Source organism: Aquimarina celericrescens, assembly GCF_042682765.1.
Taxonomy (GTDB): Bacteria; Bacteroidota; Bacteroidia; order Flavobacteriales; family Flavobacteriaceae; genus Aquimarina; species Aquimarina celericrescens.
This window is the reverse complement of record NZ_JBHUHY010000016.1, coordinates 288,358-346,028: the sequence shown is the minus strand read 5'-3', so window position 1 is coordinate 346,028 and position 57,671 is coordinate 288,358. Positions and strand designations below refer to the sequence as shown.

Annotated in this window: 54 protein-coding genes (2 of these 54 only partly in view); 20 read left to right on the top strand and 34 right to left on the bottom strand. The window is 34.3% G+C overall.

What is annotated here, in order from left to right:
* The 3 genes in view from ACFSJT_RS16535 to ACFSJT_RS16525 are tightly spaced (at most 8 nt apart) and all read right to left on the bottom strand, a layout consistent with a single transcriptional unit that may run on beyond the window.
* Nucleotides 1-1,387 carry the 5' portion of an OmpA family protein gene (locus tag ACFSJT_RS16535; protein WP_378321445.1) on the bottom strand. 548 nt of this gene lie to the left of the window's left edge, so the window shows 1,387 of its 1,935 coding nt (coding positions 1-1,387); it begins with the start codon at nucleotides 1,385-1,387; the stop codon falls past the left edge of the window.
* 8 nt (nucleotides 1,388-1,395) lie between these two features.
* On the bottom strand, nucleotides 1,396-2,331 hold the full coding sequence (locus ACFSJT_RS16530; RefSeq protein WP_378321444.1) for a PorP/SprF family type IX secretion system membrane protein: 936 nt from the start codon (nucleotides 2,329-2,331) through the stop codon (nucleotides 1,396-1,398).
* Between the two features lie 7 nt (nucleotides 2,332-2,338).
* Complete coding sequence (locus ACFSJT_RS16525; protein ID WP_378321443.1) at nucleotides 2,339-5,392, bottom strand: Ig-like domain-containing protein; 3,054 nt, start codon at nucleotides 5,390-5,392, stop codon at nucleotides 2,339-2,341.
* A 601-nt stretch (nucleotides 5,393-5,993) separates the two neighbouring features.
* Between ACFSJT_RS16525 and ACFSJT_RS16520 the strand changes: the two genes are divergently transcribed.
* The 6 genes from ACFSJT_RS16520 to ACFSJT_RS16495 all read left to right on the top strand — a co-directional run bounded on the left by ACFSJT_RS16520 (nucleotide 5,994) and on the right by ACFSJT_RS16495 (nucleotide 11,877).
* Nucleotides 5,994-6,812 carry an enoyl-ACP reductase FabI gene (locus tag ACFSJT_RS16520; RefSeq protein WP_378321442.1) on the top strand — a complete coding sequence of 273 codons (819 nt, stop codon included), beginning with the start codon at nucleotides 5,994-5,996 and terminating at the stop codon, nucleotides 6,810-6,812.
* A 136-nt stretch (nucleotides 6,813-6,948) separates the two neighbouring features.
* Nucleotides 6,949-7,953 (top strand): glycosyltransferase family 2 protein, encoded by a 1,005-nt coding sequence (locus ACFSJT_RS16515; protein ID WP_378321441.1) that lies wholly within the window; start codon nucleotides 6,949-6,951, stop codon nucleotides 7,951-7,953.
* A gap of 6 nt (nucleotides 7,954-7,959) precedes the next feature.
* On the top strand, nucleotides 7,960-8,919 hold the full coding sequence (locus ACFSJT_RS16510) for a CdaR family protein (protein WP_378321440.1): 960 nt from the start codon (nucleotides 7,960-7,962) through the stop codon (nucleotides 8,917-8,919).
* Between the two features lie 9 nt (nucleotides 8,920-8,928).
* A complete protein-coding gene (coaE, locus tag ACFSJT_RS16505; RefSeq protein WP_378321439.1) occupies nucleotides 8,929-9,507 on the top strand; it encodes a dephospho-CoA kinase in 579 nt (192 codons plus the stop codon).
* Between the two features lie 84 nt (nucleotides 9,508-9,591).
* Nucleotides 9,592-11,160 carry a sensor histidine kinase gene (locus ACFSJT_RS16500; protein WP_378321438.1) on the top strand — a complete coding sequence of 523 codons (1,569 nt, stop codon included), beginning with the start codon at nucleotides 9,592-9,594 and terminating at the stop codon, nucleotides 11,158-11,160.
* Nucleotides 11,161-11,163: 3 nt separating this feature from the next.
* Nucleotides 11,164-11,877 (top strand): response regulator transcription factor, encoded by a 714-nt coding sequence (locus tag ACFSJT_RS16495; RefSeq protein ID WP_378321437.1) that lies wholly within the window; start codon nucleotides 11,164-11,166, stop codon nucleotides 11,875-11,877.
* A gap of 51 nt (nucleotides 11,878-11,928) precedes the next feature.
* Here ACFSJT_RS16495 and miaA read toward each other — a convergent pair whose 3' ends face one another.
* The 8 genes from miaA to ACFSJT_RS16455 form a co-directional block, all read right to left on the bottom strand.
* Nucleotides 11,929-12,834: a tRNA (adenosine(37)-N6)-dimethylallyltransferase MiaA gene (gene miaA / locus ACFSJT_RS16490; RefSeq protein ID WP_378321436.1), complete on the bottom strand. Its 906-nt coding sequence runs from the start codon at nucleotides 12,832-12,834 to the stop codon at nucleotides 11,929-11,931.
* Nucleotides 12,827-13,591 (bottom strand): ion transporter, encoded by a 765-nt coding sequence (locus ACFSJT_RS16485; RefSeq protein WP_378321489.1) that lies wholly within the window; start codon nucleotides 13,589-13,591, stop codon nucleotides 12,827-12,829. The genes miaA and ACFSJT_RS16485 overlap by 8 nt, the downstream gene beginning before the upstream one ends.
* 111 nt (nucleotides 13,592-13,702) lie before the next feature.
* Entirely contained in the window at nucleotides 13,703-15,073 is a 1,371-nt protein-coding gene (locus ACFSJT_RS16480; RefSeq protein ID WP_378321435.1) for an exonuclease domain-containing protein, read from the bottom strand.
* A gap of 133 nt (nucleotides 15,074-15,206) precedes the next feature.
* The gene (locus tag ACFSJT_RS16475) at nucleotides 15,207-15,869 is read right to left on the bottom strand and encodes a YggS family pyridoxal phosphate-dependent enzyme (RefSeq protein ID WP_378321434.1); all 663 of its coding nucleotides are present in this window, start codon (nucleotides 15,867-15,869) and stop codon (nucleotides 15,207-15,209) included.
* Between the two features lie 35 nt (nucleotides 15,870-15,904).
* Nucleotides 15,905-17,143 (bottom strand): DUF1015 domain-containing protein, encoded by a 1,239-nt coding sequence (locus ACFSJT_RS16470; RefSeq protein ID WP_378321433.1) that lies wholly within the window; start codon nucleotides 17,141-17,143, stop codon nucleotides 15,905-15,907.
* A gap of 9 nt (nucleotides 17,144-17,152) precedes the next feature.
* Nucleotides 17,153-17,392 carry a four helix bundle protein gene (locus tag ACFSJT_RS16465; RefSeq protein WP_378321432.1) on the bottom strand — a complete coding sequence of 80 codons (240 nt, stop codon included), beginning with the start codon at nucleotides 17,390-17,392 and terminating at the stop codon, nucleotides 17,153-17,155.
* Nucleotides 17,393-17,394: 2 nt separating this feature from the next.
* The gene (locus tag ACFSJT_RS16460) at nucleotides 17,395-18,282 is read right to left on the bottom strand and encodes a 3-hydroxybutyryl-CoA dehydrogenase (RefSeq protein ID WP_378321431.1); all 888 of its coding nucleotides are present in this window, start codon (nucleotides 18,280-18,282) and stop codon (nucleotides 17,395-17,397) included.
* A 38-nt stretch (nucleotides 18,283-18,320) separates the two neighbouring features.
* Nucleotides 18,321-19,292: a Gfo/Idh/MocA family protein gene (locus ACFSJT_RS16455; RefSeq protein WP_378321430.1), complete on the bottom strand. Its 972-nt coding sequence runs from the start codon at nucleotides 19,290-19,292 to the stop codon at nucleotides 18,321-18,323.
* A gap of 217 nt (nucleotides 19,293-19,509) precedes the next feature.
* Between ACFSJT_RS16455 and ACFSJT_RS16450 the strand changes: the two genes are divergently transcribed.
* On the top strand, nucleotides 19,510-20,151 hold the full coding sequence (locus ACFSJT_RS16450; protein ID WP_378321429.1) for a protein-L-isoaspartate(D-aspartate) O-methyltransferase: 642 nt from the start codon (nucleotides 19,510-19,512) through the stop codon (nucleotides 20,149-20,151).
* A 131-nt stretch (nucleotides 20,152-20,282) separates the two neighbouring features.
* On the opposite strand, the gene smpB is transcribed toward ACFSJT_RS16450, so the two are convergent.
* Complete coding sequence (smpB, locus tag ACFSJT_RS16445) at nucleotides 20,283-20,738, bottom strand: SsrA-binding protein SmpB (RefSeq protein ID WP_378321428.1); 456 nt, start codon at nucleotides 20,736-20,738, stop codon at nucleotides 20,283-20,285.
* A gap of 81 nt (nucleotides 20,739-20,819) precedes the next feature.
* Nucleotides 20,820-21,176 carry a DUF3887 domain-containing protein gene (locus ACFSJT_RS16440; protein ID WP_378321427.1) on the bottom strand — a complete coding sequence of 119 codons (357 nt, stop codon included), beginning with the start codon at nucleotides 21,174-21,176 and terminating at the stop codon, nucleotides 20,820-20,822.
* A 231-nt stretch (nucleotides 21,177-21,407) separates the two neighbouring features.
* On the opposite strand from ACFSJT_RS16440, the gene ACFSJT_RS16435 reads away from it, so the two are divergent.
* A complete protein-coding gene (locus ACFSJT_RS16435) occupies nucleotides 21,408-22,160 on the top strand; it encodes a DUF6503 family protein (RefSeq protein ID WP_378321426.1) in 753 nt (250 codons plus the stop codon).
* Here ACFSJT_RS16435 and ACFSJT_RS16430 read toward each other — a convergent pair.
* The 5 genes from ACFSJT_RS16430 to clpB all read right to left on the bottom strand — a co-directional run bounded on the left by ACFSJT_RS16430 (nucleotide 22,157) and on the right by clpB (nucleotide 27,537).
* Nucleotides 22,157-22,666, bottom strand: a complete 510-nt coding sequence (locus tag ACFSJT_RS16430; RefSeq protein WP_378321425.1) for a SixA phosphatase family protein — start codon at nucleotides 22,664-22,666, stop codon at nucleotides 22,157-22,159. The two genes, ACFSJT_RS16435 and ACFSJT_RS16430, sit on opposite strands and share 4 nt — an antisense overlap.
* Before the next feature lie 212 nt (nucleotides 22,667-22,878).
* A complete protein-coding gene (locus ACFSJT_RS16425) occupies nucleotides 22,879-23,364 on the bottom strand; it encodes an acyl-CoA thioesterase (protein WP_378321424.1) in 486 nt (161 codons plus the stop codon).
* 47 nt (nucleotides 23,365-23,411) lie between these two features.
* The gene (locus ACFSJT_RS16420; RefSeq protein WP_378321423.1) at nucleotides 23,412-24,008 is read right to left on the bottom strand and encodes a TetR/AcrR family transcriptional regulator; all 597 of its coding nucleotides are present in this window, start codon (nucleotides 24,006-24,008) and stop codon (nucleotides 23,412-23,414) included.
* A gap of 79 nt (nucleotides 24,009-24,087) precedes the next feature.
* Nucleotides 24,088-24,723, bottom strand: a complete 636-nt coding sequence (locus ACFSJT_RS16415) for a hypothetical protein (protein ID WP_378321422.1) — start codon at nucleotides 24,721-24,723, stop codon at nucleotides 24,088-24,090.
* 210 nt (nucleotides 24,724-24,933) lie between these two features.
* Nucleotides 24,934-27,537: an ATP-dependent chaperone ClpB gene (clpB, locus tag ACFSJT_RS16410; RefSeq protein WP_378321421.1), complete on the bottom strand. Its 2,604-nt coding sequence runs from the start codon at nucleotides 27,535-27,537 to the stop codon at nucleotides 24,934-24,936.
* 203 nt (nucleotides 27,538-27,740) lie between these two features.
* Between clpB and ytxJ the strand changes: the two genes are divergently transcribed.
* Nucleotides 27,741-28,136: a bacillithiol system redox-active protein YtxJ gene (gene ytxJ, locus ACFSJT_RS16405; protein ID WP_378321420.1), complete on the top strand. Its 396-nt coding sequence runs from the start codon at nucleotides 27,741-27,743 to the stop codon at nucleotides 28,134-28,136.
* A 68-nt stretch (nucleotides 28,137-28,204) separates the two neighbouring features.
* On the opposite strand, the gene ACFSJT_RS16400 is transcribed toward ytxJ, so the two are convergent.
* Complete coding sequence (locus ACFSJT_RS16400) at nucleotides 28,205-29,389, bottom strand: hypothetical protein (RefSeq protein ID WP_378321419.1); 1,185 nt, start codon at nucleotides 29,387-29,389, stop codon at nucleotides 28,205-28,207.
* A gap of 107 nt (nucleotides 29,390-29,496) precedes the next feature.
* Nucleotides 29,497-30,777 (bottom strand): fumarylacetoacetase, encoded by a 1,281-nt coding sequence (fahA, locus tag ACFSJT_RS16395; RefSeq protein ID WP_378321418.1) that lies wholly within the window; start codon nucleotides 30,775-30,777, stop codon nucleotides 29,497-29,499.
* Nucleotides 30,778-31,087: 310 nt separating this feature from the next.
* Between fahA and glyA the strand changes: the two genes are divergently transcribed.
* Nucleotides 31,088-32,362: a serine hydroxymethyltransferase gene (gene glyA / locus ACFSJT_RS16390; protein WP_378321417.1), complete on the top strand. Its 1,275-nt coding sequence runs from the start codon at nucleotides 31,088-31,090 to the stop codon at nucleotides 32,360-32,362.
* A gap of 131 nt (nucleotides 32,363-32,493) precedes the next feature.
* Here glyA and lspA read toward each other — a convergent pair whose 3' ends face one another.
* Genes lspA through ACFSJT_RS16370 form a run of 4 tightly spaced genes read right to left on the bottom strand, consistent with a single transcriptional unit; the run spans nucleotide 32,494 to nucleotide 35,688 of the window.
* Entirely contained in the window at nucleotides 32,494-33,012 is a 519-nt protein-coding gene (lspA, locus tag ACFSJT_RS16385) for a signal peptidase II (protein WP_378321416.1), read from the bottom strand.
* A 57-nt stretch (nucleotides 33,013-33,069) separates the two neighbouring features.
* Nucleotides 33,070-33,600: a YybH family protein gene (locus ACFSJT_RS16380; RefSeq protein ID WP_378321415.1), complete on the bottom strand. Its 531-nt coding sequence runs from the start codon at nucleotides 33,598-33,600 to the stop codon at nucleotides 33,070-33,072.
* A complete protein-coding gene (locus ACFSJT_RS16375; protein ID WP_378321414.1) occupies nucleotides 33,597-34,145 on the bottom strand; it encodes a GNAT family N-acetyltransferase in 549 nt (182 codons plus the stop codon). Before ACFSJT_RS16375 ends, ACFSJT_RS16380 begins: the two co-directional genes overlap by 4 nt.
* Nucleotides 34,146-34,155: 10 nt before the next feature.
* Nucleotides 34,156-35,688, bottom strand: coding sequence for a hypothetical protein (locus tag ACFSJT_RS16370; RefSeq protein WP_378321413.1), 1,533 nt, complete (start codon nucleotides 35,686-35,688; stop codon nucleotides 34,156-34,158).
* Nucleotides 35,689-35,975: 287 nt separating this feature from the next.
* On the opposite strand from ACFSJT_RS16370, the gene lpdA reads away from it, so the two are divergent.
* Nucleotides 35,976-37,382, top strand: coding sequence for a dihydrolipoyl dehydrogenase (lpdA, locus tag ACFSJT_RS16365; protein WP_378321412.1), 1,407 nt, complete (start codon nucleotides 35,976-35,978; stop codon nucleotides 37,380-37,382).
* A gap of 73 nt (nucleotides 37,383-37,455) precedes the next feature.
* On the opposite strand, the gene ACFSJT_RS16360 is transcribed toward lpdA, so the two are convergent.
* From ACFSJT_RS16360 to ACFSJT_RS16325, 8 genes are all read right to left on the bottom strand, one after another.
* On the bottom strand, nucleotides 37,456-37,905 hold the full coding sequence (locus ACFSJT_RS16360; protein WP_378321411.1) for a hypothetical protein: 450 nt from the start codon (nucleotides 37,903-37,905) through the stop codon (nucleotides 37,456-37,458).
* A 93-nt stretch (nucleotides 37,906-37,998) separates the two neighbouring features.
* Complete coding sequence (locus tag ACFSJT_RS16355) at nucleotides 37,999-38,160, bottom strand: hypothetical protein (protein WP_378321410.1); 162 nt, start codon at nucleotides 38,158-38,160, stop codon at nucleotides 37,999-38,001.
* A gap of 98 nt (nucleotides 38,161-38,258) precedes the next feature.
* Complete coding sequence (locus tag ACFSJT_RS16350) at nucleotides 38,259-38,495, bottom strand: CDGSH iron-sulfur domain-containing protein (RefSeq protein ID WP_378321409.1); 237 nt, start codon at nucleotides 38,493-38,495, stop codon at nucleotides 38,259-38,261.
* Between the two features lie 98 nt (nucleotides 38,496-38,593).
* Nucleotides 38,594-40,357 carry an ABC transporter ATP-binding protein gene (locus ACFSJT_RS16345; RefSeq protein ID WP_378321408.1) on the bottom strand — a complete coding sequence of 588 codons (1,764 nt, stop codon included), beginning with the start codon at nucleotides 40,355-40,357 and terminating at the stop codon, nucleotides 38,594-38,596.
* A 3-nt stretch (nucleotides 40,358-40,360) separates the two neighbouring features.
* Nucleotides 40,361-41,143: a subclass B1 metallo-beta-lactamase gene (gene bla / locus ACFSJT_RS16340; RefSeq protein ID WP_378321407.1), complete on the bottom strand. Its 783-nt coding sequence runs from the start codon at nucleotides 41,141-41,143 to the stop codon at nucleotides 40,361-40,363.
* Nucleotides 41,115-41,657 carry a metal-dependent hydrolase gene (locus ACFSJT_RS16335; RefSeq protein ID WP_378321406.1) on the bottom strand — a complete coding sequence of 181 codons (543 nt, stop codon included), beginning with the start codon at nucleotides 41,655-41,657 and terminating at the stop codon, nucleotides 41,115-41,117. The genes bla and ACFSJT_RS16335 overlap by 29 nt, the downstream gene beginning before the upstream one ends.
* A 135-nt stretch (nucleotides 41,658-41,792) precedes the next feature.
* Nucleotides 41,793-42,530, bottom strand: coding sequence for an NYN domain-containing protein (locus tag ACFSJT_RS16330; protein WP_378321405.1), 738 nt, complete (start codon nucleotides 42,528-42,530; stop codon nucleotides 41,793-41,795).
* A gap of 5 nt (nucleotides 42,531-42,535) precedes the next feature.
* Entirely contained in the window at nucleotides 42,536-43,888 is a 1,353-nt protein-coding gene (locus ACFSJT_RS16325; RefSeq protein WP_378321404.1) for a DEAD/DEAH box helicase, read from the bottom strand.
* 189 nt (nucleotides 43,889-44,077) lie between these two features.
* Here ACFSJT_RS16325 and ACFSJT_RS16320 point away from each other — a divergent pair, with 189 nt between their 5' ends.
* The 3 genes from ACFSJT_RS16320 to pabB all read left to right on the top strand — a co-directional run bounded on the left by ACFSJT_RS16320 (nucleotide 44,078) and on the right by pabB (nucleotide 46,843).
* A complete protein-coding gene (locus ACFSJT_RS16320; protein ID WP_378321403.1) occupies nucleotides 44,078-44,854 on the top strand; it encodes a hypothetical protein in 777 nt (258 codons plus the stop codon).
* A gap of 137 nt (nucleotides 44,855-44,991) precedes the next feature.
* A complete protein-coding gene (locus ACFSJT_RS16315) occupies nucleotides 44,992-45,525 on the top strand; it encodes an NADPH-dependent FMN reductase (RefSeq protein WP_378321402.1) in 534 nt (177 codons plus the stop codon).
* 7 nt (nucleotides 45,526-45,532) lie between these two features.
* Nucleotides 45,533-46,843: an aminodeoxychorismate synthase component I gene (gene pabB, locus ACFSJT_RS16310; protein WP_378321488.1), complete on the top strand. Its 1,311-nt coding sequence runs from the start codon at nucleotides 45,533-45,535 to the stop codon at nucleotides 46,841-46,843.
* Between the two features lie 100 nt (nucleotides 46,844-46,943).
* Here pabB and ACFSJT_RS16305 read toward each other — a convergent pair whose 3' ends face one another.
* Nucleotides 46,944-47,645, bottom strand: coding sequence for a hypothetical protein (locus ACFSJT_RS16305; protein WP_378321401.1), 702 nt, complete (start codon nucleotides 47,643-47,645; stop codon nucleotides 46,944-46,946).
* Nucleotides 47,646-47,816: 171 nt separating this feature from the next.
* On the opposite strand from ACFSJT_RS16305, the gene tilS reads away from it, so the two are divergent.
* From tilS to ACFSJT_RS16275, 6 genes are all read left to right on the top strand, one after another.
* The gene (gene tilS, locus ACFSJT_RS16300) at nucleotides 47,817-49,130 is read left to right on the top strand and encodes a tRNA lysidine(34) synthetase TilS (RefSeq protein ID WP_378321400.1); all 1,314 of its coding nucleotides are present in this window, start codon (nucleotides 47,817-47,819) and stop codon (nucleotides 49,128-49,130) included.
* The gene (locus ACFSJT_RS16295; protein ID WP_378321399.1) at nucleotides 49,130-51,109 is read left to right on the top strand and encodes a protein-disulfide reductase DsbD family protein; all 1,980 of its coding nucleotides are present in this window, start codon (nucleotides 49,130-49,132) and stop codon (nucleotides 51,107-51,109) included. Before tilS ends, ACFSJT_RS16295 begins: the two co-directional genes overlap by 1 nt.
* A gap of 106 nt (nucleotides 51,110-51,215) precedes the next feature.
* Entirely contained in the window at nucleotides 51,216-51,791 is a 576-nt protein-coding gene (locus ACFSJT_RS16290) for a TetR/AcrR family transcriptional regulator (protein WP_378321398.1), read from the top strand.
* Between the two features lie 48 nt (nucleotides 51,792-51,839).
* Nucleotides 51,840-52,622: an SDR family NAD(P)-dependent oxidoreductase gene (locus ACFSJT_RS16285; RefSeq protein WP_378321397.1), complete on the top strand. Its 783-nt coding sequence runs from the start codon at nucleotides 51,840-51,842 to the stop codon at nucleotides 52,620-52,622.
* A 155-nt stretch (nucleotides 52,623-52,777) separates the two neighbouring features.
* Complete coding sequence (locus tag ACFSJT_RS16280) at nucleotides 52,778-54,628, top strand: CocE/NonD family hydrolase (RefSeq protein WP_378321396.1); 1,851 nt, start codon at nucleotides 52,778-52,780, stop codon at nucleotides 54,626-54,628.
* Between the two features lie 24 nt (nucleotides 54,629-54,652).
* Complete coding sequence (locus ACFSJT_RS16275; protein ID WP_378321395.1) at nucleotides 54,653-56,518, top strand: DUF885 domain-containing protein; 1,866 nt, start codon at nucleotides 54,653-54,655, stop codon at nucleotides 56,516-56,518.
* A gap of 55 nt (nucleotides 56,519-56,573) precedes the next feature.
* Here the strand turns inward: ACFSJT_RS16275 and ACFSJT_RS16270 are convergent, their stop codons facing one another.
* On the bottom strand, nucleotides 56,574-57,671 hold the 3' portion of the coding sequence (locus ACFSJT_RS16270) for an HlyD family secretion protein (protein WP_378321394.1). The gene runs 195 nt beyond the window's last position; only the last 1,098 of its 1,293 coding nucleotides appear in the window; its start codon lies off the right edge, out of view; the stop codon is at nucleotides 56,574-56,576.

Sequence of the window (57,671 nt, the reverse complement as noted above, 5' to 3'; positions counted from 1 at the left end):
CTGTTTGATCGATAAGTTGTACAGTAACGTTAGACAGTAGATCAGAAGTACGTTTGTCATAAGTGACACCGGTTAGAGATTGCTTACATTCGTATCTGTCAAAAGTATAGATGTCATCACTTCCCTTACCACCAGTTCTATTAGATGAAAAATACCCGAAATCACCGTTGTGATCTAAAAAGAACGCAAAATCATCATATCCACTGTTATAAGGAGCACCTATATTGGTTATATAAATGTTTTCTTCAGCTTCCTTTTTCAAAATATTAGACTTGAATATGTCTAAAAGTCCAAGGTTGATGTGATTGTCTGATGAAAAATATAGCGTCGAGTCTTTAGCTACAAATGGAAACACCTCTCTGCCTATTGTATTAATATTCTCCCCCAAATTCTCCACATTTCCAAATGAACCATCGTCGTGAATAGCTACTTTATAAATATCTGTTTGTCCGAATCCACCTTCTCTATCAGAAACGAAAAACAAAGTTTTTTCGTCAGGACTTAAGGCTGGATGACCTGTTGAGAATGTTTTATCATTAAAGGGTAGCTCTTCAATATTTGTCCATTGGTTGTTTTGCATTCTAGCCCGGTATATTTTAAGGTTAGATGTTCCTTCTTTATCATACGAAGTGTTCTTTCTTTTGTTTACATTATTTCTGGTAAAATACAAAGTTTTGCCATCTTTTGTAATAGTTAGAGCTCCCTCGTGATCATTTGCTAAATTGATGTTATCTGAAACCAATGGTGATATTTCGCTAACATTAACAATGGAATCAATTCTATTAATTTTTGAGGTGTAAATGTTCAAAAATGGTTCTCCATTCCATTTATAAATTTTCATTTTGCGAGCGGCATTATCATCTTTTCTGGATGATGTGAAGTAGAAGTTGCCATGAACTTCAACCCCTCCAAAATCTGAATAATTAGTATTTGAATTTAGATTTATTATTCTAATTTGCTTATCTCTACCGGCCGATAGCTCTTGAAACTTCTCTAGACTTACACTTTCTATGCCTCTTACGTATTCACCATTTTTTTGGAGCTTCCTGAACTCCTCCAGCCAAGTGTTTGCTTCTTCATACTTTTCTAAGCTTCGCAGTGTTTGTATATATTTATAAACATACTCAGGATGCAAATTATCATATTTGCGAATCGCTTTATTAAACCAGAAATATGCTTTTTCAGAATTTGAGTTATTGTAGTAACAATCCCCAATTCTTGTAAGAACATGTTTACTACTATCCTCTTTTTGTATAGCCTCTATATAAAGCTCTGCAGCTTTCATGTATGCAAAATCTCTATAATATTTATCAGCAACCTTAACTTTCTGTGCATAAATTGATAGGCCAAAAAAGAAGAGTAAAATTAGAATTGTTTTGCTTTTCATGATCATAATTAAAAATATCTGGGAGATTTAACACGTCGCTCATTAAATACCTCATAGATAAGCAAGATTTCATGAGTTGCACCTAAATAGGGCCGTAAATCGGAAACAAAATGCTCATAGGCATAACCAACTCTAAATTGATTGGTGACTTGAAAATCTGCCAAAGCACCAACGGATGCAGTATCCTCATTATATCTATAAGATCCACCAAGCCAAAATTTCTCGAAAAACAGAAGATTTATATTTAAATCCACTGAGATTGGAGCCCCATTTGTAGCTTTTAAAAGAGCAGATGGTTTTAATTTGGTGTGGGTACTAAGGTCAAAAACATATCCTCCTGTAAAATAATAGCTGATTCGTTCTAGTGCCACATAGTCCACAGTAGGTGTTTCACTACGATTATTATCAATAGTTAAAAGCCGTGGGGCAGAGGCACCTAAATACCACTTGTTTGAGTGTAAGTATAGCCCTGCACCAATATTGGGATTCCAGCGATTGGCGTAGTTGCCAAAAAATGGATCTTCTATTACTGCTGGGTCATTTAAAAACTCTTGATCAAGATTGTAATGAGTAGCACCAGCTTTAACTCCCAAAGCTAATTTTGTGTTATCACTGAGATTTAAGGTGTAGGAGAAGTCACCATAAAGATATAAATAGTTCTCGAAGCCTGGAGCATCGCGAATTACAGAGACACCTAATCCAACTTTTTCATTTTTCAAAGGAGTATGTGCCGATAATGTTTGAGTTTGTGGTCCTCCATCTATACCAGTCCACTGGCTTCTGTGCAGTGCGACGATGCTTAGTGTTTCTCGACTCCCGGCATAGGCTGGATTTATCGATATGGTATTAAACATATATTGAGTAAACTGTGGTAACTGTTGTGTGAATCCCATCGAACTAATAAACAATAACAATCCTGCTATTTTGTACTTTTTAATCCCCATTAATTTTTTATTTAGTTCCTATGTAAAGCGGTTCGCTAAACGGTTTAAGTCCACTATTATTCAGTGTAACGATATAGTAATAAGTTCCCGTTGGTACTTGATTTGCTGATCCTAGGGAGGCCCTGGGCGATGTGCCATTCCAATCGTTTTGGTAATTATCCGATTGATACACAATAGCTCCCCAACGATTAAGAATTTTTACATCTATGATATAGTTACAATCTTCTACACCATCAACTACAAAATATTCATTAAAAGGATCTCCGTTGGGAGTTATGACTTTTGAAATTTTTATATCTTCATCTCCGCAAGCAAAAACAGCACATCGATTATGTATCTCAATTTCCGCTTCTACATAAATAGGGCAACCTGAATTATCTTCGGTATAACTGAATGTGATCGTTTCAGAAGCATTTTCACCAAATAACTCTATAGACAGGGGATCAAAAAACTGATTGTCAATAACCGTAGCGTTTCCAGATACTACCTCCCATGTTCCATCAAAATTAATCTCACCATCAAGTAAGTCGAACAAATCAAATATTTGCGATTCTATATCACTCGCAATACATAAACTGACATCATTAGCTACAACAGCCCTATTTTCTAAAGTAAGTTTGGCGGTTATTGAACTCGAATTTCCGCATTCGTCTGTGACGATGTATTCAACGATTAACATTCCGTCATTGATTGTTGTAAAATCGTAATTCGAGGATACTGTCGCCGATGTATTTGCACTGCATTCATCTATAACACAAGTTTCCAGCAAGGTGATATTATCTACATTCCATTGATCCGCTAGTTCTTCTGCATTCAATACAGAACACTCTAAAGTCATATCGTCAAGCGTACAATTATCTAAACTAGGAGGTGTGGTATCGGCAAGAGTAAGTGTTGCCATTAATGTAGTACTATTGTCGTTTTCATCTGTTATTGTATACGTTACCTCTATGATGCCTCCTAAACCACAGGAAGAAACTAAGTTACCAAAATCATAATCTGAGATTATCGTTCCGTTAAAATCGGTGCCGCAAGCATTTGCAATACATGATTCTAATTCTAAGATATTATTCGAATTCCATGTATCTGCGATACTCTTATTATCAGTTCCATTACATTCAATGGTCTCATTAACGACATTACAGTTAGTTATGTCAGGGGGAATTTCATCTGAAACGATAAAATATACTGTAGCCTGATCACATGCTGTTGGATTGCCAGTATCACAAATAGAATAGATGAAGCTATCTGTGCCTAAGAACTGAGAATTAGGCGTATAGATAAATGTTCCATCGGTATTAAGAACCAGAGTACCATTGTCTACACCATTTATGGCAGTAGCATTTACAATCTGTATATCACCTTCAGGATCGAAATCATTATCCAATATATTTCCAGAGCGATTTTCACATTCTGAGACAAAATATGCATCATCATTCGCAAACGTGCTATTATCCTGATTCTCAAATACGGTAATTACTACAATTGCAGTATCACATAATATTGGAGTACCGTTATCGCATATAGTATATTCAAAAGTATCTTCTCCTATAAAACCTACCGGTGGTATATAGATAAAGGTTCCGGTATTTGAATCAATTATCACAGAGACTCCTTCTGAAGTCAATACAGGGGTTGTGGTTACTGAAATTAAATCTTGATCAGGATCGAAATCATTCGCCAATACATTTCCAGATACAGGGGTATCAATTTCAGTATTTGCAGTATCCGGATTTGCGATAGGAGGATTATTTTCTGGATTTTGTTTTGGAAGTACTTCTATATATACTGTTGCAGAATCACAAGCAATAGGACTGCCATCATCACAAATGGTATATTCAAAGGTGTCCTCGCCTATAAATCCTGGGGGAGGGGTATAAGTATACATGCCAGTATCAGGGACAATGATTACATCAACTCCTTGAGAAGTGGTAACGGTGGTGGTAGTTACTGTTTGCGTATCGCCCTCAAGATCTTCATCATTAGTGAGTACATTACCAGAGACAGGAGTGTCTATAAAAGTATTATTGATATCTGTGATTGCGTTGGTACAATTCGTTGTAATTTGTACACACCTAACAGTTTGACATTCGTTAGCATCACGAACTGTTACATTATAATGTCCTGGAATAAGATCCTTAAATATTCCACTAGTTTGATAAGTGACTCCATCATCTATAGAGTACGAATATGGCGAAGTTCCGCCTCTTCCACAAACATTTAACTGTCCTGGTTCGTTACATCGACTATTCAGTTTGGATGTGACAGAAAGTGTTAGTGGGTTGGCGGGTTCGGTAATCGTAAATGATTCCATAATCGTACAATTATTGGCATCGCTAATAGTCACCGAATATGTTCCTGCTGCCACATTAGTTAGATCTTCAGTAGATAAACCGTTACTCCACGTAAAAATGTAGGGAGGAGTTCCGTTACTTATAGACAGATCAATAACGCCTGTCGTTTCGCCAGTGCATAGTACGTTGGTCAATACAGGGGTAGCTTTGATATTACAATTGTTTAAATACAGGATATCAGCACCCTTTTTTCTTTGTGTTCCACGAGCCTCAATTAGAGTAACATTATGAGTCTGATTTGTAGGTCCAGTTGTGCTAGCAGTAGTTTGATTTTGAGTTGAGGTGCTCCATTGGTATGTATATCCTGGAGTTCCCCCAGAAGCAATCGCTTCAGCTATGCCATTACAATATGATACGGCAGTGGTAGCGTCTTGTGTTTTTATTACGGTAAGGTCTAATATGTTAGCTCTTTTAGTAGTTTCTAAAGTAAGTTTTTGGTTGTTATGCTTTTCTGCAAGAGTTGATGAATCAATGGTGATATCGTCATAATCATTGGCAAATTTTAAAACCTCTCCAGACCAATGTTTAGAACTCAAGTTGATTTTTGATAGATTTTTTTCCTTTACAAAAGGAATGTCATCATTGCTATGGTAATCACTACTATTGGGTGTATATCCATAAACATTTAGGATAGGAAGTAGAAATGTAGTAATACAAGCAATTATTATAATTGTCCCTGGAAAAAGGTTCAAAGTAATTATTTTCATACGCCCCGTTAATTATAATTCTATGGTTGTAACAACTCTGAATTTTTTGACTACATCAGATTTGTGATAACAAGTTATTTACGTTCACAATATTTATTAAATACTGCCATTTTCGAAAATTTACCGTTTTGTTTCAAACGATAATGTCTTCAAATCTAGCTATAGTTAAGTTCTTATTAGATATTCCCTTTATGGCAAGGGATGGGGCATATCATACTACACTATTTAGATATTGCTCAATTAGTTTGGGGGATTTTATCAAACAAATACGGGGGAAAGGGTTATTGTCAAAAGTATGTTATATTGATGAGATAATCAATTAATAATTGTTTAAATTTTGACTCAAATGCTCAATTTTTGACCCTATTTGATAGGGGTAATTTCCCCTTTTTTGAAATTAGTAAACTTGCTCAGCTTTTCTCTTTTGTCAAAAATATCATGAAACAACCTCATGCTGCGATAAGTATAATAGCTATATATACGGTCTTAATTGAAATTGAAACTCCTATAAAGCTAGACTAAATTCTATTTTGATTAGTCTTGGTTTAGGTCGTTTTGTTATCTTTACGCCTTGTATAACTATACTTTAATTTACAACTAAATGTCACACAATTTATTAAAAGGTAAAAGAGGGATCATTTTTGGCGCACTTGATGAAAGTTCAATCGCCTGGAAAACTGCCGAGCGTGTATTTGAAGAAGGAGGGAGTTTTGTACTTACCAATGCGCCTGTAGCTATGCGTATGGGGGCTATTAATGCTTTGGCAGAAAAAACAAATTCTCAGGTGATACCAGCAGATGCTACTTCACTAGAGGACCTAGAGAACCTTGTTGAAAAATCGATGGAGATTTTGGGAGGTAAAATTGATTTTGTTTTACATTCTATAGGGATGTCCGTTAATGTTAGGAAGGGTCGACATTATACAGATCTTAATTATAGCTTTAGTGAAAAAGGCTGGGATGTATCTGCGCTTTCTTTTCATAAAACCATGCAAACATTATACAAAAAGGATGCAATGAATGAATGGGGGAGTATCGTCGCGCTAACTTATATGGCCGCACAAAGAGTATTTCCTGATTATAACGATATGGCGGATAATAAAGCGTATTTGGAGTCTATCGGCCGTAGTTTTGGATACTTTTTTGGTAGAGATAAAAAAGTACGAGTTAATACGATTTCTCAATCTCCAACACCTACTACAGCAGGAAAGGGTGTAAAAGGTTTTGATGGATTTATAGAATATGCCGATAAAATGTCTCCGCTTGGTAATGCTACTGCGGCAGAATGTGCAGATTATACAGTTACGTTATTTTCTGATCTTACCAAAAAAGTAACATTACAAAATCTTTATCATGATGGTGGTTTCTCTAATATGGGAGTAAGCCAAATGGTTATGGATAAGTTTATGGGTGAAGAATAGTAATTTATAACTATAATGTCTTAGAAAATCCCATTTGAATTAAATGGGATTTTTCTTTGGTTATCTTTGCAAAATGAAAGAGCTATTAGTGTTTCTATAGTTATCTGAATCATCTGATAATAAAATAAAAAAATAGATGAAATTAAACTTTTCTTTTATTGTACCCGTATATAATAGACCAATAGAAATTAAGGAGCTATTACATAGTATGTTAGAGATGGACTACAAAAAAGAGTATGAAATTGTGATTATAGAAGATGGATCATCAGAGACTTCAGAGCATATGATTGAAGCTTTTAAAGAGCAATTGTCTATTAGTTATTATCAAAAACCAAATACAGGCCCTGGAGATTCTCGCAATTATGGTATGAAAAAAGCAAGAGGTAATTATTTTATTATCCTCGATAGCGATGTGATTTTACCTCAAAATTACTTGTCAAAGGTTGAGGTTTTTTTAAATAAAAACTTTGTACACTGTTATGGTGGCCCCGATGATGCACATGAAAGTTTTTCTAATCTTCAAAAGGCAATAAGTTATAGTATGACATCGTATCTTACTACAGGAGGGATTCGAGGTCGTAAAAGTATGATGGGTAAGTTTCAACCCAGAAGTTTTAATATGGGATTATCTAAAGAAGCTTTTTATGCTTCTGAAGGTTTTGGAGATATTCATCCAGGGGAAGATCCTGATCTTACTATCCGGTTGTGGAAATTAGGATATGAGACTGCTCTAATTCCTGATGCCAAAGTATTTCATAAGAGAAGGATTTCATGGAAAAAATTCTATATACAGGTTAATAAATTTGGATTGGTACGTCCGATTTTAAACAAATGGCATCCAGAAACGGCCAAAATAACCTATTGGTTTCCTGTATTGTTTCTCATATATATATCATTTTCACTAGTAACTTTGGTTTTTGGGTTCTGGTATTTTATGGCCATCTTAGGGCTGTATTTTGTTTTAATATTTATGGGAGCATCGACTGCTTTCAAAAACATTTCCATAGGAATACAATCTGTTTTGGCAGTTTTGATACAATTTTATGGTTATGGAAAAGGATTCTTTAAATCTTATTATTATATTCATCTACTCAAAAAAGTCCCGGAAAAACAATTTCCGAAATTGTTTTTCAAAAAGTAAGAATATATGTCTGGTAGAACAAAAAAGAATTTCTCATTCAAAAAAAGCAATGTAAAAACCTTTTTGTTTTTTCTGTTATTCACTTCTTTTTTATGGATATTAATTCAGTTTTCAAAAAATTACACACAAGAAGTAGAAGTGGGGATTAGATATACAAACCTTCCTCAAGATAGAATTTTTAATGAAGAAAGTGATCAAACGCTAAGAATGACGCTCAACGGAAATGGTTTCAGGTTAATGAGTCATAACTGGAAGAAACCTGTCTTAGAATTTAATGTAGAGGATGCAGCTTCAAACAAAGAGGATCAATACTATTTTCATGTAGATAAAGAGTCTGCCATCCTAAAAAACAAACTCGATTTTAAAGGACGTATTCTGGCATTACAAAAAGATAGCCTGAGATTAAAACTGGATATTAACTTAGAGAAAAAAGTTCCCGTGATTGCGAAAGAGGATATTAGGTATGCAGTTGGATACGGTAGTGATAAAGGACTAGTGATCACTCCAGATTCTATAATGGTAAGTGGACCTTCAAAAATTATAGACACCCTTCAAAAGGTGTATACAGAACTATTAAATCTAGAAGGTATTAACCAGGATTTTGTTTCTCAATTGAACATAGACAAGACAGACTTGCCATCAAATATCAAAGTGGCTCCTGAAATGATTGAAGCTAATATTTTGGTGAGTAAATTTACAGAAGGAAATCAAAAAATTCCTATTACACTAAATAATGTTCCGGAAGGAATAGAAATTAAAATTTTTCCCAAAGAGAGTACAGTAGTCTATAGAGTGGGATTGGATAAATATAATGAGATTAGTGAGAGAGATTTTATGGTAGTAGCAGATTATGCTAAAGCTTCTGAGGAAAGTTCTTTTCTTACACTTGAACTTCTTAATAAACCAGCGTTTATTCATGATGTTCGTTTGCAGGAGAAACAAATCCAATTTGTGGTTGTAAAATAGAGATCAGATATGAAGGTTGTAGGGCTTACTGGGGGAATAGGTAGTGGAAAATCTACCATTGCAAATATGTTTAGCCATCTTGGGGTTGCCGTATATATAGCAGATGAAGAAGCTAAAAAGTTAATGAATACTGATCCGTTAGTAAGAGAACAAATTATTGAATTACTAGGAGATAATTCTTATGTAAATGGAGAACTCAATAGGATGTATGTCGCGGAAATTGTCTTTAGTGATAAAAAGAAATTAGAGGGTTTGAATGCGATCGTTCACCCTGCAGTAGCAAAACATTTTGATCTCTGGAAGAACAAGCAGGTAGGTGATTATGTAATAAAAGAAGCAGCAATCCTATTTGAAAATGGCGGATATAAACAATGTGATCACACTATTCTTGTATTAGCACCATTGGAGACAAGAATTCAAAGAGTCTTAAAAAGAGATGAAATAACACGGAAACAAGTGCTTTCTAGAGCAAATAATCAATGGGACGATTCTAAAAAAATTCCGTTAGCCGATTTTATTATACACAACATAGACCTTAAAGAAGCTGAAAATCAAGTAGGTAAAATTCATGCTCAAATATCTTCCTAATACCTTTGTAATCTTAATCTTTCATTTTGTTAACATTTGGTTAAACCGTAAAGTAGCTAAATGTTAAAGTCTTACTTTTGATTTATGAATAAAAGGTTATTCGTATTGCTGATAATCCTCATGAGTTTATCATTAATCGGGATTATTTTCGTTCAGGGATATTGGATTAACAACACGGTTGAGAATAATAAAGAGCAGTTTTCTTTTAATGCTAAACAAATATTGATATCTGTTTCCAACGGGATTCAATATCGAGAATTTGAAGAGATGTTTTTTCCATTACAAGGAATACTTGATAGCATAGGAGAAGATCCGGATAATAAAACAATACGTCAGCTATTAGATATAAGTATTGATAATACAACAAAATCTTTTGCTTACGCTAATGGTATTTTGGATGAGGATTATAAATTATTCTCATCTTTTGTAAACTTTAATATCGATACGGTAAAATTGAGGAATATTCTTAATCGTAATGTAGACGTTGCGACACAAGAAACTCAGGCTGATATTGCCAAACAAAGTTCTAAGTCTAAGTTGGAGAGAATAAGAGGATTGACAGATCTCCAAAGAAAGGACTACGAGATTGTTATAGGAGAAATAGCCAGTTTTATACCAATACATAGAAGGGTTCAAAAAAAGGAAATAGAATATTTGCTTAGAAAAGAACTCGAAGAACGAGATATAAAAGTAGATTTTGAGTATGCTATATACAGTAATGCATTAGCAACAAAAGTACGTTCTGACGATTTTAGTTTGGATTATCCAACGACATACGCGATTCCACTTTTTGTCGATGATGAAGGAGTAAGCGAGTATCAACTGTATGTCAATTTTACTGGAAAAAAGCAATATGTGCTTTCTACTATTAAAGGAATGGCCATATTATCAATAATTTTTACTTTGATTATTGTAATTGCCTACTCCAGTGCCTTGTCGCAACTCTTGCAACAAAGACAGATATCACAAATTAAAACCGATTTTATTAATAACATGACCCATGAGTTAAAGACTCCTATTGCCACGATCAACCTGGCACTAGATTCAATAAAAAATCCAAAAATAGGAGGTGATCCTGAAAAAGTTCAGCGATATATGAAAATGATAAGAGAGGAAAATAAAAGGATGCATGCTCAGGTCGAAAATGTGTTGAGAATATCCCAGCTTGAGAAGAACGAACTTAACATTAAAAAGGAGAAACAAGAGCTTCATGATATTATAGAAGATGCTGTGACTCACGTTTCCTTAATTATAGAAAGTAGAGACGGATATGTGAAAACGCATTTAGGCGCTCTTAAAACTACTGTATTGGCCAATGATAGCCATATGACCAATGTTGTAGTTAATATTTTGGATAATGCGATTAAATATTCTGAAAATGAGCCAAAAATTGACATATACACTGAAAATGTAAAGAATAGTATTATCCTTAAAATTCGTGACCAGGGAATAGGAATGAGTAAAGTTGCACAAAAAAAGATCTTTGAAAAGTTCTTTAGAGAACATACAGGAGATTTGCACAATGTAAAGGGACATGGTTTAGGATTAACATATGTAAAAAGAATCATAGATGATCATCATGGTCAGATATGGGTGGAGAGTGAAAGGGGAAAAGGCTCCACATTTATAATTAAATTACCGTTAATATCATAAAATATGGAAACAGAAAACAAAAAGATTTTGCTTGTAGAGGATGATCCAAACTTTGGAACAGTATTAAAGGATTATCTGGTCATGAATGATTATGATGTTGTGCATGCCAAAAATGGTATGGAAGGCTTCGAAAAGTTCAAAAAGGATGATTATGATATGTGCATTCTCGATGTAATGATGCCTTACAAGGATGGATTTACACTGGCAAAAGAGATAAGAGATAAAAATGAGGAAATACCAATCATTTTTTTAACCGCTAAGGCGATGAAAGAGGATGTATTAAAAGGGTATAAAGTTGGTGCAGATGACTATCTCAATAAACCATTCGATAGCGAGGTGCTATTAATGAAAATACAAGCTATTATGCAACGCAAGAATACCGAATCGGTTGCAGATAGTAAACAATTTGAATTTAAAATTGGAGGTTTTCATCTTAATTCTAAACTTCGATTTCTGACGTTTAGAGAAGAAGATCCTATTAAGCTTTCTCCAAAAGAGAATGAACTATTGCGCTTATTAGCATTACACCTTAATGATCTTATGCCACGAGAGTTGGCATTAACAAAAATCTGGAGAGATGATAACTATTTTACCTCTCGAAGTATGGATGTTTATATCGCCAAATTAAGAAAGTATTTAAAGAAAGATGAAAATGTGGAAATACTTAATATTCATGGGGAAGGATTTAGACTAGTAGTACGTAATGAAGAGTCTTAAGAAAAAGTAACGGTAATAACTAACGAATAAAAAAACACAATGAAAAATTTTTCATTGTGTTTTTTTATTGATGTAGTTTACAATAGATAATGCTTCTTCCTTGTAATCAAACCACTTAATATCTGGATCTTTCCTAAACCAGGTGAGTTGTCTCTTTGCAAAACGCCTTGTGTTTTTTTTGATTTCAGAAATGGCAAAATTCAAATCCCAGGTGCCATCAAGATAATTGAAAATCTCCTTGTATCCTACAGTGTTTAGAGCATTCAATGATCTGTTATCATATAAGTTTTTGACTTCATTTACTAATCCTTTCTCTATCATGATGTCGACTCGTTCGTTTATTCGGTCGTAGATTACTTGTCTATCCGCAGTAATTCCGATTTTTATGATATTGAAAGGTCTATTTTTTTTAGGAGTGGTAAGAAAAGATGAATAAGGTTTACCACTGCTAATACATACTTCTAAAGCACGCATAACTCGGTGTGTATTTTGTAAATCGACCTTATTATAATAATTTGGATCCAGTACTTTCAATTTGTTTTGCAAGCTTTCAATCCCAGAATTTTTATAGGTAGATTTAAGTTTTTCTCTTATCTCTGTATCTACTTCTGGAAAACTATCTAATCCCTTAGTTACAGCATCGACGTACAAACCAGAACCTCCGACTAGAATTGTATAGGTATTGTTTGCAAATAGGGTATTGAGTCTCTCTAATGCGTCCTTTTCAAAATCCCCAACAGTATATAGCTCTTTAATGCTTTTGTGTTGAATGAAATGATGTCGAACTTGCTTCAGTTCGTCCAAAGATGGGACAGCGGTGCCTATGCTCATTTCTTTATAAAACTGTTTGCTGTCTGCCGATACAATTTCGCAATTGAAGTGTTTTGCCAATGTTAAACTCAGGCTTGTTTTGCCAATAGCCGTTGGACCAACGATTACTATGAGAGTATTATTCATTGTGTAAATCTTCTCCACATTTATAACAGAATTTAGCACCATCCCTATGATCAGAACAATTGCAATTGGCGCATACCTGAGTATTAAGATTGACCTTTTTAGATTTACGGTCAGCAGCATACTCTGCAGATACAATACCAGTAGGTACGGCAATAATACCATAACCTACAATCATAATCATAGCTGCAATCAATTGACCCAATGGGGTGGCAGGTGCAATATCTCCATATCCAACCGTAGTCATTGTGACAATACACCAATATACGCTAATCGGGATACTTTTGAATCCACTTTCTTCTCCTTCAATCAAATACATTACAGTACCCATGATGATGCATAGCACCAATACAGCAAACAAGAATACCAGTATTTTTGCACCGCTATCTTTTATTGCTCTTGCCAATCGATTTGATTCACCAATATATCTTGAAATCTTTAGTATTCTGAAAACACGAAGTAGTCTGAGTGCCCTTACTGCCAACAATGCGCTTGTTCCCGTAATAAAGAAAGATAAATAAAGTGGTAGTGTTGATAGAAGATCTATGAGGCCATAAAAGCTAAATATATATCTTGAGGGTTTTTTGATTGAAATAATACGGGCGACATACTCAAATGTAAAAAATATGGTAATTACCCATTCTCCATAATATAAAAACCTATAAGTATCAATTGGCAATCCTTTCACACTCTCAAGCATTACAAAGATTATACTTAGTAAAATAAGAATCAAAAGTGTTATATCAAAGATTTTTCCCATGGGGGTATCAGCCTCATAGATGATATCATGTAGTTGATCTTTCCAGGTTTTATGATATGAATTTTCCTCCAAACGTTTTTGATTTTAGTTAAAAGTACTAAAACTCAGAAATTAAACTTTAGTAATAGGGATTATCTTTAACTTTTTGTGCTGGCGTATATAACTCTGGATAATATGCTGCGCGTCTCTATTATGCCGCATTGGAGTAATAATAGATCTCAAAATATCAATATTGTTTATTTGATGATTTAGATTGAAGTATCCAATACCTTTAAATTTTCCTTCTTCGACCAAAATAACACTTTGCTCATCTACATCTCGACCCCGGTCTATAATAATTATATCCTGACCATCAAATGAGTTATTATTGATTAGTTTTTGTACTCTAGTATTGTATTCTCCAGGAGATTCTGTCGAAATACAAGCACCAAAACATTGTTTTATCGTATAGTTAAAACAATTTCCTGCACTGGTGTCCAGCCCCATTAATTTCTGACATAGGCTGTACTCTTCTGTCCATCGATGCATATAAGACTTAGCTTGTTGTCTATTCGAGAACGTCGTTATACTTCTTTTTCGGATGTCTGCTTTGGAAACTTTTAGGTTAATAAATCCATCATCGTCAATAAATTGGTACAAAGCTTGGTCAAATTTAGATCTCTTTAAAGCGCGATTGTATTTTGGTCTGTTACGCTTTATCTCTTCACTTTCTTTTAATAAAGCCAAAAGTTCACTACCTGTAATCTCATAAGTAATACGAGTAACTTCTGTTTGAATTCGTCTGGATTTTCTGTTGTCACTAGTAAAATGCTGGTTAAGACGTTTTTTGATATTTTTACTCTTACCAATATAGATAATTTTTCCATCTTCCTGATGCATATAGTAAACCCCTGTGGTGGTTGGAGCCTCTTCAACCAGCCTTAATAATTTATCATCAATTTGACGTTTTGGATCAGCTCGAACGGTCTCTATAATGATGTTTTTATCTAAATCTCTAGTTAGTAGAAATTTAAATAATTTTACTGTCGCAAGTGCATCGCCATTTGCTCGATGTCGATCAGAAAGCGGAATACCCAGACTACGAACTAGTTTTCCCAAACTATAGGATGGTTGATCCGGGATTAGACTTTTTGAAAGTTCTACTGTACATAAAGATTGTCTTTCATAATCAAATCCTAATCTCGAGAATTCAGTTTGTAAAATTCTGTAATCGAAATTTGCATTATGGGCAACCACTACACATCCCGTCGTTATCTCTACAATTCTTTTGGCAACTTCATAAAACTTTGGAGCGTTACGAAGCATTTCATTATTGATTCCCGTGAGATTGGCAACAAATGGTTGTATGGGCCGTTCAGGATTTATTAAACTTATAAATTGATCTACAACTTCGTGACCATCAAACTTATAAATAGCAATTTCTGTAATCCCTTCTTCATTATACTTTCCGCCGGTGGTTTCTATATCTAATATTGCATACATAATTTGCTTGTAGTGGGTGGTCTATAGTAGACAGTATATGTTTTAATAATTTTATCGTTATCTAACATTCCTTGCCATTAATTTCAAATATAGTTGTTAAATAGTTATCCTTATTAGATAATTCTTTTATATACTAGTTGTAGTTTCTGGCGCCAAATATAGAACTTCCAATTCTAACCATCGTGCTTCCGGCATCAATAGCAATTTTATAATCACCACTCATCCCAATAGATAGCGTCGTTAAGTTAGGATATTTAGGTTTTAATGCTTTAAAGAAGGTGCTAATCGTTTCAAATTCACTTTTGACTTGGTGTTGATCATTCGTAAAAGTAGCCATTCCCATAAGGCCTTGAATACGAACGTTAGCCAGATTCTTTAATTCGTCAGACTCAAGAATAGTAATCGCATCTTCTTTGCTTAATCCAAATTTACTTTCTTCTTCGGCAATTTTGATCTGTAGCAAACAATTGATAATCCTGTTATGCTTCTTAGCCTGTTTATTAATCTCCTTTAATAATTTAATACTATCTACGGCATGAATGAGATCTACAAACGGTGCCATGTACTTCACTTTATTCGTTTGAACATGACCAATCATATGCCAACTAATATCTTTGGGCATCTCTTCCCACTTTTCGACCATCTCTTGTATTTTGTTTTCACCAAACTCACGCTGACCCGAATTATAGGCTTGCATTAAAATAGAAATAGGTTTGGTTTTGGACACAGCTACTAGAGTGACATCTTCTGGAATTGAATTTTTAATATTTTGAAGGTTTTTTTCAATATCATTCATAAGATGCAAAGATATTTAAAAAATCATTCTTAAGATCAAAACTCATAGATTGTAATTCCGCTTCGTAGTTTGGGTTCTATATACGTACTTTTTGGAGGCATTCTTAATCCTTGATCAGCAATTCTTTTCATTTGATCTACAGTAGCTGGGAATAAACCAAAACCAACCTTAAATTCATCGCTGTCGATCTTACTTTTTACAGAAATAATATCATTTTTACCATGTGAATATTCGATTCTAGTATCTGTTCGTAGATTTTGAATTCCTAAAATTGGTTCTAATACTGTTTTATACAGAATTTGAGCATCTAATTCTTCTAGAGCATCAGCAAACTCATACCTTGTTTTTCTAAGGTATAAAGAATAAAATTCTCCTTCTAGATACATGCTAAAATGATGAGGGTTTGAAGGTTTATAAACTTCAATTCCCCTATTTTCGATACGAAACCACTCATCTAATTGTATTAGGAATTCTTCTTTGGATAACCCGTTAAGGTCTTTAATCAATCGATTAAATTCGTAAATCCTTAAATCTGATTCAGGAATAAGGTAGCTCATAAAAAAATTATAAGTCTCGTTTCCTTGATGATTAGGATTATCTTCTTTGAGGTCCTTTGCCAAAAGGTAAGAAGATGCAGAACGGTGATGTCCATCTGCAATATAAATGGTTTTCATTGAAGAAAAAGCATTCTTTATCTCACTAATAGATTTTGGATCACTTATTTTCCAAAGATAGTGAGTATCACGATATGTGGTGGTGAATTCATATTCTGCTCTAACTTTAATAACCTTGGCAATAATTTGGGCAATAACCTCGTTGTCTGGATAGGTTAGTAATACTGGTTCAGCATTAAAACCTACAGTTTTTAAATATTCTTTGAAGGTAACTTCGCGATCCTGGAGGGTGTCCTCATGTATTTTAATCACATTATTTTCATAATCCTCTGCACTTGCTGCTGCTATGATTCCTGAAAAAGATTCTTGCTCTCGGTTTACTATTTTATAGACATAATAACAAGGGGTGTCATCTTGAATAAAAATTTCATCTTCTTTAAACTCAAGGTACCTATTGCGAACTAGTTTATAGCGTTCTTCGCCCGATATTTCTTTTTGATATTTGTATCCAGGATTAACAATATGCAAGAAAGAGTATGGATTGTAATCCATACGAGAATCACGTTCATTAGGCGTATAGCTCTGGTAAGATCTGGAGGCTACCAGACTTACTTTGTCCCTTGTTGGACGAACCGCTTTAAACGGATGGATTTTTGCCATTTATAGGTTTTAGGTTTTGATATTTGACTTTATCCTACTTTTTATTCGCTTTTGAAGCCTGGTGATCATTTTTAAAAGCGCAGTCAGTTGTATTTTGACGATTTTATCTTTTTCTTCGGAAATAAACTTTCCTCTTAAGGCAACAGAAAAACAAATAACACATTCTCTAGTACAATCTAAAGCAATTTGTAGATGTCTATTGAATTGAGCATCAGGAGCACCAGCGCCTTTTGGTATACTGAGTGCCACTATTAAATAAACTGCTTTGCTACTTTTTCAGCTTTCTTACTTTCATCATAATTATAGAAACCTTCACCACTTTTAACCCCTAATTTACCGGCCATTACCATATTTACTAATAGGGGACAAGGAGCATATTTTGGATTTTTAAAACCTTCATACATCACATTTAAGATAGAAAGACAAACATCAAGACCAATAAAATCAGCTAGTTGCAATGGCCCCATGGGATGCGCCATACCTAGTTTCATAACAGTGTCAATTTCAGTTACTCCTGCAACACCATTATACAAAGTCTCAATAGATTCGTTAATCATTGGCATTAAAATTCTATTGGCAACAAATCCTGGATAATCATTAACTTCAACTGGTACTTTACCTAGTGTTTTAGACATTTCCATGATTGTATGAGTCACTTCATCCGAAGTGTTATACCCTCGTATGATCTCTACCAGTTTCATGATCGGTACCGGATTCATAAAATGCATCCCGATCACCATTTCCGGTCTGTTGGTTACTGCAGCAATTTGTGTGATAGATATAGAAGAAGTGTTTGTAGCCAAAATAGTATCTTCTGGACAGGCATCGCTTAATTCTTCAAAGATTTTGAGCTTTAAAGTTACATTTTCGGTAGCAGCTTCTACAACAAGGCCGGCATATTCAACACCTTCTCTAATACTGGTAAATGTAGAGATATTACCCAGCGTACTTTCCTTGTCAGCTTCTGTGATTTTTTCTTTAGTAATCATTCTATCCAGATTCTTGGTAATAGTTGCCAATCCTTTTTCTATTGATTCCTGAGAGATGTCAATTAGTTGAACTTTAAAACCGTTTTGGGCAAAAGTATGCGCGATACCATTTCCCATTGTTCCTGCGCCTATAACTGCAATGTTTTTCATTTTTTAATGTATTGTCTATTTATGTGTATGTATTCAAATCAACGGCTAGTGTTAAAGCAATCTATGATTTGCAAGGCCACTTCTAATGCTTTTTTCCCTTGTTCCAGAGAAACAATAGGTGTAGTGTCATTTTTGATCGCTTCTGCAAATGTATCTAATTCATCCAAGATGGCATTATTAGAAGGTACATTTGGATTGTCAAAATAAATCTGTTTTTTAACACCTTCAGCATTTTGCAATATCATAGCAAAATCATCAGGATTTTCGGGAGCGTCTTTCATTTTTACGACTTCGCATTTTTTCTCAAAGAAATCTATAGAGATATATGCGTCTCGCTGAAAAAATCGTGATTTTCTCATGTTCTTTAAAGAAATTCTACTTGCCGTAAGATTTGCTACACAACCGTTTTCAAATTCTATTCTAGCATTGGCAATATCGGGGGTTTCACTTATCACCGAAACGCCACTTGCACTAATATGCTTTACTTTAGAATGTACAACACTTAAGATCGCATCGATATCGTGTATCATAAGATCTAATACAACTGGTACATCTGTTCCTCTTGGATTAAACTCTGCAAGTCTATGTGCTTCAATAAACATTGGGTTGTCTATTTTGTCTGCAACTGCGGTATACGCAGGATTAAAACGTTCTACATGTCCCACCTGTCCTTTTACGTTATGTTTTTTTGCCAGATCAATTAATTCTTCAGCTTCAGCTACGGTATTGGTTATAGGTTTCTCAATAAAAACATGTTTACCTGCTTCTATAGCTTGTTTTGCCACATCAAAATGAGCAAAAGTAGGGGTTACAATATCTACGACATCTACTGCATTAATCAATTCTTCGACTGAATTGAAAAGTTGATAACCGAATTCGTCGACTATGGCTTTGGCTTGTGTTTTACTAGCATCATAAAAACCAACTAATTTATAATTTTCAGATTGTTCTAGAAGACGTAAATGGATTTTACCAAGGTGTCCCGCACCGAGTACTCCGGCTTTGAGCATAATTCAAGATTTTACACAAAAATAGTATTATTTATAAATTAAGTGATACTCCGTTTTGAAAATCCTAACATTAAATTTTTATTTGTTTTAAAATGATTAGCAGAACGTATCCCGCAGTAGCATGGAATCTTTAATAAATTTTAATTTTAAAGAAACAATAGTTTATTATTCTTAGAAATCTTTATGTAATTTTAGCCTGCTAAATAATCTTGGAGAAGTGAAAGATACCCTTAGACATGCAGGAAAAAGAAAACAATTGGCGAATGTTCTAGTTGGTAAAGGAATTAAAGATGAATCAGTTTTATCTGCCATAGAGAAAATACCAAGGCATTTATTTATGGATTCTGGTTTTGAAGATCATGCTTACCAGGACAAAGCTTTTCCTATCGCTGCAGACCAAACGATCTCTCAACCCTATACTGTAGCTTTTCAAAGTGAATTGCTACAAATCAAAAATGGGGATAAAGTACTTGAAATAGGAACAGGTTCGGGGTATCAGACTGCTGTTTTGTGCGAGCTAGGTGCCAAAGTGTATAGTATCGAACGTCAAAAGGAACTGTTCAAAAAAACCAAATTGTTTTTATCAAAACTTGGATATAGGCCTAAATATTTATCGTTTGGAGATGGATACAAAGGACTAAAAGAACATGCGCCATACGATTCGATAATAGTTACTGCCGGAGCTCCTTATGTACCAAAACCTCTGTTGAGTCAATTAAAAATAAACGGACGTCTGGTAATACCTGTTGGAGAAGATGTTCAGATAATGACGCTTTTTGTTCGTAAAAGTGAGACACAATTTGAAAAGAGAGAGTTTGGCGAATTTAGATTTGTACCCCTTTTAGAGAATAAAAATTAGGACGTTCATTTAATAAGTGGTCTCAAGTCCTCAGTTTTTGTGATGATTACTCTTACAGGAATAAAATGGTATGTTTAGGGCTGAAATTTATTAAAAAAACTACTCAGGTCCAACTGTTTAATGAATACTTGTTAAAAATTCTTCTTGATACGATCCAGTACTCTTTTATTATCTCTATCCTTGATGGTTTCTCTTTTATCATACATTTTCTTACCTCGGGCTAGTACGATATCAAGTTTGGCTAATCCACGATCATTTATAAATAATCTCGTAGGGATAATAGTGAGACCACTATTTTTTACTTCTTTCTCTAATTTTTTTAATTCTTTTTTATTGAGAAGTAGTTTTCGTTCGCTTTTTGGATTGTGATTAAAATAGGTTGCATGAGAATATTCTTCTATATGCATGTTAATGACAAAAAGTTCTCCGTTATTAAATTCACAGAAGCTTTCTGCTATAGAAGCTTTTCCTTCCCGAATTGCTTTTATTTCAGTTCCTGCCAGCTTGATTCCCGCAGTGTATTTGTCAAGAAATTCGTATTCAAACTTAGCTTTTCGATTTAATATGTTAATCTTATTCTGATTCATGTTTGGCTGTAAATGCTTACAAAAATACAAAGCTTTCTCGAAAGAAAGCTTTGTACTAGAATTAAGTATTTATAAATGTTTTTAAGGTTCTTGAAATTGTATGGTCGAAATTTTCCCATTCTCGTTAAGCTGTAACTCCATTGTTAAGTTAATTTTCTCAAATTCGGCCATATAGCTGTTGACACCTTCGGTAGTTTCAATAAATGTTAGGCTTTTTAATTTTCCAAACTGCTCATAACACCCATTTACAAAACGTTTTACACCTTCTTTTGTCATTGCTTCCTGCATTTCAGAAGTATATAAATTAAAAACAGCATTAACGTTTTTTACATTAAAATTCTCTTGAAAAGCCCTGATAGCTGTTTTATATGCTATCTCGTCTTGAGACAATATTGATTGCGTAGTAAAGCAAATTAAGAATAGTAATATATATTTCATTACATTTAAAATTTGGAATTTCACTATACGCAAAGTAATTATTTTTTAAGTCTTTAAAAAACAAACAGCAGAAAAGCTATTTTTGACAATGTATTATGGGAATATAAAAAAGTTACTAGTGGTAAGTATAAATATACAATATCGTCTAAATAAATGATCCTTGTGGGTTTAACAAAAAAATCACAGGAATTAAGGTTGTAAAGTTTAATTTAGTTGATAAAGAGAGTTTTTATGAAAAGGTATTTGTTATTGTTTTTAGTAGTATTTTTTTCGTCTTTTACTTTGTTATCCATTCAGTTTTCGGCACAGGAAATAGTGGATAAAACTATTGAAAAGGCAGGGGGATCTCGGTATGACAATGCTATTATTGATTTTACATTTAGGGGTAAAAGATATCGTAGTAAAAGAAATGAGGGTATTTATGAATTAGAAAGGTTTGCAAATAGCCCGAAGGGATTGATTCATGACATGATAAGCAATTCGGGTTTTAAAAGAACGATTGAAAACTGTCCAGTAAAAGTTGCAGATTCTTTGATTACAAGAATTAGTGACGGAGTGAATTCTGTGCATTATTTTGCTAATTTACCATATGGTCTTAATGCACCTGCAGTTAATAAAGAATTAGTAGGGGAGAGTATTATAAGGGAAAAACCATATTATAAGATTAAGGTAACTTTTGATCAAGATGGAGGAGGGACCGATTTTGAAGATGAATTTATGTACTGGATCCATAAAGAGGATTTTACAATAGATTATTTGGCATATAAATATGAAGTAAATGGAGGAGGAATTCGATTTAGGGAAGCATATAATCCCAGAGTAGTAAACGGTATTCGTTTTATAGACTACAATAATTATAAAACTGATAATCTAAAAACTCCACTTGATACTCTTGATGAGTTGTTTGAAAAGAAAAAACTTAAGCTGCTTTCCAAAATAGAACTCAAAGATATCTTTGTCTATGTAGAAAGAGACTGCTGTTAATCTATGGTGAGCACCAAATCTGCGATTTCATCATTTTGGATGGTAATCACAAATAACTTTCCATAAATTTTTTCATCAATAGATGAGTATTTTTTGTTCCCTATGATTTTGTTTACAAAATCAGGAGTTGTGTTACTGTGCCCCACAATGACACAGGTTTTTCCTTTGGATTTTTCTTGAAAATCAAGATCATTTAGATTTCCTGGATCGTATAATACGATTTCCAAATTTTGACTTTCTGCAATTGGTTTTGCTGTATTGCGAGTTCTGGTATAATCAGTAGAAAAAACCATGTCTAATTTAACCTCTGAAAAAACTTTTGCCCATTTTTGCGCACGTATTTTACCTTCTTCAGTGAGCTCAGGATCTTTATTCTTTGGATTACTGAGATCTTTTTCGGTATGTCGTATAAAAAAGTACGTAGTAGTTTCTTCTTTTTTAAGTTCGTTTTGAGAACAACCCATCAGGGAAAATAAAAATATAAGTAAGATTGAAAGAAATTTCATGAAGTAAGTAATTGTTTGAAGTAAGCCTTAGTTATTCCAGCATGCCCATTTGCCATATCACTATGACCATAGAAAGAATAGCTATGATAAAAAATCCTATATAAATATAGTAACTTCTCTTTTTATTAGAAGAGTCTATGCCGCCAGAAGATTTCATATGGCTGGTTTTAAGTGGTTGTCTATTTATATTAGACTTTGAAAAAATTAAAATGTTACACTTTTTGTGGTTTTAGGTGTAAAATTCTTTCTTCAAAGCTTTTTGCTGGAATCGGTTTTACTATTTTTTGAAATAATTCCATTAATTCTGTCTCGTGATTCCAACGTTTTTGTTGTAATAGATTAAAATGTACGAATGTACTCCACATAACAGCCTTAAGTTCAGTTTTGTTATGGTTCCACATTTTGATCTCTACATGTAATTGATTTTTAGTACAATGTATGAGTTGAGAATCTATAAGTACTTCTTCCATAAGCAAAGCTGGTTTAAGATAAGCGATTTGATTCGACCCAACAACCCAACTTATTCCTTTGGTTTTAGCAAGTTCAAATATGTCGAGATCATAATATTTATCGATTTGATCTTCTCTTGCGTTGATCATATAATTAATATAAGCGGCATTGTTTAAATGATTAAAAGGGTCGCAATCCTGAAATCTTATTTTTGCTTTAGTTTCCAATACTTTTGGTAATGTTGTCATAGTATTTTAATTTTATACCCATTGGTATATTTATGATTAAAAAATAATTATCGTTTTAAATCATCATGAATTAAGGAGTCGATAAGATCCATTGTATCCAATATATAGCTATTATCATTCATGGTATGCGTCATAAAAATAGCTCCCGTTATCATGCTGTAAAGTCTTTTTGCATATAAAGTAGAGTCGATTTCCATCTTTATTTCACCTAATTCTTTAGCATTATCTAGTAGCTTGGCCAAATTATTTTGAATTTTAGTTATCGCAAATTGTGCATGCTTAAATAATACCTCATTTTGATGTTTTGAATCTATAGACATATTGATTACTGGACAACCACCTATCTCTTGAGTGTAGTTGTAGTAATTTCTATAAAAATCTGTTACCAAAAACAATTTTTCAATAGGAGAATCGCTCAAGGATTGATGATCTCTTATTCGCCTCAACATATTTTTTTCTGTCATGGTGAAGGCAGCTATGGCTAGATCTTCTTTATTTTTAAAATTACCATATATGGCTCCTTTGGTAAGTCCTGTAGCTTTAGTTATATCGCTTAAACTGGTAGCGGCATAGCCATTCTTGTTAAATATTGGCGCTACGGTCTGAATGATAAACTCTGTTGTCTGTTTGGCTTTTGTAAGCATGTTGTATGGTAAATGATACTTCCAAAGATAATAAAAAATATACCGACCGGTATATTTTTTATTAAAAAAAATCATGTATTCAAATATCTCCGGCAATAATATCTTGTACATCCCTGTTAGTAATACTTCTGGGGAGATTGCACGCGTCTTCTACTTTCATTTCTTGATATTTGAGTAGAATCATATATTTTTCAAGGGCTTTTGAAGCTTGGGTACATCCAATATTTTTATTTCGTATATTATTCGTTTTGATTCTTTTCGGTGTATTACTTCTATTCTCGAAGTCTTTAAACTGACACTTTATAATTCTATGATTTTTAAAATAAAAACGTTCTTCTAAAGTAAGCGTTACATCAACTATTTCTCGCTTCCCATATTTGTTTTTCTCATAATCTTTGTACCAGATATCATGTATCGCATAGTGAAAGAATAACTCATCATCCCAAATATAAAACTCATCCCTAAACTTAACATGACCTTTTTCATAAGAGTGAACTATATGTTTGAGCTCATTACCATTAAAATAAAATGTTAACGAACCCTTCTCTAAAGTTTCTTGGCAGGAATAATCTGTGTGGTATTGTCTTAATGCATTAGAGCCTAACAATTCTCTTATCAATTTGTACTTATTAGAAATGTCTGTAAGGGCTCCTATTTTGTTTTGACTCAAACAGGTGCTATAGGTAAGAAGAAGTAATATGATGGTTGGTTTCATTGCAAGTGCAATGTAACTAAAAGCTCTTTTTTTTCTAGATTTAGTTATTAACCGTTATAGGAACACATTTGTTGATAACTACGGTAAAACCGTAATGCAGGGTCTTCCGAAATATGCCTGGCTGGAAAGATCGATTAAAAAAATCAGGCAATTTAACATACAAGATGCTTAGTTGCCTGATTTTTTAGTACTGCTTTATGTTTTTTCACATTACTCAGATACCAGATCTTCCTGGTTTCTGAAGACTAGATTGTTATCAAATTCATCAAGTAGAATAATACTCTCTGTTGATACTTTTCCTGCCAGAATCTCTTTTGACAACTTGTTTAATACCTCTTTTTGAATAGTTCTTTTTACAGGTCGGGCACCAAACTCTGGTTGAAAACCTCTTTCTGATAAAAACTCGACAGCCTCTTCTGTAGCATCCAAAGTAATATGTTGTTGTGATAACATTTTAGAAACATACTGGAGCTGAAGTCTTACAATTTCTTTGATATTTTCTTTTGTTAATGGAGAGAACATCACGATATCGTCAATTCTATTTAAAAACTCGGGCCGTACAGATTGTTTTAATAATCCTAACACCTCTATTTTTGCAGCTTCCATTGCCGTATCCATATCTTTTATGGTTTCAAATTTATCCTGAATAATATGGCTACCCATATTACTGGTCATGATAATAATCGTATTTCTAAAATCTGCAGTTCTACCTTTATTATCGGTTAATCGGCCTTCATCCAGTACTTGTAATAGAATATTAAAGGTATCTGGATGGGCTTTTTCAATCTCATCGAGCAATACTACAGAGTATGGTTTTCTTCGTACAGCCTCGGTTAACTGCCCGCCTTCATCATATCCTACATATCCAGGAGGTGCTCCTACTAATCTGCTTACTGCATGGCGTTCTTGGTACTCACTCATGTCTATTCTAGTCATGGCAGATTCGTTATCAAAAAGATACTCTGCTAGTGCCTTTGCCAGTTCTGTTTTACCTATACCGGTAGTACCCAGAAATAGAAAAGATCCTATTGGCCTTTTCTGATCTTGTAATCCGGCACGACTTCTTCTTACTGCATCACTAACTGCCTGTATGGCCTCTTCTTGTCCCACAACTCGTTTTTGTAATTCTTTTTCAAGAACCAAGAGTTTTTCACGTTCACTTTGAAGCATTTTGGTCACGGGTATTCCGGTCCATTTTGCAACTACTTCTGCGATGTCGTCATTGGTAACTTCTTCTTTTATCAACGAGGAGCGACTTTGCTGCTCTTGCAGTTGTTTTTGTAATTCTTCTAATTTTTCTTGAGATTCTTTAATTTTTCCATATCTGATTTCTGCTACTTTTCCGTAATCACCGTTTCGCTCTGCACGTTCTGCTTCAAGCTTATATTCTTCGATATCTGTTTTGGTATTTTGAATAGCATCGACTACCTCTTTTTCACTTTGCCATTTAGAAAAGATTTCATTTCGTTCTTCTTTAATATTGGCAAGATCTGCATTAAGAGCTTTTAGCTTAACTTCGTCATCCTCTCTTTTTATAGCTTCAATCTCAATTTCTAATTGCATGATCTTACGATCTAATACATCAAGTTCTTCCGGTTTCGAATTGATTTCCATTCGCAGTTTTGATGCAGCTTCATCCATAAGATCAATAGCTTTATCGGGTAAAAATCTATTGGTAATATATCGTTGTGATAATTCTACCGCAGCGATAATAGCTTCGTCTTTAATACGTACTTTGTGATGTGCTTCGTACTTTTCTTTAATTCCACGAAGGATCGAAATAGCACTCTCCGTATCAGGTTCGTCAACTGTAACTTTTTGAAATCGTCTCTCCAGTGCTTTATCTTTCTCGAAATATTTCTGATATTCGTCTAATGTAGTCGCCCCGATAGCACGCAATTCTCCACGAGCCAATGCGGGTTTCAAAATATTTGCAGCATCCATGGCTCCTTGACCACCTCCTGCACCTACCAAAGTATGAATTTCATCAATAAAGAGTACTATATCTCCATCACTAGTGGTTACTTCTTTAACCACCGCTTTAAGACGCTCCTCGAATTCTCCTTTAAACTTTGCTCCGGCAATCAAAGCTCCCATATCCAATGAGAAGATTTGTTTATTTCTAAGATTCTCTGGAATATCTCCGGCGATAATTCTATGGGCAAGCCCCTCTGCAATAGCAGTTTTACCAACTCCGGGTTCACCAACCAGCATTGGATTGTTCTTGGTCCTACGTGAAAGAATTTGCAAAACTCTTCTGATTTCCTCGTCACGGCCAATAACCGGGTCAAGCTTACCACTTTCTGCCATTTCATTAAGATTTTTGGCATATTTGCTTAGTGCTTGGTATGTTTCTTCTGCACTTTGCGAAGTAACACGTTCTCCTTTTCTGATTTCCTTGATAGCTTCTGTCAAATATTTCTCGGTTACTCCCTGATCTTTTAAGATTTGAGCTATTTTACTTTTAGATTTAAAAATAGCAATGACCAGGTGCTCTATAGAAACATATTCATCGTTCATTTTCTTGGCAATGATACTTGCTTCATTTAATGCTTTTCCGGCTTCTCGAGATAGCTGTAATTCTCCGCCACTCACTTTTGGAAAACTTTCTAATGTACTATCCAAAACTTGTTGTAAAAGTTTGACATTTACGTTCAGTTTTTTCAATAAAAAAGGAAGTACATTTTCGTCTACATTGAAAATAGCTTTAAAAATATGTTCGTTTTCTATTTGCTGATGTCCAAAACCTTGAGCTAGCTGTTGTGCTTGCTGAATGGCTTCTTGTGATTTTATAGTAAAATTATTAAAGTTCATGAGTTATTTATTTTGAGTTTAACAGCAAAGAATCAAATAACATTCCTATATAAAAAATAAGCCAAAATGTCTTGAAGTTGACTATTTTTACTGACTTTTTGACGTGTTGTAAAGTTACAAATTAAACCACGACAAATATATGATATAGGTCAATTTAAAAATGATTTGATTAATTTTGTAAGAAATAAATTGTAAAGCAAAAAATGGGAATATTCGATAAATTATTTGGGTCTGAAGAAAAAGAATCAAAAGAAGAGCAACAAGCATTACCATGGCAAGAACTTACTTCTCTAGAACAGTTGGGTCATATTCAAGAAATTTCTAAAACAAAAACTCAAGCGATTTTTAAGCATTCTACGCGATGTGGAATAAGTAGAATGGTCATACGTAATTTTGAAAGTAGTTTTGATTTAAATAATGATCAAGTGGATCTTTATTATCTAGATTTACTAAATTATAGAGATATTTCTTCTGAGATTGCAACTAGATTTCAGGTTTTTCATGAATCTCCTCAATTTATTATCATTAGAAACGGAGAAACGGTTCATCACTCATCACATAGCATGATCACTCCACAGGTTTTACACCAATTTGTATGATAAAGAAATAAAAAAGGAAGTCATTTTTAAAACATGACTTCCCTTGGTTGTTACTAATAATATCGCACTTATCTAAAACGATAATTGGTTATGATATTCTTTATCTTATTTTTTAAATCTTCACCAGAGTCATACACCATTTGCTCGTTAGAAGGGAACTGCACCGCTTGTAGCCCCAGATAACGAATCAAATCATCGTCTAACGCTCGCTTATCACCATTATAATTGGCATAAATATGCTCAAATACATATTCACTAACTATCGGAAACGCTTCTAAAAGCTGCTTTGTTCTTAAGTTTTTGTACTGCACATTACCTACTACATTGGTTGCTTTGAATTGTCGAAATTCATAATATTCACAGCGTACAGTGATTACCTTGTCTACTTTTATTTTATTTCCTTCTTCATCTTTTACGACTTCTCCATTTTCATCAAGTAAATATTCCCAACCATCGGTTACTTGTTTCTCTCTTTCAAGTTGACGTTCACGTACTTGTTCTGGAGAGATATTTATTTCTCGTAAAGCAACTTCCATGGCGTAATCATAATTTATGTTTTTTTGGGGTTGACTATGATATACTGTCCATAAGTCATCTAAACCGTAAGTTCCAAAGTTTAGTAAATCGGCTTCCAAACGTTTGGGAATAACAACATTGGTTCTGTTTTTCATAGTTACTTTAACAAAATCGGTACCTTTTAAGTGAGCCTCTTCTATTAAAGCTCTTGTGTTTTTATAGTTAGGCGTAATCTTATTTAGATACACCAGGTTATCGTAAACGGTTCTATAATCCATTTTTCTTTGCGCAGAAGACAATAATGATCTAGCATTGTCATATAAGTACTTGGTAAGCTTATCTTTTGTGCTTAAAATTCTCTGATCGTAATTATCCATTAAGAAATTGGCATTACGACCTTGTTCAATAATATAAAGAGGTAATAGAGGTTTAATACGTTCTTGTCTATCTCGCATTGAAAGATAAGTGTTGTACGTGCGTTCAAGATTTGCCGGATTTCCTTCTTTTTCAAGATAATTGACTGCATTGAGATCTCGCTCGACTGCTTTTGCAAAGGCTTCTTCTAACATTAAGATAAAGGATTGTTTGCCTTTCTTAGTTTTGTTAGTTTTTAATTTATTTAGGGCAATATTGATGGCCTGATCATAATTTCCGGTATTGAGAGCCTTTTCGGTTTTCTTTGCGCTACTACAAGAAGCAATAGAAAGAATAGTAAATAATAGTAGTAGTTTTTTCATGTCAATAATATTTTGATTTGGGTACTAAAAACAACTTTAGTGCCAAAAGATAATAAAAAAACCCCGAAATCAAATTTTCGAGGTTTTATAAAGGTTTACGAACAGTCTTATTTTTTGAATACAGGCAATAATGTGGTAGATACTTCTCCAAAACCAATACGTACCCCATCCTTCTCACAGTGCCCTCTCATAATTACAGTATCGTTATCTTCAATAAACTTACGACTACCACCAGATTTGAGCTGTACCGGTTTTTCACCTTTCCAGCTTAATTCAAGCATTGATCCGTAAGAATCTGGTGTAGGCCCTGAAAGCGTGCCACTTCCCATCATGTCTCCAGAATTTACCGGGCAACCGTTAACGGTATGATGGGCTAGTTGTTGTGCCATATTCCAGTACATATGCTTGAAATTACTCTTGCATACCACCGTTTCTTCTGCATTTTTGGGTTGAATAGATACTTGGAGATGAATATCAAAACTCTTTTTCCCTTCGTATTGAAGGTAGGGTAGTTGTTTTTTTAAAGGCTTTGGTCCTTCAGTTCTAAAAGGTTCTAATGCATCAAGAGTAACAATCCAGGGAGATATTGAGGAAGCAAAGTTTTTACCCAAAAAAGGACCAAGCGGTACATATTCCCATTTTTGTATATCTCGGGCACTCCAATCATTAAATAGAACCAAACCGAAAATATAATCCTCGGCCTCTTCTATTGGAATTGGTTCGCCAAGTTGGTTTGCATCTGTAGTAATAAAAGCCATTTCAAGTTCAAAATCCACTAATCTTGAGGGTCCGAAAATAGGTTCTGTGGCACCATTGGTTAATTTTTGCCCCTGAGGTCGATGTACCGGGATTCCAGATGGTATTATAGAGCTGCTACGACCATGGTATCCTACAGGAAGATGCAACCAATTTGGCATCAAAGCGTTCTCTTTACCTCTAAACATGGTTCCTACGTTAGTAGCGTGTTCGATACTACTATAGAAATCTGTATAATCTCCAACACTTACCGGGAGTTGCATTTCAATCTCGTCTAAAGAAAAAAGTATTTCTTGACGATGCTTTTTATTATTTTTAAGCGTATCATTTTCTGCATCAAAAATATCAGCAATTCGATTGCGCACTAATCTCCAAGTTTTTTTTCCGTCTGAAATGAAATCGTTTAGTGAATCCTGCAAAAAAATATCATCTGTTAATGGAATCCCTTCAAAATAACCTAGTTGATGTAGCGCTCCTAAATCAATAGCAGTGTCACCTATTCTGGTTCCTATAGTAATAATGTCGTCCCTGGTCAAAAATACTCCAAAAGGAATGTTTTGAATTGGAAAATCTGTATTGTGAGGAGTTTTAATCCATGTTTTTCTGTCTGGATAGTTTGCGGTTATAGGCATTATAATTCTTTTAATACGTTGTTGGTAATTCTTAAAATCAAATATATAATTTTCGCGCGGTTAAAGGTTTTTAATTTTGTGAAAAATATTTAAAAAAATGATAAGATGTGGTATTACATTCGTCTGTTTAAGGTTTTTGGTACTTCGGGTAGTACTTTTGGCTTAAAATAAGGCATACATCTTTGATTTTTTACAATAAATTAATTGGTATAAACTGTGAACAAGTTGTTTATATTTATTAAGGATTGTTTAAGCGAATGTAAAGAATGTATTGCTTATTTTTACACCTTTATCAATAAACTAGGAATACATGCAACGCGACGAACAAATTTTTGATTTAATCCAGGACGAAAAAGAACGCCAGATCAATGGATTAGAATTAATCGCTTCAGAAAACTTTGTAAGTGAACAAGTAATGGAGGCAGCCGGATCAGTATTAACCAATAAATACGCCGAAGGGTATCCTGGAAAAAGATATTATGGAGGATGTGCAGTAGTGGATGTTATTGAACAAATTGCTATTGATCGTGCAAAAGAATTGTTCGGAGCAGAGTATGCCAACGTACAACCTCATTCTGGATCTCAGGCCAATACTGCGGTGTATCATGCCTGTCTAAAACCAGGAGACAAAATACTGGGTTTTGATCTTTCTCATGGAGGACACCTAACGCATGGTTCGCCAGTAAACTTTTCGGGTAAATTATACAACCCAGTGTTTTATGGAGTAGAGAAGGAGACAGGAAGGCTAAATTATGATAAAATTCAGGAGATTGCTACAGCAGAACAGCCACAATTAATTATTGCAGGAGCTTCAGCATATTCTAGAGAAATAGATTATAAAAGGTTTAGAGAAATTGCTGACAGCGTAGGTGCTATTCTATTGGCAGATATTGCCCATCCGGCAGGTTTAATTGCAAAAGGAGTAATTGCTGATCCTGTACCTTATTGTCATATAGTTACTACAACAACCCATAAAACATTGCGTGGCCCAAGAGGAGGATTAATTATAATGGGTAAAGATTTTGAAAATCCTTTCGGAATTACTCTCAAAAACGGCAAAAAACGTATGATGTCTTCTTTATTAGATAGTGCCGTTTTTCCTGGAAATCAAGGTGGACCTTTAGAGCATATCATCGCGGCAAAAGCAATAGCGTTTAGAGAAGCTTTAAGTGATGAATTCTTACATTATATTGTACAGGTAAAGAAAAATGCTGCCGTAATGGCTGAAGCTTTTGTGAAGAAGGGTTACGAGGTTATCTCTGGTGGTACCGATAATCATATGATGTTAATTGATTTACGAAATAAAGGGGTTACTGGTAAACAAGCTGAAGAAGCTTTAGGTGTTGCAGAAATAACCGTTAATAAAAATATGGTGCCTTTTGACGATAAGTCACCTTTTGTAACTTCGGGTATTCGTATTGGTGTTGCTGCTGTAACAACCAGAGGATTAAAAGAAGAAGACATGATCAATATCGTCGAGCTGATTGATAAAGTAATTATAAATGTAGAAGATGAAGAAGCATTACATGGTATCGCAGACGAAGTAAATGCAATGATGGCTGATAAGCCTTTATTTGTTGCATAAACGGTATAAAAATTTAAGATTTAAGACGCATGATTTTTTCGGTCATGCGTTTTTTTATTTTTGTGAAAAGGCTTCAGTGATTAAGGCTTTCCTTCTGTTTAGAAAGACCAGGTTGATTCAGCAACAATTCTTTAGTTGTTGAGCTTTTTTCTGAAAAATGAATCTTTTGTATTGAAAAGAGCACTAATTAGGATCAAAATAGAGCCAAACATAATAGAAACATCTGCCATATTGAAGATTTCGGTTTTTATAATACCTAAATCTAAAATCAAAAAATCGGTTACAGAACCATAAACAATGCGATCAAATAAGTTGCCGATACCACCGCCAATGATAAAAGCAAAGCCTATGAGAGTCTCCCTAGAGTAATCTGTTTTAATAAGGATTAGACGTAATAGCATCATCAGAACAAGAATAGGCAGGATTTGTAGTAATATTACTTTTAAAACAGGCCCTAGATCAGAGCCCAGACTATAAGCGGCTCCTGTGTTTTCGACTTTGGTCAATACGAAATTATCCTTAAAGACCTCAATACGTTCATAAGGTTGTATAGTTTGTCGTACAACGCTCTTGGTAATCTGGTCACAGCTTATGTTAAGCAATACCAGAGAAAGGATACCAATAATTTTAATTTTTTGTGTAATCTTCATCTGCATTCAAAAAGGGTGGGTAAGAGGCTTCAAAAATACTAGAAACTAGCTATAATCCTAATTTTTCACATACTTTTTATATTCCGAAAGGGGAAAGGCAATCTCAAAACTTTCTTTATCGATACTTTTATTTTCATCAGAATCATAATCCATAATAATTTTCCAGTAGTTATCTTCCAGCCTTAACAAAACATGAAACTTACCATAAGAGTATTTTGTTTTCCCACTATTGTTTGGATAGGTAACTCTATAAATTCCTCTGTCAGAAACTAAGGAATCAGAAGTGATTCTTTCTAACAATCTGAAATCGATTAGAGCTGATTTTTGAGAAGGATCACTCCATCTTTTTTTGTATCCTTCCAAGTATGTTTTCCAATCTTTTATTTCACCACCATTCCCTGAAACCCGTATCATTTCTTGGCTGTGAATAGATGCAAATAAATCATAATCCAACGTTGCAAAGGCTTCAGAAAAATTTCCATACATATCCTGATTTATTTTTTGATGAATTAATTCACTTTGAGCCATCATCACCTGTGTAAAACATAAAATGATAATAGTTGTGGATATAATTTTTACTCTACTCATTTGTTGCGGATTAACCGTTTCTTTTCATATAACACACAAGATAATAATTCTTTATAATTGGTGAGTTTGGGATGATCAAAAGTTTTAACTCGCTGCATCCCAATTTTTTTCATGATGAGCTCAGATTTTTTGTTAATCTCTGGAGCAACGGAGTAAATTTTTTCCAATCCGATTACGTTAAATCCATAATCCAGGCAGGCTTTGGCACCTTCGGTAGCGTAACCCTGGTTCCAGATACTTTTTTTTAGTCGCCAACCTATATCAACAAAAGGTGTTAATTCTTCTAGGTAAGTTTGTTTACATAGGCCAATAAATCCAATAAAATCCTTGTTTTCTAATATATCAACAGCAAAATAGCAGAACCCATTTTCCCTTTGTGTTTCTTGCATTTTGTAAATAAAATTCTGAGTATCCTCTCTGGATGGTTTAAAGGGAAAGAATTCCATAACATCATCATCGTTGTTAATTTCGGTTAAAACATCAAGATCATTAAAAGTCCAGTTTCGGAAGCCTAATCTTTGAGAAGTGAAGATATAAGAATTCATGATAAGGGAATTAATTTCCTTCTTCAAAAGAAGCACTCTCATATGCACCGATATCAGGAGCTGTAGTGTTTCTAGGAACACCTAAAATATCAGATCCAGAGGTTGGGGTAGAAGCGTTACTATTTGCAGCAGAATTTTCACTAATATTCAGCATATTGTCAAAAGGAGCCTTGAAATCGGGATCTTCATTAAAAATTACATTTTCGAATAGGCTAGCGTTTGTAAAATCATAAAGGGGATTGTCTGCAAAATTATTACTTCGATCCTCGAAACGAATTAAACAATTTTTGAAATTATAATTGAATGAAGTGCCTTCAACTTTACTAAACAAAAGCTCTAAATCCTGATTGCCATAAATTATACAGTTGGTAAAGTTAGCTTCAATTAAATCGGCTACTACAATTTCTGTTTCACTAACCGGTATATTATTGTCTATAAGTACAGTAGGTAAATCTCTGAAACCTGTCCCAATACTAGAGTAGTTGGTAAACGTACAATGATTAAAATTATACTTTCCTCCTAAAGAGCAATTAAGAGATACTTGGCCAGCATTATTAATCACCAGGTTTTCTCCCAAAACATTTCCGGTACGTGCCAGAAGTCCAACATTAGAACTATTATAAATTTGCGTATTAGAAATAGTAAGCGTGGGATTGGTACCACCATCGTTAGAATCCATAAGAATACCAACTGTTGCATTTTTTATAGTTGTATGGTTAATGACATGTCCTGTGCTTCCGGCTGTAAGCCAGATAGTGCCCCATTGCCCAGGTATATCACCAAAACGAGGTTCTAAACGATCTCCTTCAAAAATCACTTCATTTTCTAAAAGTTCGGGATCGGTACTCAAAGCCCCGTTAACTTCTAATGTTCCATTTTCTGCTACGATAATCCCAGAATTAGCATGAAAATGTATTCTGGCACCAGCATCGATAGTTAGTGTTTTTCCGCTTGGGACAGCAGCATATCCATAGACCACATAGGGTTTCTCGTTGGTAAAAGTAAGTTGATTGTCTTCCAAAAAGAATCCTTCAATTCTTATTTCATTATTCTCTTCATCTAAGCCCAGTAAAAGGGTTTCTACCTCACCAGTCATTGCGTCTCTCGATGGAAATAAAAATACAGCATCTTTAACGAGTGTAACAAGATCAATATCTTGTTGATTTCCACCCTTGTCAAAAAGTATTCGATCGGTGTATAGAAATTCAGTACCCGTAGTTTGATTTGTGATGTCTGTCGTTGTTTCCACAAAAACAAAAATACTATCCTTGGCCAATACCTGAATATTTTCAAAAGTTTTTCCTGCTATTCCATCGACATTTAGTCTGTAGCTAGAATTTTCACCTCGTTCTAAGCCTATTGTGGGGATTGTAAAATCATCATCGGTGCGATTATATACTTTAAAACTGTATGTGCTCGATCCAATATTGGTGAAAATGGTATCTAAAAACAGCGTATCGGTCGAGAATTGTAAATTTCCAGTACTTGGACCCGATTCAAAATCTTTACGACACGAACTCCATAGAATTATTACTACAAGCAAAAAAAGGGAAGATAGATAACGCATATTTATATCAAAATGTCTTTATATTTAGTAATAAAAAGAGAAAAAGTATCAAAGCTGCAAAGTAGCAAAGATTTTTGTTTTTAATTGCTTCATTCTCTCATTCTTTCATGTATTCATTCTCTCATTGATTAAAGTATAACTTTTTCAGGAGTATTAATATTACTTCTTAGTACGATAATTATTTATTAATTACTATCAAAAGTTATTCGAATACTTTTAACTTTGCCAGTTCAAATTAAATACGCACAACATAATAATTTATTATGAATATATATGATGTAGCCATAATCGGCTCTGGACCTGGTGGATATGTAGCCGCCATTCGATGCGCACAGCTAGGTATGAAAACCGCAATAATTGAAAAATACTCAACACTTGGCGGAACTTGCCTTAATGTTGGGTGTATCCCTAGTAAGGCATTATTGGATTCTTCTCATCATTACGAGCATGCAGTAAAGCATTTTGCTGATCATGGAATTGAAATTCCAGGAGATGTAAAAATTAATCTGGAAAAAATGATTGCACGTAAGCAAACTGTAGTGGATCAGACATGTGATGGGGTTAGTTTTTTGATGAAGAAAAACAATATAGATGTTTTTGAAGGTGTTGGAGCTTTTAAGGATGCTACTCATATAAATATTACCAAGACAGATGGCGGAAAAGAAACGATAGAGGCAAAAAATATTATAATTGCTACAGGTTCTAAACCTTCAACGCTACCTTTTATAAAGATTGATAAAAAGCGAGTGATTACCTCTACAGAGGCTCTCAAGCTTAAAGAAGTGCCGAAGCACATGATTATTATTGGTGGTGGAGTAATTGGGTTAGAATTAGGACAGGTGTATCGTCGTTTGGGAGCAGATGTTTCTGTCATAGAATTCATGGATAGAATTATTCCAGGAATGGATAAGGCATTATCAAGGGAACTTCAAAAGGTAATGAAAAAACAGGGAGTAAAGTTTTATACTTCACATAAAGTAACTGCTTTAAAAACCACTGCAAAAGAAGTTACGATAACGGCAGATGATAAGAAAGGAAATGCGGTTGAGTTTAAAGGCGATTACTGCTTGGTATCCGTTGGTAGGCGCCCCTACACAGATGGATTGAACGCAGAGGCTGCAGGAGTGCAACTCAATGATAGAGGACAAGTCGAGGTAAATGATCATTTGCAGACGAATGTTTCGAATATTTATGCGATCGGTGATGTGATAAAAGGAGCTATGCTTGCGCATAAAGCAGAAGAAGAAGGCACATTTGTTGCTGAAACCATTGCGGGGCAAAAGCCACATATAGATTATAATCTGATTCCGGGAGTGGTATATACCTGGCCAGAGGTAGCTGCTGTGGGTAAAACCGAAGAAGAGCTTAAAGAAGCAGGTGTAAAATATAAATCAGGACAGTTTCCTTTTAGAGCATTGGGGAGGTCACGAGCTAGTGCAGATCTTGACGGTTTTGTGAAAATATTAGCCGACGAAGCTACAGATGAGGTGCTTGGTGTTCACATGGTTGGGGCGCGTTGTGCGGATTTAATTGCTGAGGCAGTTACCGCAATGGAATTTAGGGCCTCTGCAGAAGATATTTCTCGTATGTCGCACGCTCACCCAACTTTTGCCGAAGCTGTTAAAGAAGCAGCATTAGCCGCGACAGATAATAGAGCGTTGCATGTTTAGCTATAAAATCATGAAATATTTAAAAAGCGAACCACACGGTTCGCTTTTTTGTTTGCTTATACTTTAAGGAGGTTTATTGAACGTTGCTCCCGATATTTCCTTGCGCTACTATAGTTTGTAAATCAACACCTGGACCTAGATGTACATTAATATGACCGTCAAATTCTAATAATCCTTCGTAGTTTATAGAAGTGTCATCATCAAGTGCTTTAAATTCTGTTACGCTTACTCCGGTATTGCCGTCTACATCGGTCAATGTTCTTGCTATACTACCGCCTGTAGCAGCATCATTTATATGAATATGAGCAGGATGGATAGTGTCTACGACTGTATTTTGTAGTTGTAGTTCTACGCGGGTAGTAACACTATCTATTTTAACAAATTTTGCAGTTCCTGATACTCCTGAGTCACCGATTTCGGCGAGAGTATAAGTTGTGGATACCTCTGCAGTGTCATCATCATCACTACAGCCAACAAAGAACAATGGGGTCGCCATTAGCATAATTAAAAATAATTTTTTCATGATTTGCTTTTTTGAGTTTATAATAATACAAGTAAAACTCAATAAACACGAAATAATTTTTAAAGAGAAGATTAAATATTTAATAAATTATTGTTAAATAGGAATAATTGATGAAGAATTATTATCGCTAGTTGCTTTATAAAATGAAATGTAATATAAAATTTCTACTCCTGTTTTTGCAAGTGCACTAAAAGTATCAGCATTTCCAGCGGTCTTTGACTTTTTCGTTTTTGTAATTTCTAGAATTGCTACCATTATTTTCAAATGGACCCAGAAGGAAGATATTGTGAATGAATTAAACCAAACTCCTAATAAAAAACTATGTTTAATAAATAAGTAAACAGAGTTTTTTATTAATTTTTATGAGTTCCATCACAATAAGGAGGAGTGCTGGTAAGCTTGCAAGTACATAAAAAGACTGTTTTTGGTTCGTTAACAGAAAATATCATAGGTACTCCTCCTTCGTTTTTGTGAGCTCCGTTACAAAAAGGTTGATCCTCACTATATCCACAACTACACCACGCATAGTTTTTATTTTTTTCTAAATCTATCTTTATTGGTTCGTTTCCTGCTCTTTTTGATGCACTCATATTGATTTTATTAAAAGATTAAATCAATAGGTAAGATAACCAAAATCGCATTTAGATTGAAACCAAATAATGTCTTAATTATTTGTAGAGTAGATCTTCTAAATTCTTGCCTGGTACGTATACAAATCAAAATATCGACCTTCTGCAGCAATAAGCTCGTCATGATTACCACGCTCTGCAATATTTCCAGATTCGATTACTAAAATTTGATCTGCTTTTTTAATCGTGCTTAAACGGTGAGCGATTACAAAAGTCGTTCTTCCTTTCATTAATTCTCCCAAACTCTTTTGTATTAAAGCTTCACTTTCTGTATCAAGATTTGATGTTGCCTCATCCAAAATAATAATTTTCGGATCGGCAAGAATAGCTCTGGCAATAGCAATACGTTGTCGTTGTCCTCCAGATAGTTTTACACCCCGCTCCCCAATTAATGTATCTAGTCCATCATCAAAACGATCAGTAAATTCATTCACATACGCTGCTTTTACAGCATTGTCTAATTGATCATTGTTAGCATCTGGCCTGGGAAAAAGTATATTCTCTTTAATCGTTCCTTCAAACAAAAAGTCATCTTGTAGTACTACGCCAAGATTACGGCGATAACTATTTAATTTGACTTTAGAAATATCATGTCCGTCGACCGTAATTAGTCCAGATTTAGGGTTGAGAAAGGTAGCTGCTAACCCTGCTATCGTTGATTTACCTGAGCCCGAACTACCAACTAAAGCGGTTACAGATCCAGATGGAGCTCTAAAACTAATATGGTGTAGTACTTCTTTACCTTCTTCATAAGAAAAGGAAACATCATCAAAGATGATGTTTCCTTTTATATTGCCGAGTTCTATAGTCCTTTCTGCTATTTCCTCTTCGGGAGTCATATTCATCAATTCCTCAGTACGATCCAAACCAGCCAATGCTTCTGTTAACTGACTACCAATATTACTCATTTGGACAATTGGAGCAATCATAAAGCCTAATAACAAAGTAAAAGAAAGAAAATCACCAATCGTAAGCTCGTCGATCATGATTTTATATCCGCCTATTCCCATGATTCCTGTAGAAGCAATGCCTAATAAAAAAGTGGAAGAACTGGTCATCAGTGCAGTAGCTGTTAAGCTCTTTTTTACATTCTGAAACAAACGATCTACGCCTTCTTCAAAAGTTTTATTCTCTTGCGCTTCTGCATTAAAACCTTTAATGACTCGCACTCCGGCAAGTGTTTCAGTCAATCTACCTTTTACTTCAGCATTAATCACTCCTCGTTTTCTAAAAATAGGTCTGATATATTTGAAAGCTTTTAAAGCAACAATCCCAAATACTGATACTGGGACTAACACAAATAAGGTCATCGATGGGCTAATACGAATTAATAGTATTAAAGAAATAATAGCTGTAATTGTACCACCAACCAATTGTACTAATCCTGTACCAATAAGATTTCTAACACCTTCAACATCGCTCATGATTCGTGATACTAGTGCACCTGATTTTGTGTTATCAAAGAAGCTGATTGGTAAAGAAAGTACTTTCTTTTGTACCTGTGCGCGAAGTTCTGAGATTAAAAATTGTGCCTGCACACTTAGTATCCTGGTAAGAAGGAAAGAGGTAATAGCTTGTACAAAAATGGCTACCCCAACACCAACTAATAGCCATTTGAGCATTTGATAATCCTTTTTGCCAATAACATCGTCCATTAGATACTTACTGGCTACAGGTAGTACCAAACCAGCTAATCGGCTCAATACAATAAGTAGCAACCCGATGAAAACCAAGTTTCTTCTTGGCCAAATAATTGTTTTAAAGGCTTGCCCTATGCTAACTTTTGATTTCTTATTTTGTTTTTTATCTGTAGGTTCTGACATTTTTTAATCTTCAATTTTAAATAATGAAATGGTGTAATCTAGTAGATCACTGTTTCCGAAATCTCCATGACCCGGGATAACAATTTCAATTTTAGGATAGGCTTCTTTGATCATAGTAACCGTCTTAGACCATTCAGCTACATTGGCATCAGAAAGATTTCCTTTTGAAGCTTTCAAACTTTTGATCATGCAGCCACCATAAATGAGTTGTTCTTCAGGGAAATATGATACGATATTATCCTTGGTATGCGCCTCACCAAAATAAGCATTATAAATGTTCTTATTGCCTAATGTTAAGTTTAGATTATTTTCAAATACTTGATCGGGCAGATTGTATTGTCCTAATCGCATATAATTGGCCGTTTTTTTGCTGGCAATACAGGGAATATTATTTTTTTTGAAAACATCCATTCCTTCCAGACAATCCTTGTGAAAATGATTAAAAATCACACCTTTTATTTTTACTTTTATATCTTTTTGAAGCCAATTTATTAAATCTGAAGTTGCCTCATCATTAGCAGGAGTATCAAAAACATATGCTTCGTTGTTATTTATATAAATGAAACCATTACAAGAAATTGAAGCTCCGTTTTTTAAATTTAGGTATGAAATATGAATATAACTGCACTCATTTATTTTGGTAATTTGAAGCTTTTTAGAAACCTTAATTTTTTTTTGAGCGTTGCTGTCCTGGTAAGAAAAAAGAAACAACACAGCAAAATATGACAGCTGAATTAGAATATATTTAGTCGTCTTTTTAAGATTGGCTTTTGGTTTTTTTAACATATTGCACTACAAAAATATAAATACTAGCTGGGATTACTACCCAAATCAATTCACTTAACAATACTTTAATGCCCCACATGCTAAAAAACTTACTTGCGCCAATAGGAGAAACTACAATAGGCCTCCACGGGAAAAAATATCGGGAATTGTCAAAAGGAGCGAAAAAAGCGATCCCTAATCCGCCTGTAGTCATAGCATCAAGAACTCCGTGCAAAGCAGTGCAAATTGTGAAATAGACGATCAAATAAATTCCGGTTTTGTAGAACAACTGTTTATTATAAAAAACAAAAGTCACAAGAATTCCTAGCAGCAGCGCAAAAATCAAAGAATGAGAAAAACCTCGGTGTCCCCAAAAATCTTCGTAAGCGATATTAAATTTAAAACCTACTATATCTGCATCTGGTATCATCGAACATAAAATACCCAAAACCCAGAACTTTGCTGAAATGATTGTATTAGAAAAACTTTTTCCTAACGCAAATGCTGCAAACCCATGGGCGAAGATAGAAGCCATAATTAGAGGTTAATCGTATTCTTCTCAACCTTTGTTTTTAATTGATAATCGAGATTTAAATGCTCTGTGGCTTGCCGCGAAATCAAAATTAATTTCCAACCGATGCCTCGTGGGCTTGTACCAGAGTAGTTTACTTTATCTTTTATTTCTAACATAAATAAGCTTAGATCTTCCTTTGGAAGTTTCTCGTTGTTCGATTTCAAATTTTTTGATGGATTTGATTAATGGTGTCAATTTTTGAAAACCATAATTTCTCGCGTCAAAATTGGGTTGTTTCTTTTGTAATAAACTACCAACATCTCCAAGAAATGCCCAACCATCATCATCGGCCAAGTCTGAAATGGTCGAAGCGATTAACCTTATCTGCTTTTGAGTGATTTTATCAACACTAATTTTAGTTTTTGGTTTGTCATCGGTAGTTTCAGATTCCTCTTCTTCAGCTTCGTACTTTAGGATTTCGAGATAAATAAATTTATCGCAAGCGACAATAAAGGGATCTGGTGTTTTCTTTTCACCAATGCCATATACTTTCATACCAGCTTCCCTCAATCTTGTTGCCAATCGAGTAAAATCACTATCGCTAGAAACAAGGCAAAAACCATCCACTTTTTCTGAATATAGAATATCCATAGCATCAATAATCATGGCAGAATCTGTTGCATTTTTCCCCCGGGTATAGCCATATTGCTGGATAGGAGTGATGGCATTTTCTAAGAGAATTTTTTTCCATTTAGAAAGTTTAGGATTGGTCCAATCCCCATAGATTCTTTTGATGGTGGGGTTACCATATTTCGCAATTTCCTCCATCATTTCTTTTACATAAGAAGACGGGATATTGTCACCGTCTATGAGTACTGCAAGATTTAGATCCATAGTTATTATTTCTTTCTCTTTTTATTTTTCAGATTAAATGTTTTGTCACCTTTGGTTTTAGGCTTTTTATATTTCTTCTTGATTTCTCGCTGATATTTCCCACCTAGGTTTACCTTGCTGTTTTTTTCTTTTTTTTCATGAAAAGCAGGACCTACTTGTTCTTCTCGCTTATTTGGATTGTAGATTTCTTTTATTTTTGGCTGTTCCTCTGGAGTTAATTCTGTTGATGTTTCAACAGTATCTGGTAATTCAAGCTGTTCTACCTTCATCTCCATCAGGCTTTCTATCGCTTCAAGAGACTCTTGTTCTTTTTCGGTCACTAATACCAAAGAAATTCCTTCTTTTTGAGCTCGACCTGTTCTACCAATACGATGCATATAGTTTTCTGGATAATCTGGGGTGTCAACATTGATTACATGTGTAATATTATCAATATCTAATCCCCGGGCCATCACATCAGTAGCGATTAGAATTCGATGCTCGCCGCTTTCAAATTGCTCTATACTACGCAATCTGTAGTTTTGAGTTTTATTAGAATGTATCACGGCACATTGATCAGGAAATGTTTTTTCAAAACGATCAAATAATCGATCGGCCATGCGTTTGTTGGCTACAAAAAGTAATGTTTTTTGAAATTCTTCTTCATTGTTTAGTAGATACTCTAATAAATTTACTTTAGTGTAAAAATTAGGAACCTTATATCCAAATTGTCTAATATTATTTAGCGGTGTTCCACTTTTAGCAACAGATATCTTTAGGGGATTTACAAAAATTTCGGTAATAAGAAGCTCTACTTCTTCTGTCATTGTGGCCGAGAACATGATATTTTGCCGCTGTCGCGGAAGGATATCAAAAATGTTCATGAGTTGATGTCTAAATCCCAGATCCATCATTACATCGACTTCATCTATAACCAGTTTTTGTATTGATTTTAGCTGTAAAGCTCTGCTTACTGCCAAATCGTAAAGGCGTCCGGGCGTAGCAACAACAATATCAAGACCTTGAGCAACTACCTGTTTTTGAGTGTTGATATTGGTTCCGCCATATACACCGGCGATCCGTATGTTGATATAAGTTGATAGTTTTTCAATTTCATCGACAACCTGAACCACTAATTCTCTGGTAGGTACTAAGACTAAAACCCTTGGATTTTGTTGCACTGAATATTTCAACATTCGTAATATGGGTAGCATATAGGCATACGTTTTACCAGTTCCCGTTTGGGCAATACCCACCACATCTTTACCAGACATTACCGGCGAAAATGCTTGTTCCTGGATTGGAGTAGGAGTATCAAACCCTAAATCATCAAGTGCATTAAGAAGTTGAGTGCTTATGTTTAAATCTTGAAAAGTCAATGGATTATTTTTTTTGATGGTACAAAGGTAGGCTTATTTCGGGAATCAATCGACGATTTATGCTTAATACAGTTTAGCAGAGACTACACATTCTTTTAAAAAATGAAATTTAGGGGTACCATTTTATAAGTTGGAACTTTTTAAGGTTGACTATGGTTTATTTTTGAATATCAACTTAAAATACAAATCATGTTACTTATTAAAAACTTATTTAGAATCTTATTATTTGTGCCTTTCTTATCAGCCTGTATAATTTTTTTATCCTGTAATAGCGACACAACCGATGAAGAACCGATATCTGCTGAACCCGAAGTAGAAGATTTTGCAAATTTTGCAGAAGACTCCTTGTTTAGAAAACACATGGAGAATACCGCCATTACAACAAGTCGGATTACGGATTACAATAAAGCACTAGAGCTTTTAGAAGCTCCTGAGTTAAACGATATGCAACAAATCGAATTGGCTAAAGCTTTGGGATTTGAAAATATCGAGCTAACGAATACTGTTTATGATTTACTTAATAAAGAATGGGAAAAGTTAACGTTACGTTTTGATCTTTTGAGTCAGGATGCTTCGGTTATTGATAATATGTTATTTAAAACCCTTTTAGAAGTTAGATATAACCAAACCGGTAGAAGTAAAACAGGGAAAGAATATACTAATGAAGAAGTACATTGCTTTTATGAAGTATGCGGCCCACCTAGGTTAGCTACTCTAGAACCTTTTACAATTGCTATGGAGAAGTGTTACGCAATTGATGACCCTACAGGTGAAGATAGATCGGCTTACCTAGAATGTAGCAGAAAGACAAGACAACGATTTTCTTTATTACTTCGTCAAGCCGAAATTGACTGGGTATGTTGCATTAGTAGTGATGAATGTGATATAGGGGATGATCCATATCCAACCGTTGAGGGTGGTACACCTTTTGACTATTCACTATGCTCTGATATTCCTATTGGTTAATTCTGGAAATTAAAAGTCTTTAGTTTTAGTCTTTAATATTGCATGAAAACACGTATTGTCCATCTAAGGCAATAGGTGTTTTTTCTATTAAAATGTATGCTGATTTTAGTTACTTTTGATTTTCTAATATAACAATAATGAAAAACATTCTAGCTTTTGCTGGTTCTAATAGCAGTACTTCAATTAACGATCGGCTTGTAAAATATGTCGCTTCAGAGATAAAAGATCATCAGGTTAAAGTCATCAATTTGACAAGTTATGAGATGCCAATGTATAGTGAAGATGAAGAGAAAAATTCTTTCCCGGGAATGGCAATGGCTTTGAAACAGGAGATATCTGAAGTTGATGCATTGATCATTTCAGTAAATGAGCATAATGGCAGCTGGAGTGCCTTTTTCAAGAATATAGTGGATTGGTTGTCTCGTTTGGATCGTAATTTTTTGGAAGGAAAGAAGGTATTACTCATGAGCACTGCTCCTGGAAAAAGAGGCGGGTTGAGTTCTTTGGAATATGCCAAAACTGTATTACCGCGTTTTGGCGCCGAAATTACAGAAAGTTTCAGTTTTCCTTCTTTCTATGAAAACTTTTCTTCAGAATCGAATTCAGTTACTAATGAAACACTGCTGTTGGGATTAAAACAAGTTCTCAGTACTTTTGCGCATCAAATCTAACGAACAGGTGCGAAGTGTAGAAAAATATACTGTAGAAGATCCATCAGAATTTAAAATTCGATTACTGCATTGGGCGCAGCAGTTTGAAGATGTCGTTTGGTTAGATTCCAATGACTATCATCAGCAGTATTCAAGTTATGATGCGGTTTTGGCTGTAGATGCTTTTACTTCGATAAGGACAGATTATCATGGAGCTTTTGATAAATTAAAAGAATATCAGGAAAAAACAGCAGATTGGATCTTTGGGTACTTATCTTATGATCTTAAAAATGATGTTGAGAATCTGGTGTCTAAAAATTCGGACTCTTTGAATTTTCCAGATTTATATTTTTTTCAGCCTAAAAAACTATTGCTGTTTAAAGACAATCTTCTCGAAATGCATTACTTAAGGATGGTGGATGATGAAATGGAAGAAGATTTCAAGTTAATTCATACGTTTCCAGACTGCGTTGATCTGTCGCATAATGAAGATTCGCCATACGGGAAAGTGAAAATAAGCCTAAGCATTACCAAAGATGTTTATAAGGATAAGGTGAAAAAGATGCTATCTCATATTCATCGAGGCGATATTTATGAGGCTAATTTTTGTCAGGAATTCTTTGCAAAGGATAGTTGTATCGATCCATTGCAAACGTACTATCACCTTAATGATATTTCAAAACCTCCTTTTGCAACTTTTTTTAAGATGGGTGATCTGTTTTTATTATCGGCCTCTCCAGAAAGATACCTGCGAAAAGAAGGACAGAAGATTATTTCGCAACCTATCAAAGGAACATCAAAACGATCAGATAAAGAGTCGAATGATAAAAAGCTTATATCGGATTTACGAAGTGACCTTAAAGAACGTTCAGAAAATATCATGATTGTAGATCTTGTGCGTAACGATCTGTCTAGAACCGCAACGCGAGGAAGTGTAGAAGTTGAAGAGCTTTGTAAAGTTTATAGTTTTAAACAAGTACACCAGATGATTTCTACGGTAGTTTCAGAAGTTAGTAAGAGTACTTCTCCTGTAGATATTATAAGAACTACTTTTCCTATGGGAAGTATGACTGGAGCCCCAAAAATTTCGGCAATGCGAATCATTGAAGAGCTTGAAGAGTCTAAAAGGGGGCTATATAGTGGAGCTGTAGGCTATATTACTCCCAACGGTGATTTTGATTTCAACGTAGTGATACGAAGTATTCTCTACAACGCTGAAAAAAAATATATTTCCTATACTGTAGGAGGCGCAATAACAGCAAAGTCAGATCCCGATAAAGAATACGAAGAATGCCTACTTAAAGCAAGAGCGATGCGAGAGGCGTTAGAAGGGTTATAGTTTTTGAGAGGTGAGTATTTGAGTTTACTATAATTTGAAATAGTTCAGATATCATGAGACAATTTACTTGATTTAACTCATAAACTCACAAACTCACAAACTAAATCAAGTTTCGCCTAAAACTTTTTCTTACGTCAATAATAATTTCTTTTACTTCTTGAGAGGTGATTTCTTTTATAGTTGCAATCTCTTCAAAATTCAATTTTCCAAAAACGAATAGATCAATAATTTTTGAAGTTTCCATAGGCAACCAACTATAAAATTTACCTAATAATTTTTGCTTTCTAGAATTTGATGAAGGCTCATTATCAATAATTTTAATAATATCAGAATCCATGTCATCATAGATGAAATTTTGTTTTTGTTCAGAATTTTGGTGATAACAAATATCATCTAACTCTTCTTTCATTATGAGTTCATTATCAGCCTCAACTGTAAAATTTTCTTCGAGCTTTTCTAGCTCCATTTTGAGAAAATGATTGGTGCTGATTGTGTTCTGATGCCAGCCTTCTCTGGAGTAAAGTTCATCGATAAGCTCATCGGCTATCTTAAAAAGTTTGAGCTCTAATGATAAGGTATCAATTTCTATATCGAGATCGTCATGATATAGTTTTAAGATTGCATCATCTATAATACCGTTAGAGCAATACATATTTTGAGGCAAGATACCAACACTTTCGGCAATATAAATACGGTGCTTTACATAAGGATGTAAATGCGGAACTATAGATAATAATTTCTTACCGAATTCTCTTTGATCATTAGCCCCATAAAATTTCTGCAGTTCGTGTGTCTTATCCATTAGTGAATGATTTAAGAGTTGTTCTTTAAAAATAACGAAAACAAACCAGATTTGATGTTAAAAACTTGAAAATCAGATATAAAAATGCTTTTCGTTGTGAATTGTGATAGCAATTCAAAGTCGTATATTTGAAAAATCAAAAAGTAATACCAATACTAATTCGAAATATAGTTGTTACAAGAATTTAAGGATCATATTGCCGCTCATTTTTCTTTTTTATCGGGAAGTAGACTATTAATTGCATGTAGCGGAGGGTTAGATAGTGTTGTTCTTACAGAAATGTGCCATTCACTGAAATTTGAGTTTGGGGTGGCTCATTGTAATTTTAACTTAAGAGAAGAAGAAAGTGATGGTGATGAGAAATTTGTTAAATCCTTGGCAGAAAGATTAAGCGTACTATTTTTTAGAAGAAGTTTTGATACAGAAAAATATGCCAAAGATCATGACTTATCGATACAAATGGCCGCAAGAGAGCTGCGGTATGGATGGTTTAGGGAGTTAGCACTAGAATTTCAGTATGATTATGTTCTTACCGCCCATCATGCAGATGACAACCTCGAGACTTTCTTAATAAATCTATCAAGAGGAACAGGTTTAGACGGATTAACAGGAATACCAGAGGTAAATGAAATTTTTGTTCGTCTGCTTTTACCTTTCTCTAGAGAAGAAATTTTAGACTTTGCTACAGAAAAGAATATACAATGGCGAGAAGATAGTAGTAACAAAAGTACCAAGTACTTGCGTAATAAACTTAGACACGATGTGATCACAGAGCTAAAAGCTATTCATCCCAAATTCTTACATAATTTTAAGAATACACTGGATTATTTAAAGCAAAGTAAGGATTTTATTCAGAGTCAATTAGTTCACCTTAAAAAAGAGCTATTTATAACATCAGAAATTGATATTGTTAAAATACCTATTAATAAACTACGTAACTATGGTAACCCAAGAACATGTCTATATTTTTTGTTAAGAGATTACGGGTTTACAGCTTGGGATGATATCGAACAGATCGTTACTGCCCAACCTGGCAAACAGGTGTTTTCAGAAACACATAGATTGGTAAAGGATAGAGATTATTTGTTATTAAGCCCCATTGTAGAGGAAATTTCTGATAGGGAGTATCTTATTTCTGAAGAAGAGCAAACGATAATGATCCCTCCGGGAACTATTAAATTTAGAAAGGTTTCAGAAATAGTACAAAAGGACTTTAAAACCATTTATGTAGATAAAGAAAAGTTAAAGTATCCTCTAACTGTAAGAAAATGGAAAGCAGGCGACTATTTTTACCCTCTGGGAATGAAAGGTAAAAAGAAATTAAGTAAATTTTTTAAAGATGAAAAGCTATCGTTACTTGCAAAAGAGAGAGTTTGGATCCTATGTTCTGAAAAAGAAATTGTTTGGATCATAAACTACCGGGCAGATAACAGATTTAAAATAACGCCTCAAACAAAACAATTATTAAAGATTACTATAACCTGATGAAATATTTCATAATATTATTAACTACTTTTTTATTTTCTAATCCATTTTTTGCCCAAACATTAGATCCAATTCAATGGGAAGCTAATATTGAGAAAGAATCAGAAGGCATTTACCAATTATATTTTAAAGCCACTTTGGACAAAGGTTGGCACTTATATTCGCAAAACGAAGCAGAAACAGATGAAATTACTCCAACACCCACAGAGTTTACTTTTAATAATACTGATGAAACGTATAGCTTAGTCGGAGAAACTCTTGAGCCAAAAGGCATCGAGAAATACGACAATATATTCGAGATGGATGTGAAGTATTTTGAAGATGAGGTTACTTTTTCTCAAAAAATAAAATTAATAGACAAAGATCTTAAAACAGTAAAGGCCGAAGTATTTTTTTCAGTCTGTGATGATGAAAAATGTCTTGCACCAGAGATCGTAGAATTTGATCTAAACCTTACCGGAGAAGCAACTGAAAATAAGGGCGATGTAGCTAGCATTAGTGCTAATGATCGCAGCAAATCTAAAGCGCTGGATATTGGGGTTAAAGGTTGGGATGTTTTTCCTAAAGAAGATGTAACAGATAAAAGCTACCTCACTATATTTATTCTTGGATTTTTGGGAGGATTAATTGCACTTTTAACACCTTGTGTTTTTCCTATGATTCCTCTTACGGTTTCTTTTTTTACCAAAAGTGCTAAGAATCGCAAAAAAGGGACATTCAATGCCATACTTTATGGTTTCTTTATTTTTGTTATCTACCTTTTGTTAAGTATTCCATTTCACTTGTTAGATTCTTTAGATCCAGAAATACTTAATAATATCTCTACTAATGTTACACTGAATATTATCTTCTTTATCATCTTTATTGTTTTTGCTATTTCATTTTTTGGGTATTTTGAGATTACATTACCTGCATCCTGGAGTAATAGTCTGGATGATAAGGCAAATAGTATTGGAGGTGTAGTAGGCATATTTTTTATGGCACTTACCTTGGCATTGGTATCGTTTTCCTGTACAGGTCCAATTTTAGGATCGCTTTTAGGAGGTTCTTTAAGTAGTGATGGTGGCGCCATTCAATTGAGCTTCGGAATGGGTGGCTTTGGATTGGCTTTGGCCTTACCATTTGGACTGTTTGCATTGTTTCCTAATTGGTTAAATTCTTTACCCAAAAGCGGAGGATGGTTAAATACGGTAAAGGTGGTTTTAGGATTTATAGAACTGGCACTTGCCTTTAAATTTTTATCCAATGCAGATCTTGTAGAACATTGGGGAATATTAAAGCGCGAAATATTTATTGCCATCTGGATTATTATTGGAATTGCTATGACGTTATATCTTTTTGGTAAAATACGGTTCCCACATGATGGCCCCATTAAGCAACTAAGCACAGGAAGAAAAACGTTAGGGATTCTCACGTTGGCTTTTGTAATCTATTTGACCCCAGGGCTTACCAATACTGCATACGCCAATTTAAAATTGCTAAGTGGTTTTCCACCGCCATTATTTTATAGCGTGTATGAGAAAGAAGCACATGGGCCTTTAGGACTTAATGCATATACAGATTTTGAAGAGGGAGTAAGGGCAGCCAAACTGCAAAACAAACCTATTATGATTGATTTTACCGGCTGGGCATGTGTGAATTGTCGAAAAATGGAAGAACAAGTGTGGAGCTATCCCGAAATCATCGATATACTTAAAAATGAATATGTTTTGATCTCCTTATATGTTGATGATCGCGAGGGGCTATCCCAAGAAGAACAATTCAAGTTTTTAAAACCGGATGGCAGGGTTAAAAATATAAGAACCATAGGGGATAAATGGGCTACGTTTCAAACATTAAATTTTGAGAATAATTCTCAACCTTATTATGTGTTAATTGATTCTGATATGAATTTGCTGAACACTACCACGGCATATACGCCAGATACTAATGAGTATCTCAAATGGTTAAAAACCGGTTTAAAGAACTTTAAAAAATAGTGATTTAACTTTATCTATGATTTATTTGTAGTTTTATAAAGAATAAATATTAATGTTTTTTTAGTGAATATTTATTCACCTATATTTGCAGTATTAGAAAGAAGTAATGCCAAAAGTAAAAGATCAAAATAAAGTAAATGCCATATACAAGGCTACGATAGAGTTAGTAACAAAGACAGGTTTTTCTGGCTTAAAGATGGCAGAGGTAGCCAAAAAATCTGGAGTAGCTACAGGTACATTATACGTCTATTACATAAGCAAAGAACAGCTTATCAACGATGTTTTTGTGGTTACTAAAAAGGAAGTGGCCGGCGCAATAATTAACTCGAAGTATGTAAAGGGTTCTTTTAACAAGACTTTTAAGGCAATGTGGTATGGATATTTTAAATATTGCTTATTAAACCCTGAAAAGATGCTTTTTGTAGAACAATTCATTTACAGTGGCTACATTACCGAAGCGAATATCATAAAAACTAATACATATTTTGAACCACTTAATCAATTTCTAATTGAGGGTCAAAAAAACGATTATGTAAAAAAAATGGATGTCGCATTGATCAAAGCACATTTACAGGGAGCCATTCACGAGATTGTAAAGATGGTTGTTCGAGAAGGGTTGAAACTAAAAAAAAAAGATATGAATACTTGTTTTACAATGGCTTGGGATAGTATTACGGAATGATTTTTTTTAACTTTTAAACGAATAAATATTCACTAAAATAATTTTAAAATGAAAAAAACAGCTTTAATCACTGGTGCTTCAAATGGCATTGGATTAGAATTAGCAAAAGTACATGCAAGAAAAGGAGATAACCTCGTTTTGGTAGCCAGAAATAAAACCAAATTAGAAGAACTACAAAGAGAGTTAGAGGAGCAATATAGTATAGATGTATTGGCAGTTGAAAAAGATTTATCGATCAAAAATGCCGCTCAAGAGGTGTATGACGAAACGAATCAAAAAGGGATTCAGATTGATTTTTTAGTTAATAACGCTGGTTTTGGGGATTACGGGATGTTCTACACGAATGATTGGGAAAAAGAGCAAAAAATGATTGAACTTAATATAACAACCTTAACACAGTTCACCAAACTTTATCTTCGGGATATGATGAAGCGCAATAGCGGAAAAATCATGAACGTGGCATCTACGGCAGCCTTTCAACCCGGACCCATGATGGCAGTGTATTTTGCAACAAAGGCTTATGTGCTACATTTTTCTGAGGCAATAGCGAACGAATTAAAAGATAAAAATATTACTGTTACTGCGCTTTGTCCGGGAGCAACAGAGAGCGGTTTTCAAGCTGTTGCCTCGATGGAGGATAGTAAGTTAGTTAAGGGAAAAAAATTACCCTCCTCAAGGACAGTTGCACAGTATGGACATAGAGCAATGATGAAAGGAAAAACGGTAGCGATACATGGTTTGATAAATGCGATCCTGGCCAATTCAGTCCGATTAATGCCTAGAAATATAGTGACAACCATTACCAGAAGTATTCAGGATAAAGCAAATTAAGCTCTTATTTCTATAAACTTTCTTTGCTTAATAAGTTGACTTAATGTTTTGAGATTTTCTTAATCAGAATTGGGTTAGTTTGTTAAAATCTCCTTAAAAATACAAAGCTGGTACTACCATTTTTTTATCTTCAGCGAGAAACTAAATTAACTCCAATGCAATCAATTAAAATTATCTTTCTTAGAGGTTTTTTCCTCTTTTATCTTATTTCTGGATTCACTCAAGTAGCAGATTCCTATGATGTAAAAACACAGTATACAAAACAAGAGGTTGATATAGAAATGAGGGATGGTATTAAACTACATACAACCATCTATTCTCCCAAGGATACTTCAAAAAAATATCCCATTCTTATGCAAAGAACTCCGTACAGTTCAAGACCGTACGGTGAGGACCAATTTAGATCTAAAATCGGGCCTAATGAATTTTTGATGAAGGAAGGAAATATAATTGTGTATCAGGATGTTCGTGGCCGTTGGATGAGCGAGGGTATTTATGACAATATGCGAGCTTATATTCCTAACAAAAAAGGAAAACAGGTCGATGAGGCTAGTGATACTAATGATACTATAGATTGGCTAGTCAAAAATGTAGACAATAATAACGGAAAGGTCGGAGTTTGGGGGATTTCATATCCCGGATTTTATGCAACGTATTCGTTATTAGACTCACATCCTTCTTTAAAAGCAGTATCTCCACAGGCTTGTATAGGAGATTTCTTTTTTGACGATTTTCATCACAACGGAGCTTATTTATTAAGCTATTGGAGAGCGACTGCGGTGTTTGGTTATGAAAAGACCAAACCCACGACCGAAAGTTGGTATACTTTTCCTGATTTAAAAAGTAAAGATCAATATCAATTCTTTCTTGACTCAGGTCCATTAAGTAATCTTGACAAATATTATAAAGAAGATAATGTTTTTTGGACGCAGCTTAAGGAGCACCCCAATTATGATGAATTTTGGCAGAAAAGAGGGATTATTCAGCATTTAGAAAATATAAAACCTGCAGTTATGGTGGTAGGGGGATTGTTTGATGCTGAAGATTTATACGGTCCCTTTGAAACCTATGAAAACATAGAAAATAGAAGCAATAACTATAATATTATGGTTTTTGGACCATGGAGCCATGGTGATTGGGCACGTAACAAGAAGCGTCAAGCTATAGGTAATGTATATTTTGGAGATGATCTTTCTTTGGATTATCAAAAAGATATAGAGACCAAGTTTTTTAATCATTTCTTAAAAGGTGAAGCTGATGGAAAAACAGGTTTACCTGAAATCCAGATTTTTGATACAGGCAAAAAAGAATGGAATTCTTTTGAAAGCTGGCCTCCTAAAAACATAGAGAAAAAGACTTTTTATCTTACAGCAGAGGATAAGTTGTCTGATGCAGCTGGTGAAAATTTTTCAGAGTTTATAAGTGACCCTAAGAAACCAGTACCATATTCAGAGGATATTAAAATGGTATTTACACCAAGAAAATATATGACAGATGACCAACGATTTGCCGCTCGACGTCCAGATGTATTGGTTTTTGAAACCCCTGTTCTTACCGAAGATATAACACTGTCGGGAGAAGTGTTAGCAAAATTAAAAGTAGCCACTACAGGTACAGATGCAGATTGGATCGTAAAACTGATCGATGTTTATCCTAACGATGCTGAAGATACCGAAGAGACTCAGAAATATTTAAAAATGTCAAACTATCATATGATGGTTCGAAGCGAAGTAATGCGAGGAAGATTTAGAGATAGTTTTAGTGAACCAAAACCTTTTCCTGCAAATCAGAAGACAGATGTAAATATTAAATTGCAAGATGTACATCATACTTTTAAGAAAGGCCATAAAATTCAAGTTCAGGTGCAAAGTACTTGGTTTCCTTTAATCGATTTAAATCCTCAAACGTATGTTCCCAATATTTTTGAGGCTGCAGCAACTGATTTTACTAGGCAAACTCATAAAATTTATCATGATTCTGCTATAGAAGTTTCAATTTTAAAATAAATATGCCAAACTTAAATGCAGACTATGACGAATAAAATAAAAATAAATCTATTAGTTTTCTTTTGTCTTTTCATAACGTTTAGTTGTAAGAAGCAGAGTAATGAAGAGGAAAAAAAAGTTGCCAGAACACCTCAAGCTATAGAAGAGTATTCTGATAAATTGAATAATTGGTTCGAAACACAATTTCAGGAAGAGGTATCAAGGTCGCCTATGACACAAACCTATCTGGGAATTAAAACTGCTGATTATGGTAAATGGGATGATATATCCTCGAAGAAAGAAGTAGAAGATTTAGAACGTACAAAACAACGTTTGGCATACCTAAAAGATTCTGTAGATATTTCTAGATTGAATGAGGCGACAAAGCTAAGTTATAAATTGATGCGACAAGATTTGGAAAACCAAATCAAAGATTTTCAATATCGGTTTTACAATTATCCGGTGAATCAAATGAGTGGTATGCATGCTCGAGTTCCTGCTTTTATGATTAATATGCATAGAGTAGAAGATAAAAGCGATGCCGAGGCTTACATTTCTCGATTGGATGGTTTGGACGAATTGTTTAAACAACTAGTTGATAACATGAAAATTAGAGAAAAGAACGGTATCGTTCCTCCAAAGTTTGTTTTTACTAAAGTCTTGGAGGATTGTCGAAATATCATAACAGGACAACCTTTCGATGAATCAAATAAAGAAAGTACGTTGCTGGCCGACTTCAAAAGAAAAATATCAGCCTTAGAATTATCAGATAAGGATAAAAGCGAACTTGTTTCTCAAGCAGAAAAGTCATTGATTGAAAGCTTTAAACCCGCTTATGATAATCTCATTTCTTTTCTTGAAGGGCAACAACAACGAGCGACAACAGAAGACGGTTGTTGGAAATTTCCCAAAGGAAATGCTTTTTATAATGTAGCATTGAAGCGAACCACCACTACCGATATGACAGCAGATCAAATTCACGAACTTGGTTTAAAAGAAGTAGACCGTATCCACAAAGAAATGCGAGATATTATGAAACAAGTAAAGTACGAAGGTACTCTACAGGATTTCTTCAAATACCTGAAAGAGGATGAAAAGTTCTATTTTCCAAATAATGAAGAAGGCCAAGAAGCATATTTAAAACAAGCAGTCGGGCTAATCGATAATATGAAGTCTAGATTGGACGAATTATTTATTACCAAACCAAAAGCAGATATTGTTGTAAAAGCTGTAGAGCCCTTTAGGGAGAAAAGTGCCGGAAAAGCATTTTATCAAAGGGGAACGCCAGATGGTTCAAGACCTGGAAGATATTATGCTAATTTGTATGATATGAAGGCAATGCCAAAGTATCAAATGGAAGCATTAGCCTACCATGAGGGGATCCCTGGTCATCATATGCAACGTTCTATAGCACAAGAATTAGAAAATATACCAGAATTTAGGAAATTTGCTGGGTATACAGCCTATACAGAAGGTTGGGGATTGTATACAGAACTTTTACCCAAAGAAATAGGATTGTATAATGATCCTTATTCAGATTTTGGAAGGTTGGCAATGGAACTCTGGAGAGCTTGTAGATTAGTAGTGGATACAGGAATTCATGCAAAAAAATGGACACGAGAGGAAGGAATTAAATATTATACCGATAATACACCAAATGCAGAGAGTGATGCTGTAAAAATGGTCGAACGCCATATAGTAATGCCAAGCCAGGCAACTGCCTATAAAATAGGCATGAACAAAATTCTTGAGTTACGTGAAAATGCAAGGGAAAAGTTAGGGGATCAATTTAATATTAGAGAGTTTCACGATGTAGTTTTGACTAATGGAGCAGTTCCTCTTAACGTATTAGAAGAACTCGTTGAAAAATGGATAGCTATCAAAAGTAAAGAAGAGAATACTGAATCTTAATTGTATTTTGAAATCTTTTAAGACCTGGTAGGTTTCAAAACCGGCCCAGGTCTTTTTATTTATCCATTATTGTCCTAAACTGATAGAAGAAACGTTCTATGAGGCGAAGATCTTCGGTAATAATTTCTACTACACCTCTCATTTCCTGTTTGAAAGGAATTTCTTTGTTATACGTTGTTATTAGTTTTTCGGGTAATTCTACATCTATTAGATATAATCCATCTTTATCTGGTAAAAGAGAAATGCTTTTTACGGTTCCCTTTAGCGTTCCAAATTCATTATCAGGAAAATTTTCTAATCTAATATTAGCTGTCTGACCAATTTTTATTTTACCTGAGTTTTGAGAAGGAGCTTTGATTTTTGCCAGATAGGAAGAATCTTCTGATGGAATTATGATGAATACCAAATCTCCTGCAGTAACCGTTTGATTTTGAGTCCAGAAATTAAGAAAAGAAACACGACCCTCTATATCAGATTTTAAAACATATTGAAGCTCCCAGTCTTTGATACTTTTTTTCAATTGATCAAAAGATTGTAAGACTTTTTTACGCAAATTTACTTCTTCTTTTTGCTGGTTGATCTCGGTACCCCTTGATGTTTTGGTTGCAGCACTTATGCTTTCATTAATCTGTGACAGCTGAACATTATTACTTTCATAATTTCGTTCGGCTTGCAAAAGATCAATCTTTTTATTTTCAAACTCTTGAGCAGAGATAACACCTTTTTCAAATAAATTTTTTTGACGCTCAAAATCTTTTTTCTTGAAATCTAATTCTGTTCTTGCAATTCTTTTTTGTCCCCTTAAACTTTCTTGTCTTCTATATAATTCTGATAATGATATTTGGTTTGCCAGTGCTTCATTAGAAAAAGGCCGTAGCTCTTTATTTAGTAGATATTCTGAATAGCTATTCTCAAAAATAGCAAAGCTCGTTTCGATATCTCCCAGAAACAATACAGGAATCTCTTTTATGGGAAAACTAAACGATTTACTATTTATTGATATCGTATCAATAATAGATTGAAGCGTAAATACATCCTGATAATTAGCCGTATTGGTTAGAATGGCCAAGGGAGTATTCTCTGGAACTATTTGACCATCTTCTACCAAAATCGCTTCAATTTTACCACTAACTTTGGCATACTCTTTTTGTGG

Coding starts and splice junctions, on each gene's coding strand:
- ACFSJT_RS16530 (WP_378321444.1), bottom strand. CDS start 2,331: ATGGGGATTAAAAAGTACAAAATAGCAGGATTGTTATTGTTTATTAGT.
- ACFSJT_RS16525 (WP_378321443.1), bottom strand. CDS start 5,392: ATGAAAATAATTACTTTGAACCTTTTTCCAGGGACAATTATAATAATT.
- ACFSJT_RS16520 (WP_378321442.1), top strand. CDS start 5,994: ATGTCACACAATTTATTAAAAGGTAAAAGAGGGATCATTTTTGGCGCA.
- ACFSJT_RS16515 (WP_378321441.1), top strand. CDS start 6,949: ATGAAATTAAACTTTTCTTTTATTGTACCCGTATATAATAGACCAATA.
- ACFSJT_RS16510 (WP_378321440.1), top strand. CDS start 7,960: ATGTCTGGTAGAACAAAAAAGAATTTCTCATTCAAAAAAAGCAATGTA.
- coaE (WP_378321439.1), top strand. CDS start 8,929: ATGAAGGTTGTAGGGCTTACTGGGGGAATAGGTAGTGGAAAATCTACC.
- ACFSJT_RS16500 (WP_378321438.1), top strand. CDS start 9,592: ATGAATAAAAGGTTATTCGTATTGCTGATAATCCTCATGAGTTTATCA.
- ACFSJT_RS16495 (WP_378321437.1), top strand. CDS start 11,164: ATGGAAACAGAAAACAAAAAGATTTTGCTTGTAGAGGATGATCCAAAC.
- miaA (WP_378321436.1), bottom strand. CDS start 12,834: ATGAATAATACTCTCATAGTAATCGTTGGTCCAACGGCTATTGGCAAA.
- ACFSJT_RS16485 (WP_378321489.1), bottom strand. CDS start 13,591: ATGGGAAAAATCTTTGATATAACACTTTTGATTCTTATTTTACTAAGT.
- ACFSJT_RS16480 (WP_378321435.1), bottom strand. CDS start 15,073: ATGTATGCAATATTAGATATAGAAACCACCGGCGGAAAGTATAATGAA.
- ACFSJT_RS16475 (WP_378321434.1), bottom strand. CDS start 15,869: ATGAATGATATTGAAAAAAACCTTCAAAATATTAAAAATTCAATTCCA.
- ACFSJT_RS16470 (WP_378321433.1), bottom strand. CDS start 17,143: ATGGCAAAAATCCATCCGTTTAAAGCGGTTCGTCCAACAAGGGACAAA.
- ACFSJT_RS16460 (WP_378321431.1), bottom strand. CDS start 18,282: ATGAAAAACATTGCAGTTATAGGCGCAGGAACAATGGGAAATGGTATC.
- ACFSJT_RS16455 (WP_378321430.1), bottom strand. CDS start 19,292: ATGCTCAAAGCCGGAGTACTCGGTGCGGGACACCTTGGTAAAATCCAT.
- smpB (WP_378321428.1), bottom strand. CDS start 20,738: ATGAATCAGAATAAGATTAACATATTAAATCGAAAAGCTAAGTTTGAA.
- ACFSJT_RS16440 (WP_378321427.1), bottom strand. CDS start 21,176: ATGAAATATATATTACTATTCTTAATTTGCTTTACTACGCAATCAATA.
- ACFSJT_RS16435 (WP_378321426.1), top strand. CDS start 21,408: ATGAAAAGGTATTTGTTATTGTTTTTAGTAGTATTTTTTTCGTCTTTT.
- ACFSJT_RS16430 (WP_378321425.1), bottom strand. CDS start 22,666: ATGAAATTTCTTTCAATCTTACTTATATTTTTATTTTCCCTGATGGGT.
- ACFSJT_RS16425 (WP_378321424.1), bottom strand. CDS start 23,364: ATGACAACATTACCAAAAGTATTGGAAACTAAAGCAAAAATAAGATTT.
- ACFSJT_RS16420 (WP_378321423.1), bottom strand. CDS start 24,008: ATGCTTACAAAAGCCAAACAGACAACAGAGTTTATCATTCAGACCGTA.
- ACFSJT_RS16415 (WP_378321422.1), bottom strand. CDS start 24,723: ATGAAACCAACCATCATATTACTTCTTCTTACCTATAGCACCTGTTTG.
- clpB (WP_378321421.1), bottom strand. CDS start 27,537: ATGAACTTTAATAATTTTACTATAAAATCACAAGAAGCCATTCAGCAA.
- ytxJ (WP_378321420.1), top strand. CDS start 27,741: ATGGGAATATTCGATAAATTATTTGGGTCTGAAGAAAAAGAATCAAAA.
- ACFSJT_RS16400 (WP_378321419.1), bottom strand. CDS start 29,389: ATGAAAAAACTACTACTATTATTTACTATTCTTTCTATTGCTTCTTGT.
- fahA (WP_378321418.1), bottom strand. CDS start 30,777: ATGCCTATAACCGCAAACTATCCAGACAGAAAAACATGGATTAAAACT.
- glyA (WP_378321417.1), top strand. CDS start 31,088: ATGCAACGCGACGAACAAATTTTTGATTTAATCCAGGACGAAAAAGAA.
- lspA (WP_378321416.1), bottom strand. CDS start 33,012: ATGAAGATTACACAAAAAATTAAAATTATTGGTATCCTTTCTCTGGTA.
- ACFSJT_RS16380 (WP_378321415.1), bottom strand. CDS start 33,600: ATGAGTAGAGTAAAAATTATATCCACAACTATTATCATTTTATGTTTT.
- ACFSJT_RS16375 (WP_378321414.1), bottom strand. CDS start 34,145: ATGAATTCTTATATCTTCACTTCTCAAAGATTAGGCTTCCGAAACTGG.
- lpdA (WP_378321412.1), top strand. CDS start 35,976: ATGAATATATATGATGTAGCCATAATCGGCTCTGGACCTGGTGGATAT.
- ACFSJT_RS16360 (WP_378321411.1), bottom strand. CDS start 37,905: ATGAAAAAATTATTTTTAATTATGCTAATGGCGACCCCATTGTTCTTT.
- ACFSJT_RS16355 (WP_378321410.1), bottom strand. CDS start 38,160: ATGGTAGCAATTCTAGAAATTACAAAAACGAAAAAGTCAAAGACCGCT.
- ACFSJT_RS16350 (WP_378321409.1), bottom strand. CDS start 38,495: ATGAGTGCATCAAAAAGAGCAGGAAACGAACCAATAAAGATAGATTTA.
- ACFSJT_RS16345 (WP_378321408.1), bottom strand. CDS start 40,357: ATGTCAGAACCTACAGATAAAAAACAAAATAAGAAATCAAAAGTTAGC.
- bla (WP_378321407.1), bottom strand. CDS start 41,143: ATGTTAAAAAAACCAAAAGCCAATCTTAAAAAGACGACTAAATATATT.
- ACFSJT_RS16335 (WP_378321406.1), bottom strand. CDS start 41,657: ATGGCTTCTATCTTCGCCCATGGGTTTGCAGCATTTGCGTTAGGAAAA.
- ACFSJT_RS16330 (WP_378321405.1), bottom strand. CDS start 42,530: ATGGATCTAAATCTTGCAGTACTCATAGACGGTGACAATATCCCGTCT.
- ACFSJT_RS16320 (WP_378321403.1), top strand. CDS start 44,078: ATGTTACTTATTAAAAACTTATTTAGAATCTTATTATTTGTGCCTTTC.
- ACFSJT_RS16315 (WP_378321402.1), top strand. CDS start 44,992: ATGAAAAACATTCTAGCTTTTGCTGGTTCTAATAGCAGTACTTCAATT.
- ACFSJT_RS16305 (WP_378321401.1), bottom strand. CDS start 47,645: ATGGATAAGACACACGAACTGCAGAAATTTTATGGGGCTAATGATCAA.
- ACFSJT_RS16295 (WP_378321399.1), top strand. CDS start 49,130: ATGAAATATTTCATAATATTATTAACTACTTTTTTATTTTCTAATCCA.
- ACFSJT_RS16290 (WP_378321398.1), top strand. CDS start 51,216: ATGCCAAAAGTAAAAGATCAAAATAAAGTAAATGCCATATACAAGGCT.
- ACFSJT_RS16285 (WP_378321397.1), top strand. CDS start 51,840: ATGAAAAAAACAGCTTTAATCACTGGTGCTTCAAATGGCATTGGATTA.
- ACFSJT_RS16280 (WP_378321396.1), top strand. CDS start 52,778: ATGCAATCAATTAAAATTATCTTTCTTAGAGGTTTTTTCCTCTTTTAT.
- ACFSJT_RS16275 (WP_378321395.1), top strand. CDS start 54,653: ATGACGAATAAAATAAAAATAAATCTATTAGTTTTCTTTTGTCTTTTC.